General features: G+C 72.1%; 56 protein-coding genes, 1 tRNA gene and 2 pseudogenes (2 of these 59 running past the window's edge). 23 read left to right on the plus strand and 36 right to left on the minus strand.

What is annotated here, in order from left to right; genetic code table 11:
* From ACFY0P_RS25580 to ACFY0P_RS25620, 9 genes are all read right to left on the minus strand, one after another.
* Positions 1-672 carry the 5' portion of a FadR/GntR family transcriptional regulator gene (locus ACFY0P_RS25580; RefSeq protein ID WP_089105704.1) on the minus strand. Its footprint begins 6 nt before the window's first position, so the window shows 672 of its 678 coding nt (coding positions 1-672); the start codon lies at positions 670-672; its stop codon lies off the left edge, out of view.
* 183 nt (positions 673-855) lie between these two features.
* Positions 856-1,692, minus strand: a complete 837-nt coding sequence (locus ACFY0P_RS25585) for an undecaprenyl-diphosphate phosphatase (RefSeq protein WP_388917387.1) — start codon at positions 1,690-1,692, stop codon at positions 856-858.
* Between the two features lie 72 nt (positions 1,693-1,764).
* Entirely contained in the window at positions 1,765-2,139 is a 375-nt protein-coding gene (crcB, locus tag ACFY0P_RS25590; RefSeq protein WP_189263656.1) for a fluoride efflux transporter CrcB, read from the minus strand.
* Positions 2,136-2,552 (minus strand): DUF190 domain-containing protein, encoded by a 417-nt coding sequence (locus ACFY0P_RS25595; protein ID WP_388917390.1) that lies wholly within the window; start codon positions 2,550-2,552, stop codon positions 2,136-2,138. Before ACFY0P_RS25595 ends, crcB (ACFY0P_RS25590) begins: the two co-directional genes overlap by 4 nt.
* A complete protein-coding gene (gene crcB, locus ACFY0P_RS25600) occupies positions 2,549-3,010 on the minus strand; it encodes a fluoride efflux transporter CrcB (protein WP_388917393.1) in 462 nt (153 codons plus the stop codon). The genes ACFY0P_RS25595 and crcB (ACFY0P_RS25600) overlap by 4 nt, the downstream gene beginning before the upstream one ends.
* 69 nt (positions 3,011-3,079) lie before the next feature.
* Complete coding sequence (locus tag ACFY0P_RS25605) at positions 3,080-4,033, minus strand: SMP-30/gluconolactonase/LRE family protein (protein ID WP_388917396.1); 954 nt, start codon at positions 4,031-4,033, stop codon at positions 3,080-3,082.
* Positions 4,034-4,062: 29 nt separating this feature from the next.
* Entirely contained in the window at positions 4,063-4,350 is a 288-nt protein-coding gene (locus ACFY0P_RS25610; RefSeq protein WP_388917399.1) for an ArsR family transcriptional regulator, read from the minus strand.
* Between the two features lie 207 nt (positions 4,351-4,557).
* Positions 4,558-6,117 carry a glycosyl hydrolase 53 family protein gene (locus ACFY0P_RS25615; RefSeq protein ID WP_388918164.1) on the minus strand — a complete coding sequence of 520 codons (1,560 nt, stop codon included), beginning with the start codon at positions 6,115-6,117 and terminating at the stop codon, positions 4,558-4,560.
* A gap of 153 nt (positions 6,118-6,270) precedes the next feature.
* A complete protein-coding gene (locus ACFY0P_RS25620) occupies positions 6,271-8,292 on the minus strand; it encodes a beta-galactosidase (protein ID WP_388917402.1) in 2,022 nt (673 codons plus the stop codon).
* A 237-nt stretch (positions 8,293-8,529) separates the two neighbouring features.
* On the opposite strand from ACFY0P_RS25620, the gene ACFY0P_RS25625 reads away from it, so the two are divergent.
* From ACFY0P_RS25625 to ACFY0P_RS25650, 6 genes are all read left to right on the plus strand, one after another.
* Positions 8,530-9,849, plus strand: coding sequence for an ABC transporter substrate-binding protein (locus tag ACFY0P_RS25625; protein ID WP_388917405.1), 1,320 nt, complete (start codon positions 8,530-8,532; stop codon positions 9,847-9,849).
* Complete coding sequence (locus ACFY0P_RS25630; protein ID WP_388917408.1) at positions 9,846-10,823, plus strand: carbohydrate ABC transporter permease; 978 nt, start codon at positions 9,846-9,848, stop codon at positions 10,821-10,823. The genes ACFY0P_RS25625 and ACFY0P_RS25630 overlap by 4 nt, the downstream gene beginning before the upstream one ends.
* Positions 10,820-11,725 carry a carbohydrate ABC transporter permease gene (locus ACFY0P_RS25635; RefSeq protein ID WP_388917411.1) on the plus strand — a complete coding sequence of 302 codons (906 nt, stop codon included), beginning with the start codon at positions 10,820-10,822 and terminating at the stop codon, positions 11,723-11,725. The genes ACFY0P_RS25630 and ACFY0P_RS25635 overlap by 4 nt, the downstream gene beginning before the upstream one ends.
* A complete protein-coding gene (locus ACFY0P_RS25640; RefSeq protein ID WP_388917414.1) occupies positions 11,722-12,756 on the plus strand; it encodes a LacI family DNA-binding transcriptional regulator in 1,035 nt (344 codons plus the stop codon). The genes ACFY0P_RS25635 and ACFY0P_RS25640 overlap by 4 nt, the downstream gene beginning before the upstream one ends.
* Positions 12,757-12,988: 232 nt before the next feature.
* Complete coding sequence (locus ACFY0P_RS25645) at positions 12,989-13,339, plus strand: VOC family protein (RefSeq protein ID WP_388917417.1); 351 nt, start codon at positions 12,989-12,991, stop codon at positions 13,337-13,339.
* A 73-nt stretch (positions 13,340-13,412) separates the two neighbouring features.
* The gene (locus ACFY0P_RS25650) at positions 13,413-13,811 is read left to right on the plus strand and encodes a MarR family winged helix-turn-helix transcriptional regulator (protein WP_388917420.1); all 399 of its coding nucleotides are present in this window, start codon (positions 13,413-13,415) and stop codon (positions 13,809-13,811) included.
* 21 nt (positions 13,812-13,832) lie between these two features.
* On the opposite strand, the gene ACFY0P_RS25655 is transcribed toward ACFY0P_RS25650, so the two are convergent.
* The 4 genes from ACFY0P_RS25655 to ACFY0P_RS25670 form a co-directional block, all read right to left on the minus strand.
* Positions 13,833-13,918: transfer RNA gene (locus tag ACFY0P_RS25655), tRNA-Arg, on the minus strand.
* Positions 13,919-13,986: 68 nt separating this feature from the next.
* The gene (gene pqqB, locus ACFY0P_RS25660) at positions 13,987-14,877 is read right to left on the minus strand and encodes a pyrroloquinoline quinone biosynthesis protein PqqB (RefSeq protein ID WP_388917423.1); all 891 of its coding nucleotides are present in this window, start codon (positions 14,875-14,877) and stop codon (positions 13,987-13,989) included.
* A 62-nt stretch (positions 14,878-14,939) separates the two neighbouring features.
* Positions 14,940-16,052, minus strand: a complete 1,113-nt coding sequence (locus ACFY0P_RS25665; RefSeq protein ID WP_388917426.1) for a hypothetical protein — start codon at positions 16,050-16,052, stop codon at positions 14,940-14,942.
* 50 nt (positions 16,053-16,102) lie between these two features.
* On the minus strand, positions 16,103-16,504 hold the full coding sequence (locus tag ACFY0P_RS25670; protein WP_388917429.1) for an SseB family protein: 402 nt from the start codon (positions 16,502-16,504) through the stop codon (positions 16,103-16,105).
* Positions 16,505-16,894: 390 nt separating this feature from the next.
* On the opposite strand from ACFY0P_RS25670, the gene ACFY0P_RS25675 reads away from it, so the two are divergent.
* Entirely contained in the window at positions 16,895-18,310 is a 1,416-nt protein-coding gene (locus tag ACFY0P_RS25675) for a family 2B encapsulin nanocompartment shell protein (RefSeq protein ID WP_388917432.1), read from the plus strand.
* Here ACFY0P_RS25675 and ACFY0P_RS25680 read toward each other — a convergent pair.
* Both ACFY0P_RS25680 and ACFY0P_RS25685 read right to left on the minus strand, forming a co-directional pair.
* A complete protein-coding gene (locus ACFY0P_RS25680; protein WP_388917435.1) occupies positions 18,307-18,852 on the minus strand; it encodes a cysteine hydrolase family protein in 546 nt (181 codons plus the stop codon). The two genes, ACFY0P_RS25675 and ACFY0P_RS25680, sit on opposite strands and share 4 nt — an antisense overlap.
* Positions 18,849-20,324: a purine-cytosine permease family protein gene (locus tag ACFY0P_RS25685; protein WP_388917437.1), complete on the minus strand. Its 1,476-nt coding sequence runs from the start codon at positions 20,322-20,324 to the stop codon at positions 18,849-18,851. The genes ACFY0P_RS25680 and ACFY0P_RS25685 overlap by 4 nt, the downstream gene beginning before the upstream one ends.
* Before the next feature lie 249 nt (positions 20,325-20,573).
* On the opposite strand from ACFY0P_RS25685, the gene ACFY0P_RS25690 reads away from it, so the two are divergent.
* Positions 20,574-21,533, plus strand: coding sequence for an adenylyl-sulfate kinase (locus tag ACFY0P_RS25690; RefSeq protein WP_388917439.1), 960 nt, complete (start codon positions 20,574-20,576; stop codon positions 21,531-21,533).
* A gap of 119 nt (positions 21,534-21,652) precedes the next feature.
* Positions 21,653-22,045 (plus strand): SCO5389 family protein, encoded by a 393-nt coding sequence (locus ACFY0P_RS25695; RefSeq protein WP_388918166.1) that lies wholly within the window; start codon positions 21,653-21,655, stop codon positions 22,043-22,045.
* A gap of 363 nt (positions 22,046-22,408) precedes the next feature.
* Here the strand turns inward: ACFY0P_RS25695 and ACFY0P_RS25700 are convergent, their stop codons facing one another.
* On the minus strand, positions 22,409-23,026 hold the full coding sequence (locus ACFY0P_RS25700) for a MerR family transcriptional regulator (protein ID WP_388917441.1): 618 nt from the start codon (positions 23,024-23,026) through the stop codon (positions 22,409-22,411).
* 136 nt (positions 23,027-23,162) lie between these two features.
* On the opposite strand from ACFY0P_RS25700, the gene ACFY0P_RS25705 reads away from it, so the two are divergent.
* Complete coding sequence (locus tag ACFY0P_RS25705; RefSeq protein ID WP_388917444.1) at positions 23,163-23,552, plus strand: DUF3291 domain-containing protein; 390 nt, start codon at positions 23,163-23,165, stop codon at positions 23,550-23,552.
* Between the two features lie 52 nt (positions 23,553-23,604).
* On the opposite strand, the gene ACFY0P_RS25710 is transcribed toward ACFY0P_RS25705, so the two are convergent.
* On the minus strand, positions 23,605-24,573 hold the full coding sequence (locus ACFY0P_RS25710) for a threo-3-hydroxy-L-aspartate ammonia-lyase (protein ID WP_388917447.1): 969 nt from the start codon (positions 24,571-24,573) through the stop codon (positions 23,605-23,607).
* A gap of 110 nt (positions 24,574-24,683) precedes the next feature.
* On the opposite strand from ACFY0P_RS25710, the gene ACFY0P_RS25715 reads away from it, so the two are divergent.
* Complete coding sequence (locus ACFY0P_RS25715; RefSeq protein WP_388917450.1) at positions 24,684-25,427, plus strand: transcriptional regulator; 744 nt, start codon at positions 24,684-24,686, stop codon at positions 25,425-25,427.
* 37 nt (positions 25,428-25,464) lie between these two features.
* Here the strand turns inward: ACFY0P_RS25715 and ACFY0P_RS25720 are convergent, their stop codons facing one another.
* The 3 genes from ACFY0P_RS25720 to ACFY0P_RS25730 are packed head-to-tail and all read right to left on the minus strand — an operon-like array spanning position 25,465 to position 29,350.
* Complete coding sequence (locus ACFY0P_RS25720) at positions 25,465-26,718, minus strand: VWA-like domain-containing protein (RefSeq protein WP_388917453.1); 1,254 nt, start codon at positions 26,716-26,718, stop codon at positions 25,465-25,467.
* Positions 26,715-27,932 (minus strand): AAA family ATPase, encoded by a 1,218-nt coding sequence (locus ACFY0P_RS25725; RefSeq protein ID WP_388917456.1) that lies wholly within the window; start codon positions 27,930-27,932, stop codon positions 26,715-26,717. The genes ACFY0P_RS25720 and ACFY0P_RS25725 overlap by 4 nt, the downstream gene beginning before the upstream one ends.
* Before the next feature lie 41 nt (positions 27,933-27,973).
* Positions 27,974-29,350, minus strand: coding sequence for a hypothetical protein (locus ACFY0P_RS25730; RefSeq protein ID WP_388917459.1), 1,377 nt, complete (start codon positions 29,348-29,350; stop codon positions 27,974-27,976).
* A gap of 210 nt (positions 29,351-29,560) precedes the next feature.
* On the opposite strand from ACFY0P_RS25730, the pseudogene ACFY0P_RS25735 reads away from it, so the two are divergent.
* Positions 29,561-29,930, plus strand: a pseudogene (locus tag ACFY0P_RS25735) (sigma factor); the annotation flags it as partial.
* Positions 29,931-29,985: 55 nt separating this feature from the next.
* Positions 29,986-31,125, plus strand: coding sequence for a hypothetical protein (locus ACFY0P_RS25740; protein ID WP_388917462.1), 1,140 nt, complete (start codon positions 29,986-29,988; stop codon positions 31,123-31,125).
* 48 nt (positions 31,126-31,173) lie between these two features.
* Here the strand turns inward: ACFY0P_RS25740 and ACFY0P_RS25745 are convergent, their stop codons facing one another.
* Complete coding sequence (locus tag ACFY0P_RS25745; RefSeq protein WP_388917464.1) at positions 31,174-31,974, minus strand: SAM-dependent methyltransferase; 801 nt, start codon at positions 31,972-31,974, stop codon at positions 31,174-31,176.
* A gap of 230 nt (positions 31,975-32,204) precedes the next feature.
* On the opposite strand from ACFY0P_RS25745, the gene ACFY0P_RS25750 reads away from it, so the two are divergent.
* On the plus strand, positions 32,205-32,594 hold the full coding sequence (locus ACFY0P_RS25750) for a cold-shock protein (protein WP_388917467.1): 390 nt from the start codon (positions 32,205-32,207) through the stop codon (positions 32,592-32,594).
* Between the two features lie 23 nt (positions 32,595-32,617).
* On the opposite strand, the gene ACFY0P_RS25755 is transcribed toward ACFY0P_RS25750, so the two are convergent.
* Positions 32,618-32,947, minus strand: coding sequence for a hypothetical protein (locus ACFY0P_RS25755; protein ID WP_388917470.1), 330 nt, complete (start codon positions 32,945-32,947; stop codon positions 32,618-32,620).
* 13 nt (positions 32,948-32,960) lie between these two features.
* Here ACFY0P_RS25755 and ACFY0P_RS25760 point away from each other — a divergent pair.
* Positions 32,961-33,218: pseudogene (locus ACFY0P_RS25760) on the plus strand (carotenoid oxygenase family protein); the annotation flags it as partial.
* A 177-nt stretch (positions 33,219-33,395) separates the two neighbouring features.
* Here the strand turns inward: ACFY0P_RS25760 and ACFY0P_RS25765 are convergent.
* Together ACFY0P_RS25765 and ACFY0P_RS25770 are read right to left on the minus strand one after the other, a co-directional pair.
* A complete protein-coding gene (locus ACFY0P_RS25765; protein WP_388917473.1) occupies positions 33,396-33,626 on the minus strand; it encodes a hypothetical protein in 231 nt (76 codons plus the stop codon).
* 11 nt (positions 33,627-33,637) lie between these two features.
* On the minus strand, positions 33,638-34,417 hold the full coding sequence (locus ACFY0P_RS25770) for a DUF3152 domain-containing protein (protein ID WP_388918169.1): 780 nt from the start codon (positions 34,415-34,417) through the stop codon (positions 33,638-33,640).
* A gap of 250 nt (positions 34,418-34,667) precedes the next feature.
* Here ACFY0P_RS25770 and ACFY0P_RS25775 point away from each other — a divergent pair, with 250 nt between their 5' ends.
* Genes ACFY0P_RS25775 through ACFY0P_RS25785 form a run of 3 tightly spaced genes read left to right on the plus strand, consistent with a single transcriptional unit; the run spans position 34,668 to position 37,413 of the window.
* Entirely contained in the window at positions 34,668-35,360 is a 693-nt protein-coding gene (locus tag ACFY0P_RS25775; RefSeq protein WP_388917476.1) for a response regulator, read from the plus strand.
* Positions 35,357-36,844, plus strand: a complete 1,488-nt coding sequence (locus tag ACFY0P_RS25780) for an ATP-binding protein (protein ID WP_388917479.1) — start codon at positions 35,357-35,359, stop codon at positions 36,842-36,844. Before ACFY0P_RS25775 ends, ACFY0P_RS25780 begins: the two co-directional genes overlap by 4 nt.
* Positions 36,838-37,413 carry a hypothetical protein gene (locus ACFY0P_RS25785; protein WP_388917481.1) on the plus strand — a complete coding sequence of 192 codons (576 nt, stop codon included), beginning with the start codon at positions 36,838-36,840 and terminating at the stop codon, positions 37,411-37,413. The genes ACFY0P_RS25780 and ACFY0P_RS25785 overlap by 7 nt, the downstream gene beginning before the upstream one ends.
* Before the next feature lie 7 nt (positions 37,414-37,420).
* On the opposite strand, the gene ACFY0P_RS25790 is transcribed toward ACFY0P_RS25785, so the two are convergent.
* Positions 37,421-38,911 (minus strand): long-chain fatty acid--CoA ligase, encoded by a 1,491-nt coding sequence (locus ACFY0P_RS25790; RefSeq protein ID WP_388917484.1) that lies wholly within the window; start codon positions 38,909-38,911, stop codon positions 37,421-37,423.
* A 139-nt stretch (positions 38,912-39,050) separates the two neighbouring features.
* On the opposite strand from ACFY0P_RS25790, the gene ACFY0P_RS25795 reads away from it, so the two are divergent.
* Entirely contained in the window at positions 39,051-40,313 is a 1,263-nt protein-coding gene (locus ACFY0P_RS25795; RefSeq protein ID WP_388917487.1) for a PucR family transcriptional regulator, read from the plus strand.
* A 29-nt stretch (positions 40,314-40,342) separates the two neighbouring features.
* Here the strand turns inward: ACFY0P_RS25795 and ACFY0P_RS25800 are convergent, their stop codons facing one another.
* From ACFY0P_RS25800 to ACFY0P_RS25810, 3 genes are all read right to left on the minus strand, one after another.
* Complete coding sequence (locus ACFY0P_RS25800; protein WP_388917490.1) at positions 40,343-41,122, minus strand: crotonase/enoyl-CoA hydratase family protein; 780 nt, start codon at positions 41,120-41,122, stop codon at positions 40,343-40,345.
* Positions 41,123-41,142: 20 nt separating this feature from the next.
* Positions 41,143-42,360: a CaiB/BaiF CoA transferase family protein gene (locus ACFY0P_RS25805; protein ID WP_388917493.1), complete on the minus strand. Its 1,218-nt coding sequence runs from the start codon at positions 42,358-42,360 to the stop codon at positions 41,143-41,145.
* 86 nt (positions 42,361-42,446) lie between these two features.
* A complete protein-coding gene (locus ACFY0P_RS25810; protein ID WP_388917496.1) occupies positions 42,447-43,724 on the minus strand; it encodes an acyl-CoA dehydrogenase family protein in 1,278 nt (425 codons plus the stop codon).
* A 471-nt stretch (positions 43,725-44,195) separates the two neighbouring features.
* On the opposite strand from ACFY0P_RS25810, the gene ACFY0P_RS25815 reads away from it, so the two are divergent.
* The 3 genes from ACFY0P_RS25815 (at position 44,196) to ACFY0P_RS25825 (ending at position 46,411) form a co-directional block, all read left to right on the plus strand.
* Positions 44,196-45,188 carry a 3-hydroxyacyl-CoA dehydrogenase NAD-binding domain-containing protein gene (locus tag ACFY0P_RS25815; protein WP_388917499.1) on the plus strand — a complete coding sequence of 331 codons (993 nt, stop codon included), beginning with the start codon at positions 44,196-44,198 and terminating at the stop codon, positions 45,186-45,188.
* Entirely contained in the window at positions 45,188-46,081 is an 894-nt protein-coding gene (locus ACFY0P_RS25820; protein WP_388917502.1) for a 3-hydroxyacyl-CoA dehydrogenase, read from the plus strand. Before ACFY0P_RS25815 ends, ACFY0P_RS25820 begins: the two co-directional genes overlap by 1 nt.
* Before the next feature lie 180 nt (positions 46,082-46,261).
* Positions 46,262-46,411: a hypothetical protein gene (locus ACFY0P_RS25825; protein ID WP_388917505.1), complete on the plus strand. Its 150-nt coding sequence runs from the start codon at positions 46,262-46,264 to the stop codon at positions 46,409-46,411.
* Positions 46,412-46,435: 24 nt separating this feature from the next.
* On the opposite strand, the gene ACFY0P_RS25830 is transcribed toward ACFY0P_RS25825, so the two are convergent.
* From ACFY0P_RS25830 to ACFY0P_RS25865, 8 genes are all read right to left on the minus strand, one after another.
* The gene (locus ACFY0P_RS25830) at positions 46,436-47,089 is read right to left on the minus strand and encodes a hypothetical protein (protein ID WP_388917508.1); all 654 of its coding nucleotides are present in this window, start codon (positions 47,087-47,089) and stop codon (positions 46,436-46,438) included.
* A complete protein-coding gene (locus ACFY0P_RS25835) occupies positions 47,079-47,756 on the minus strand; it encodes a DUF6114 domain-containing protein (protein WP_388917511.1) in 678 nt (225 codons plus the stop codon). Before ACFY0P_RS25835 ends, ACFY0P_RS25830 begins: the two co-directional genes overlap by 11 nt.
* A gap of 87 nt (positions 47,757-47,843) precedes the next feature.
* The gene (locus tag ACFY0P_RS25840) at positions 47,844-48,467 is read right to left on the minus strand and encodes a DUF6230 family protein (protein WP_388917514.1); all 624 of its coding nucleotides are present in this window, start codon (positions 48,465-48,467) and stop codon (positions 47,844-47,846) included.
* Positions 48,468-48,642: 175 nt separating this feature from the next.
* On the minus strand, positions 48,643-49,785 hold the full coding sequence (locus ACFY0P_RS25845; RefSeq protein ID WP_388917517.1) for an LLM class flavin-dependent oxidoreductase: 1,143 nt from the start codon (positions 49,783-49,785) through the stop codon (positions 48,643-48,645).
* Positions 49,786-49,816: 31 nt separating this feature from the next.
* Positions 49,817-51,001 carry an SfnB family sulfur acquisition oxidoreductase gene (locus ACFY0P_RS25850; RefSeq protein WP_388917520.1) on the minus strand — a complete coding sequence of 395 codons (1,185 nt, stop codon included), beginning with the start codon at positions 50,999-51,001 and terminating at the stop codon, positions 49,817-49,819.
* Positions 51,002-51,005: 4 nt separating this feature from the next.
* Entirely contained in the window at positions 51,006-51,563 is a 558-nt protein-coding gene (gene ssuE, locus ACFY0P_RS25855) for an NADPH-dependent FMN reductase (protein WP_388917523.1), read from the minus strand.
* 54 nt (positions 51,564-51,617) lie between these two features.
* Entirely contained in the window at positions 51,618-52,739 is a 1,122-nt protein-coding gene (sfnG, locus tag ACFY0P_RS25860) for a dimethylsulfone monooxygenase SfnG (RefSeq protein WP_388917526.1), read from the minus strand.
* A 129-nt stretch (positions 52,740-52,868) separates the two neighbouring features.
* Positions 52,869-52,952 carry a putative leader peptide gene (locus tag ACFY0P_RS25865; RefSeq protein ID WP_350760414.1) on the minus strand — a complete coding sequence of 28 codons (84 nt, stop codon included), beginning with the start codon at positions 52,950-52,952 and terminating at the stop codon, positions 52,869-52,871.
* Between the two features lie 137 nt (positions 52,953-53,089).
* On the opposite strand from ACFY0P_RS25865, the gene ACFY0P_RS25870 reads away from it, so the two are divergent.
* Positions 53,090-53,808, plus strand: the 5' portion of a protein-coding gene (locus ACFY0P_RS25870) for a LysR family transcriptional regulator (protein WP_388917529.1). It continues 178 nt past the right edge of the window; 719 of the gene's 897 nt are visible here — the first part of the coding sequence; it begins with the start codon at positions 53,090-53,092; its stop codon lies off the right edge, out of view.

The raw sequence follows: 53,808 nt of genomic DNA on the forward strand, positions 1-53,808 counted from the left end.
CTCGGTTCCGCCTTCCTGGTGCTGGTCCGTGCGCGCGGGGCGCACGATGTGGGTGAGGGTGGTCTCGACGCGGTCGAGGTGGTGGCTCATGGCGTCCACGGCGTCGATCTCGGAACCGTCGATCAGGGCCTCGACGATGGCCCGGTGCTCCCGGTTGGACTGCTCTCGGCGGCCGCCCAGCTCGTTGAGGAAGGCCGACTGACGCGCCAGTGCGTCGCGGATCTCCTCGATGACCCGGCGGAAGACCGGGTTCTGGGCGGCCTCGGCCACGGCGAGGTGGAAGAGGGTGTCCATCGCGACCCATGCGGTGGTGTCCGTCTCCCGCTCCATGCGGTCGAGCAGATGGGCCAGGTGGTCCAGGTTCTCCGGGGTGCGGCGCAGCGCCGCGTACCCGGCGACCGGGATCTCGATGTGCCGGCGCACCTCGAGCAGGTCGCTGGCCGCGTAGTCGCCGAAGGTGGGGTCCTCGACGGCGTTCGCGACCACGAAGGTGCCCTTGCCGGTCTTGGAGACGGTCAGGCCCATCGTCTGCAGGGCCCGCAGGGCCTCGCGCAGGACGGGCCTGCTGATCTCCAGGGTGCGGCAGAGCTCCGCCTCGGAGGGGAGCTTGTCGCCCACGGCGTACTCGCCGCGTTCGATGGCGGCGCGCAGGTGCGCCAGTACGGCCTCCATGGCGCTCACACGCCGCGGGGGCTGTCCGGCTGTCGGGCTGTCTGACAGGTTCACGGGTGAGATGTTCCGGGTTCCGGGACGAGGCTGTCAAGGTTTCGAGAAAGGAAACATTCACGGGGTGCGGCGCCTGAATGCAGGCATCGCACCCCGCGGCGGAGCGGTGACTCGTGGAACGGCGACCGGTCAGGCGTTGACGGTGCCCGTGGCGAGCAGGCCGAAGACCGCGAGGCCGATCACGATCCGGTAGATCACGAAGGCGTTGAAGGAGTGCTTGGCGACGAACTTCAGCAGCCAGGCGATGGAGGCGTAGGCGACCACGAAGGAGACGATCGTGCCCACGGCCAGCGGGGCGGCGCCCACACCCGCGCCGAGGGCGTCCTTGAGCTCGTAGATGCCGGCGCCGGTCAGGGCCGGGATGCCGAGGAAGAAGGAGAGGCGGGTGGCGGCGACCCGGTCCAGGTCCAGGATGAGCGCGGTGGACATGGTGGCGCCGGAGCGGGAGAAGCCCGGGAAGAGCAGGGCGAGGATCTGCGAGCAGCCGACCAGCATCGCGTCCTTGAAGGAGGTGTCGTCCTCACCACGCTTGTGGCGGCCCATCTGGTCCGCGCACCACATCACGCCGGAACCCACGATGAGCGAGCCGGCGACCACCCACAGGGAGGCGAGCGGGCCGTCGATCAGCGGCTTGGCGGCGAGACCGACCAGGACGATCGGGATGGTCGAGTAGATGACCCACCAGGCGAACTTGTAGTCGTGGTGGTAGCGCTCGTTCTTGTTGACCAGTCCGCGGCCCCAGGCGGAGACGATCCGCTTGATGTCCTTGAAGAAGTACACGAGCACGGCGGCGATGGCGCCGACCTGGATGACGGCGGAGAACCCGACGACGGACTGGTCGTCGACGGGGATGTTCATGAGCCCCTCGGTGATCTTGAGGTGGCCGGTGGAGGACACCGGGAGGAACTCGGTCACCCCCTCGACTACACCGAGGACGGCGGCCTGACCGACAGAGATGGCGCTCATGGGATCCAGTTCTGCAGAGTTTGGTCGACAGTGCTGTAGACAGTCTTACAGGGGGCGGGTGTGAGGCAAGTCCTAGGCCCAGACGGCCTGGGCGATCGCCACTCCGGCGAAGGCCGCCCCGAGCCCCGCCACGAGGCTCGCGACTACGTTGGCGGCAGCGTAGAGCCCGGCGCCGGTCTCGGTAAGCCGGAGGGTCTCGTAGGAGAAGGTCGAGTACGTCGTCAGCGCCCCGCACAGCCCGGTGCCGAGGAGCAGCTGGAGGTGCGGACTCGCGGCGCCCGCCGAGGCCGCGCCGGTCAGCAGGCCCAGGATCAGGCAGCCGGTGACGTTCACCACGAAGGTGCCCCAGGGGAAGACGGAGTCGTGCCTGGCCTGGACGGCGCGGTCGGTGAGATAGCGGAGCGGAGCACCGACGACGGCACCGAGGACGACCAACAGCCAGTTCACAACGACTTCTTACCCTTCGCGTCCGATTCGCCGGTTTCGTCAGTCCTGCCGACGATGGGGGTCCCCCCGGTCGAACGAAGTTGAGACTGGGGGAGGATGACCTCGCAGTCGTCCAAGGTCACGAGCCCCTCGGTCACCAGCTCGTCGAGCTGCGGCAGGAACGCCCGGACCCGCTCCTCCGTGTCCACGACGACGACCGCCACCGGCAGGTCCTCACTCAGCGACAGCAGCCGGGAGGTGTGGATGCGGGAGGAGGCGCCGAAGCCCTCGATGCCCCGGAAGACGCTGGCGCCCGCGAGCCCGGCCGCGTGGGCGCGGTGCACGATCTCCGTGTAGAGGGGCTTGTGGTGCCAGATGTCGTCCTCGCCGATGTAGACGGTCAGGCGCAGGGCGCGGCCGGTCAGTCTCGTCATCGCTGCCTCCGGGTGAGGACGCGGCGGGTCACGGTGGCCGCGCACCACACCGCCGCGAGGGCCGCGCACAGGGTCGCGGCGAGATAGGCCAGCCCGGTGGCGGGCCGGCCGTGGTCGACCAGTTTCTGGATGTCGACGGCGTAGGTGGAGAACGTGGTGAAGCCGCCGAGGACGCCGGTGCCGAAGAACGGGCGGACCAGGCGGTGTGCGGGGAGCCCTTCGGTGATCAGGACCAGGAAGGCGCCGATCACCGCGCAGCCGATGACGTTCGTCCAGAAGGTCGCCCAGGGGAATCCCCCGGCGGCCGTGGGCAGGGCCAGGGCGAGGGCGTAGCGGGACACCGCGCCGATCGCGCCGCCGGCGGCGACCACCGCGACGACCGGTGCCTGGGTACGCCACTCGGGCCGCCGCCGGGGGCTCGGCTGGACTCGGAGGCTCTCGGCTTCCGGGGCTGTCATGGTCGTACGTCTCCTGTTCGGCACCGCCCCTGACGGGTGCCTCAGGGTACCGCCGGGCGTACCCGGCGGTCACTTCGCGGTGGGGGCCGCGCAGACCGCGACGCCGGGCTCCCAGACGCTGCCGAGGACCAGGTGGCGGCCGGTCCGGCAGACGCTGGTGACCATGCGGAAGCCGGAGTCGCGGCGGGCCAGGTGGTGGACGACCCGGCCGTGGTCGTCGAGCGCCAGCACGGCGACGGAGCCGACGGGGCGGTAAGGGGCGTGCACGGCGGCCCGGGCGGCCGCCCGGCGGACAGCGAGGGGGCTGTGGTGGAAGACGTCGAGCGGGGGGTTGCGCGGGCCCGCGAGGGCGACCCAGACGAGGTCGCCGTCGCGCCAGATGTTGTCGGGCATGCCGGGGAGCTCGGCGAAGAACTCGGCGCGGCCGGTCCGCGGGCCGGTGAGCCAGTAGCGGGTGAGGCGGTACCCGCCGGTCTCGGCGACGATCAGGAAGGTGCCGTCGCCGCTCACGGTCAGCCCGTTGGCGAACTGGAAGCCCTCCCAGGCCACTTCGGCCGTGCTCGCACCCGGCGCGAGGCGCAGCAGGCGGCCGGTGCCGCTGTGCTCGACGATGTCGCCGATCCACTGGTCGAGGGGGAAACGGCGGCTGGAGGCGGTGAAGTACACGGTGCCGTCGGGCAGGGCGACCACGTTGCTCGCGAACCGCAGCGGCTCCCCCTCGACCGTGTCGGCGAGGACGTGGACGGCGCCGTCGGTGAGGCCGACGCGCAGCAGACCGCGCTCGGCGTCGCAGACCAGCAGGTCGCCGTCCGGGAGGAGGTCGAGCCCGAGCGGGCGGCCGCCGGTCCGGGCGAGGGTCCGTACCCGGGCGGTGTCCGGGTCACCGAGCCCGTCCAGGCGCAGGATACGGCCGTCCTCGACGCCGGTCAGGATCCGGCCGTCCGGATCCGTCACCACGTCCTCCGGGCCCCGGCCGCCGACGGCTACGTAGTGGAGGGGGACGAGGCGTGTGGGTCGGTCCATGAGTCCCATGGTGGCAGGGGTAACCGCTCTCACCAGCCCTTCTCGAACATCCGGGCCACTTCGGCGATCCGGATCTCGTCGCGCCGGTAGTAGACGCGGTACCGGATGCGCTTGGTGCGCAGCAGGCCGAGACGGGCCAGCAGGCCCAGATGGGCGCCGGCGACCTTGCGGGAGACCCCGAGTTTGGCGGCGACGGCCCGGACGGTGACGCCGTCCTCGGCGAGGTCGGCGTGGCGCTGGGGCGGGAAGTGGGCCGCCGGATCCTTGAGCCAGTCCAGAATCTCCAGGCGGCTTGCGCGCGTGGCGTTCCTCAGCATCCGACCGGCCTCCGTCCCTGCCTCCTCGCAGTGTGTGTTCCCACTGTCCCGCAGCCGAAGCCCCCACGTGAGGGGGTCGGGGCGCGTTGTCCGAGATCGAACGGCCATCCGAGGTCGGCCGGTCGGGGGCTTGCCCGTGGAGCATGTCCGGGACAGGGCGGAGGGGCCCGACCGTCCCCTTACGGCCGGGCCCCGGTCAGTGGTGGTTCAGCGGTGGCTGAACCACGCCATGGAGGACAGCGCCTTGTCGTCGTAGCCGAACAGGGCCTGGTTCTCCCAGCCGTTGCCGGAGGAGGCGTCGGTCGGGTCCCAGCCGTTGCCGGTGACGGCGGTCCAGGTCGCCTCCCAGTAGAAGACGCCGAGGCCGCGGCCGTTCGGGACGGCCTCGACGATGTTCGCGACGGAGTTCATCCAGGCCAGCTGGCCCGCGGCGGTGGCCGGGTAGCCGGTGACCAGTTCGCTGCTGGTGTCGATCTGGTTCTCCAGCGAGTCGTCCTGGGCAAGGGTGAACGGGTAGGCGGTCTCGGCGATGAAGACCGGCTTGGAGTAGCGGGAGGCCACGTCGTCCAGGGTGGTCTGCGCGGCGGCCAGTGAGCCGTGCCAGTAGCCGTAGTACGACAGCCCGATCACGTCGTAGTTGATGCCGTAGGTCTTGGCGTTGTCGAACCACCAGCGGACCGTGGCGTCGTCGCCCGCGTTGGCCAGGTGCAGGGCGACCTGGGTGGAGGAGGAGACCGCCTTGGCCGCGCTGTAGCCGGAGTTGATGAGGCCGGCGAGCTGGGACCAGTTGCTCGTGGAGCCCTCGGACCAGAGCATGCCGCCGTTGATCTCGTTGCCGATCTGGACCATGTCGGCGGTGGTGCCCTGGGCCTTCAGCGCGTTGAGGACGTCGTACGTGTGGTTGTACACGTCGGTCTTGAGCCGGCTGTAGGAGTCGTTGGCCCAGGCGGCGGGCTTGGTCTGGGCGCCGGGGTCGGCCCAGGTGTCCGAGTAGTGGAAGTCGACCAGCAGCTTCATGCCGGCGGCCTTGATGCGCTTGGCCATGACCAGGACGTGCGCCTTGTCGTTGTAGCCGTCAGCCGGGTTGACCCAGACCTTCAGGCGCGCGTAGTTCATCCCGGCGTTCTTGAGGATGGTGACCGCGTCCCCTGTGGTGCCGGAACTGGTCTTGTAGACCCCGCCCTTGGCCTCGCTCTTGGCCAGTGACGAGATGTCGGCGCCCTTGATGGACAGGCCGGTCGAGCCGGACGCGAAGGTCAGGTCGTCGACGTTGATCCAGTTGCCCGCGTTGGCGTCCGAGTAGATGCTGATGGTGCACTGGTTGTTGGTGACCGCGATCGAGGTGACGATCCGTACCCAGCTGCTGGTGGAGACAGGCAGGTCGGTCCTCTGGTCCGAACTGCCGCAGTTCTTCAGGGATATGTAGGCGGAGTTCTGCCCCCCGCTGGAGCGGACCCAGGCGGTGAGGGTGTAGGTCCCGTTGGTCAGCCCCGACAGGTACTGGTAGGTCTCCACCTTGTAGGCGGCGGCCGAGTAGTGGCTGAGGCGGTAACTGCCGCTGTGGCCGCCGGACTCGGTGTACGAGGCGCCCGTGTCGCCGTACTCCGACCAGCCGGTGGGCGTGGCCACACCCGCACCGTCCGACTCGAAGCCGCCGTTGGTGAGGGTGCTCGCCGCCTGGGCGGTCTGCGCCGGGAGGGCGGTGAGGGCGAGCCCGGCCAGGAGCGGCAGCAGCAGGGCTCTGAGGGTGCGTCTGGGATGGAACATCATCGTCCGTCGTCCCTTCGACGTGACTGGGGTGGGGTGTCCTCCGGCGGGGCCGGAGGAGGCCCCTCCGCCCGCGGCTCTCGTGGCACTCGCGGACGGAGGGGAGTCTCGGCGGGTCCGGGCCGGCGGCTCCGCCCGGCCCGGCGGACGGGCTCAGCCGTCGAGTCGTACGACCCGGACGGTGCCCCCGGGGACCGCGAGGCGGCCTGCGGCGCGTTCGCCCGTCAGCAGTTCGGTGCCGTGTGCCTCCAGCGGCACCTTGGCGTCGGTGGCGGTGTGGTTGATCGCGAAGAGGAAGCTCCCGGACTCGCCGGTGCGGCGGACCACCTCGACGTCGCGGGGCAGTTCGGCACGGGGCGCGATCCGGGCGTCCTCGGCGGCCCGGCCGAGGAGGGCGTCGAGGCCGTGCGCGTCCAGGCGCGTCGAGACGTACCAGGCGGTGCCCTCCCCCAGCTGGTGCCGGGTGACCGCCGGGCGGCCGGCGGTGAGGCCGTCGGCGTAGCTCCAGACGGTCTCGGCGCCGCCCGGGACGACGAACTCGGTCCACACGTCGCCGGTCAGCTCGGAGCCGTCGGGGCCGGTCAGCCGCACCCGCTGGTCCTTCAGGAGCGGGGAGAACTCCTCGACGGTGAGGCCGAGGGTCTCGCGCAGGGTGCCCGGGTAGGCGCCCTCGTGCACCGCGTCGTGTTCGTCGACGATCCCGGAGAAGTACGAGACGACGAGGGTGCCGCCGTTCTCGACGTACTCCCGGAGGTTGTTCCCGGCGGCCTCCGTCATCAGGTAGAGGGCCGGCACGACGACAAGGGGATAGGCCGACAAGTCGCTTTCCGGGTGGGCGAAGTCGACCGTGAGGTGGCGGTCGTAGAGGGCCTCGTAGAAGGCGTCGGCCCGCTCGCGCGGATCGTGGTCCTCACTGGGGCGCCACTGGAGGTTCTGCGCCCACCAGGACTGCCAGTCCCACAGGACGGCCACGTCGGCCCGGGTGCGGGTGCCCCTGATCTGGCTCAACGAGTCGAGGGAGGCGCCGAGTTCGACGACCTCGCGCCACACCCTGGTCTCGGTGCCGCCGTGCGGGAGCATCGCCGAGTGGAACTTCTCGGCGCCGCGCCGGGACTGCCGCCACTGGAAGAACAGCGCGCCGTCGGAGCCGCGGGCCACGTGCGCGAGGGAGTTGCGGGCCATCTGGCCGGGGGCCTTGGCGGGGTTGCGGGGCTGCCAGTTGACGCCCGACGTGGAGTGTTCGAGGAGCAGCCAGGGGGCGCCGGCGGCGACCGAGCGGGTGAGGTCGGCGGCCATGGCGAGGTTGACGTGGGTCCGGCGGCCGTCGGTGATCAGGTAGTGGTCGTTGGTGACCAGGTCGACCTCGCGGCCCCAGGCCCAGTAGTCCATGGAGTCGCACTGGCTCAGGGCGGTCATGAAGTTGGTGGTCACCGGGACGCCGGGCGAGAGGCGGTGCAGGATGTCCCGCTCCATGCGGAAGTTCTCGCGGATGGTGGCGTCGGCGAACCGCTTGTAGTCGAGGGTCTGGCCCGGGTTGCCGACGGTCGGGGTGATCCGCGGCGGGTTGATCTGCGCCAGGTCCGTGTAGTGCTGGCCCCAGAAGGCCGTGCCCCAGGCCGCGTTGACCGCGTCGACGGTGCCGTACGCGCCGGTGAGCCAGCGGCGGAAGTGGGCGGCGCAGGAGTCGCAGTAGCAGGCCGAGACCGGGACGCCGTACTCGTTGTGGACGTGCCACAGCGCGAGGGCCGGGTGGTGGCCGTAGCGCTCGCCGAGGCGGGCCGTGATGTTCGCCGCGGCCGCGCGGTAGTCGGCGTTGGAGTGGCAGATGGCGCCGCGCGAGCCGAACTCGTAGCGCACGCCCTCCGCGGTCACCGGCAGCGCCTCGGGGTGCGCGCGGTAGAACCAGGCGGGCGGCGCCACGGTCGGGGTGCCGAGGTCGACGCGGATGCCGTTCTCGTGGAGCAGGTCGAGGACCCGGTCGAGCCAGCCGAAGTCGTACTCCCCCGGCGCCGGCTCCAGCAGGGCCCAGGAGAAGATCCCGACGCTCACCATCGTGACCCCGGCCTCGCGCATCAGCCGGACGTCCTCGTCCCAGACGCTTTCCGGCCACTGCTCGGGGTTGTAGTCCCCACCGAAGGCGAGCCTGGTCAGGCCCCTGGGGGTGGTGTCCGGCATGGATCTCTCCCGTTTAATTGATCATTTGGGAACGTTCACACACAACGATCGTGGCGTGAGCCCAACATAACCGCACAGCAACAACCATTGACAAGTGTCCGGGATGTTTCTCTACTGTGAACGCTCACAGAGCAGGACGCGGACTCGCGACGGGCGATGATCCGGGTCTGAGAACGCTCACACATCTGCATGGCAGGTTCCCGCGACGTGCGGGGGCCCAGGTCAGGGGAGAGATCCATGCCGCACACGAAGCGCCGCCGCCTCGTGACAACCGCCGTCGCCATCTCGCTCGGCGCCACCGCCCTCGCCGCCTGCGGCTCGTCCGACGACGACAGCAAGGCCGACTCCGGACCGGTCTCGCTCACGTACTGGGCCTGGGCGCCCGGTATGGACAAGGTCGTGGACCTGTGGAACAAGGGCGAGGGCAAGAAGGAGCAGATCACCGTCACGGTGAAGAAGCAGGCGTCCGGCGACACGCTGGTCACCAAGATCCTCACCGCGCACAAGGCGAAGAACGGCCCCGACCTGGTGCAGGCCGAGTACCAGGCGCTGCCGACACTGGTCAGCAACGACGCGGTCGCCGACATATCGAAGAGCGTCGGCGACGCCAAGAGCAAGTTCGCCGACGGGGTGTGGCAGCAGGTCACCCTGGGCACGGACGCGGTGTACGCGGTGCCGCAGGACATCGGCCCGATGATGTTCTACTACCGCGCGGACCTCTTCAAGAAGTACGGCCTCAAGGTGCCGACCACCTGGGACGAGTTCGCCCAGGACGCCCGTCAGCTGAAGAAGAAGGCACCCGGCCTCGACCTGACCACGTTCTCCGCCAACGACTCCGGGCTGTTCGCGGGCCTCGCCCAGCAGGCCGGTGCCAAGTGGTGGACCACCTCCGGTGACAAGTGGAAGGTCGCCATCGACGACGCGGCCACCCAGAAGGTCGCCTCGTTCTGGGGCGGCCTGGTCAAGGAGGGCGTCATCGACAACCAGCCGATGTACACCCCGGCCTGGAACAAGGCGCTGGACACCGGCAAGCAGATCGCCTGGGTCTCCGCCGTGTGGGCGCCGGGCACGCTGACCACGGCCGCGCCCGACACCAAGGGCAAGTGGGCGATGGCCCCGCTCCCCCAGTGGTCCAAGTCCGAGAATGTCACGGGCAGTTGGGGCGGTTCCTCGACCGCCGTCACCACCGACTCCAAGCACCGGGCGGCCGCCGCCAAGTTCGCGGCCTGGCTGAACACCGACGGCGAGGCGCTCAACGCGCTGGCCAAGGAGAGCGGCATCTACCCGGCCGCCACGAACGCGCAGACCAGCGGCGCCTTCGCCGCCTCGCCCGACTACTTCTCGAACCAGTCGGACTTCTACACCAAGGCCGCCGAGATCGCGAAGACCACGGCGCCCTCCGCCTGGGGCCCGAACGTGAACGTCGCCTACTCGTCGTTCAACGACGCGTTCGGCGCCGCCGCGAAGAACAAGTCGGACTTCACCGCCGCCCTGCAGAAGATGCAGGACGACACCGTCGCCGACATGAAGAAGCAGGGCTTCGAGGTCTCTCAGTGACCAGCCCCACCGTCCGGAGGTCGTACGGGGTCAAGGGGGCCCCGTACGCCCACCCGTCTCCCACCACCACCCTCAAACGAGCGCGGAGCGCCCCCTACTTTTTCCTTCTCCCCGCCGCGCTCCTCTTCGCGCTGTTCTTCGCGCTGCCCATCGGGTACGCGGTCTGGCTCAGCTTCCGCAAGGTGCACGTCTCGGGGCTCGGCCTGGGCGCCGGCGCCCGCACCGAGGTCTGGGCCGGCCTGGAGAACTACAAGGACGCCCTCACCGACAACGAGTTCTACGACGGTGCGCTGCGCGTCCTCGGCTACGGCTGCATCGTCGTCCCGGTGATGCTGGGCCTCGCCCTCCTGTTCGCCCTGATGCTCGACTCCGAGCGGGTCCGCCTCGCCCCGTTCACCCGGCTCGCGATCTTCCTGCCGTACGCCATCCCCGGCGTGGTGGCCGCGCTGCTGTGGGGCTTCCTGTACCTGCCGGACGTCAGCCCCTTCTACTACGTGCTCGAGAAGCTGCACCTGCCGCAGCCCGACCTGCTGGACGGCGGGCCGCTGTACCTGGCCCTGTCCAACATCGCGGTGTGGGGCGGCACCGGCTTCAACATGATCGTCATCTACACCTCGCTCAGGTCCATCCCGGCCGAGGTGTACGAGGCGGCGAAGCTGGACGGCGCCACCCCGCGGCAGATCGCCCTGCGGATCAAGATCCCGATGGTGGCGCCCTCGCTGGTGCTGACCTTCTTCTTCTCGATCATCGCGACGCTCCAGGTCTTCAACGAGCCGATGACCATCAAGCCGTTCACCAACTCCGTCAACCTGAGCTGGAGCCCGCTGATGAAGGTGTACCAGGACGCCTTCCGCCGGGGTGACATCTACTCGGCGGCCGCCGAGGCGACCCTGATCGCCATCGCCACGCTGGTGCTGTCGTTCGGGTTCCTGCGGGCCGCGAACCGCCGCAACAAGCAGGAGGCAGCACCATGAGTTCTCTTGCCGTCCGCAAGGCCGCCCCGGCGGCCGGTACGACGCCCGGAACCGCGCAGGGACCGCCGCTGCGCCGCCGGATCGCCCTGATCCCGACGGCCACCCTGCTCCTCGGCGCGATCTACACGCTGCTGCCGGTGGCCTGGGTGGTGATCGCGTCCACCAAGTCCGGCAGCGAACTGTTCTCCACGTTCACCTTCCTGCCCGGCTCCGGCTTCGCCGACAACCTGAAGGACCTCGACGCCTACCGTGACGGCATCTACTGGAAGTGGATGGGCAACTCCGCCCTGTACGCCGGTCTCGGTGCCGTGGTCTCGACGGGCGTGTCGGCGTTCAGCGGCTACGCCCTGGCGACCTACCGCTTCAAGGGCCGCGAGACGATCTTCAACGTGCTGCTCGCCGGCGTGCTGATGCCCCCGGTCATCCTCGCCATCCCGCAGTACCTGCTCCTGGCCAAGGCCAACCTCACGGACTCCTACCTGTCCGTGCTGCTCCCGCAGATCCTCTCCCCGTACGGCGTCTACCTCTCCCGCATCTACGCGGCCGCCGCCGTGCCCTCCGACGTGGTGGAGGCCGGGCGGATGGACGGGGCGAGCGAGTGGCGGATCTTCACCCGGATCGCGCTGCCGATGATGATCCCCGGCATGGTGACGGTGTTCCTGTTCCAGTTCGTGGCCGTCTGGAACAACTTCCTGCTGCCGTACATCATGCTCAGCGACGACGAGAGGTTCCCGCTCACGGTCGGTCTGTACACGCTCCTGGAACAGGGCGCCAGCACCCCGGCCCTGTACACCCTGGTGATCACCGGCGCGTTCCTGGCCGTCCTGCCGCTGATCGCGCTCTTCCTGGTCATTCAGCGCTTCTGGAGCCTTGACCTGCTGTCCGGGGCCGTAAAGTCATGACCATGAGCAGTAGTGCGGGGGGCCGGCGCAAACCGCCGACGATCCATGACGTGGCGCGCGAGGCCGGTGTCTCACGGGGCACCGTCTCGCGGGTGCTCAACGGCGGGCACTACGTCAGCCCCGCCGCCGCGGAGGCGGTCAACGACGCCATCCGCAGGACGGGGTACGTCGTGAACCGGCACGCCCGTTCGCTGATCACCGGGCGTTCGGACTCGGTCGGCTTCCTGCTGACCGAACCCCAGGAGCGGTTCTTCGAGGACCCCAACTTCAATGTCCTGCTGAGCGGTTGCACGCAGGCGCTGGCGAGCCACGACATCCCGGTGCTGCTGATGCTGGCGGGCACGAAGGACGAACGGCGGCGGATCACCCGGTACATCACCGCGGGGCACGTCGACGGGGTGCTGCTGGTGTCGAGTCACTCCGGTGACCCGGTCGCGGAGGAGCTGCGCGAGGCGGGCGTGCCGCTGGTGGCCTGCGGCAAGCCGATCGGGCTCGGCTCGAAGGTCAGTTACGTGGCCGCCGACGACCGGGACGGCGCCCGCGACATGGTCCGGCACCTGCTGGACGTGGGGCGCCGCCGGATCGGCATGATCACCGGGCCGCTGGACACCCCGGGCGGTGTGGAGCGGCTGGCCGGGTACAAGGAGGTCCTCACCGAGGCGGGCATCGCAGTCGACGAGGCGCTCGTCGTGCCCGGGGACTACAGCAAGGCGAGCGGCGAGGCGGGGGCCGAGCGGCTGCTCGCGCAGGCCCCGGACCTGGACGCCGTGTTCGTGGCCTCCGACCTGATGGCGCAGGGTGTGCTGGCGGTGCTGCAGCGGGCCGGGAAGCGGGTGCCGGATGACATCGCTGTCGGCGGTTTCGACGACTCCCCTGCGGCCACCGCGGTGACCCCGCAGCTCACCACCATCCGCCAGCCCTGGGACCGGATCAGCACCGAGATGGTCCGGGTGCTGCTCGCCCAGATAGGGGGCGAGGACCCGGCGGCGGTGATCCTGCCGACGGAGCTGGTGCGACGCGAATCAACGTGAGCGGCGGGCGCGGTCCGGGGGTGTCGGGGCGCATTGTCGGGCGGGTGCGGCCGTGTGGGGGCTGGCCGCGCAGTTCCTCCCCCAGCCTTCGGCCGGGGGTGCCCCAGCGCCCCGCTGGGGCGCGCTTCAGCAAGCGGTCAGGATCGGAGAAGCCGCGGTGGGCTCCCCGGCCCTAGCGTGGGATCACCGGCCGGAAAGTGCCGGTTCCCTTATCGCGAGGAGTGAGAGCGCCATGAGCGAAGGCGTGCAGACGATCATCTACCCGGTCAAGGACGCGGCGCGGGCCAAGGCGCTGTTCAGCGCACTGCTGGGCGTCGAGCCGTATGCCGACGAGCCGTACTACATCGGGTTCAAGGCCGCCGGGCAGGACGTCGGCCTCGACCCGAACGGGCACGCCCAGGGGCTGACCGGGCCGACGCCGTTCTGGCACGTCACCGATCTGCGGGAGCGGCTGGCGGCGCTGCTGGCGGCGGGCGCGGAGCTGGTCCAGGACGCGCGGGACGTCGGCAACGGGCGGCTGGTCGCCTCGGTGAAGGACGCGGACGGCAACATGGTGGGGCTGCTCCAGGACCCGGCGGCCTGAGGGCCGGACGACTGCTTGCACCCGCACTAGTTGCGCACTCAACAATTGGCCTGATCGGTGTTACGGTGCGGGTATGGCAGTGAAGACGGCCGAGGCCCGGCTCGAGGAACAGTGGCGGGACATCCTGTCGGTGCACGCGCGCACCATGTGCGAGATCGACCGGGTGCTGCATCCGCACGGGCTGGGCGCGAGCGACTTCGAGGTGCTCGACCTGCTCGCCACCGAGACCCCGGCCGAGGGTGACCACTGCCGGGTGCAGAACCTGGTGGGCCGGGTCCACCTGAGCCAGAGCGCGCTCTCCCGGCTGATCGGGCGGCTGGAGAAGGACGGCCTCGTGGAACGGTCGGTCTGCGTCGAGGACCGGCGGGGCGTATGGGTGGCGCTCACCGCGAAGGGCCGCGCCCTGCACGCCGAGGTACGGCCGCTGCAGCGGGCGGTGCTGGAGCGGATGCTCGAAAGCGCGGACGACTAGAGCGGCACAAGGGCGAGCCGCCGCGGGCTACCGGACTCGAACCGGCTCAGACCTCGCGGTCACCATCTCGGAGACGGAAGCGGCTTTCCCAGCACGCCTTTGCCCGCGACGGCCGGTCACAGCCTACCCGCGGCCCGCACGCATGACAGGGCGAATTCCGTTGGCCGTCGCGGCACTACAGCGCGAACTCGATCCCGTCGGGGAGGACCTCGACGCCCTCCGCGGCCACCTGGGCGCGGGCCCTGGAGGCCGGGTCGACCAGGGGGTTGGTGTTGTTGAGGTGCGTGTAGATCCGGCGGGTGTGAGGGTGGTGGGCCAGGGCGGCGAGGCTGCCGCGTGCGCCGGAGACCGGGAGATGGCCCATCGCCGCCTGCCGGGGGCCGGAGCGGACGGTGCTGCCCATCTCGCCCGCGGTGAAGAAGGTGCCGTCCAGCAGGACGCAGTCGGCCTCCGCGCACAGCTCGTCCAGGACGGGGCTCCAGGAGCCGACGCAGGGGGCGTAGAGCAGCACTCCCCCGGTGGCCAGGTCCTCGACGCGGTACGCCGTGACCCAGCGCCCGTCAGCCTCGGCGAGCGCGGCCGGAACGTACGACGGGACCTTGGCGCCGACCGGGTGGGCGGTGACGACCAGGCCGCCGGCCAGCACGAACCCGCCGTCGGCCAGGCTGTCGGCCCACTCCCAGGGGGCGTAGCGGTCGAGGGCGCCCCGCGCGGGAGTCAGCACCGTCAGCACCGGCGGGGCCGCGTACACCTTGAGGTCCGGGGCGCCGCGCAGCACGGTCAGGCCGGTGACGTGGTCGGCCTCGGCGTCGGTGAGCAGTACGCCGCGGACGGGGGTGTCCCGGGGGCCCGGTCCCGGCCACAGCGCGGCCGTGGCGGTGAGCTGGGCGCGGATGTCAGGGGAGGCGTTGAGCAGCCACCAGTCCCGGCCGTTGCCGGTCAGGGCGACGCACTCCTGGGTCCGGGAGGGCAGTTTGCCGTCCCGGGCAGCGGCGCACAGCGCGCAGGCGCAGTTCCACTGCGGGAATCCGCCGCCGGCGGCGGTGCCCAGCAGGACGACCCTCACGACGATCCGCCCCTCTCGGTCTCCCCGGCCCCTGCTGGGATCTTCCCTCAGGATGCGCCGCGCTACCCGCGGACGGGGGGAACTTCCGGCCGTCCTTCGGGCGGCTGCCGGTCCACCGGGCGGAGCGGCGGGATCGGTTCCGACACGAAGTCGCGGCCGCCGGTCCACAGCGCGGGTACGGCGTCGCAGCGGCGGCACAGCTCGTAGGCGACCTCTTCGTAGTTGACCCGCCAGCCGTGGAAGTGCGGCCAGGCCTCCGCGGTGCCGCGTTCGGCCCGGAAACCGGTCTTCTCCAGCATGGTCACGGCCTCCTCGAACTCCGCGTAGGTCAGGTCGATGGGGGCGTCGGGGGCCGGGTCGGTGTCGAAGGTCGCCCGCACGGAGGCGGCGATGTCGCGCAGCGCGGTGAACCCGGCGCGCAGCACCAGCCGGGCCTCCGGCGGGGCGGAGCGGGGGGCGAGCGCGAGCTGCATGGCCGCCGCGTCCATGACGGCGATCAGGCCGACCAGCCAGCTGCGGTAGGGGCGGGGCGAGCGGAACGCCAGCAGGACCGGGTAGGTGGCGTGGCTCTCCCCCATGTCGGCGGCCAGCCGCTCCCAGGAGCGGTACAGCTCGGGCAGCGCGGTCTCGGTGTCGACCAGCCACTGCCGGGCGAGGATCTCCGGTCCCCAGGCGGGTTCGCCGGCCCGGGACTGCAGGAGGGTGACCTCCAGTTCGCGGCGGTTGTAGGCGGCGTACAGCGTGGGCAGGTAGGCGATCTGCAGCGCGATGACGACCGGGCCCGTGGCGGCGGCGACGAAGTCGAGCGCGGACAGCCGCAGCCGGGCGCCGCCGGCGAACCCGAGGGTGAACAGGCTGGAGCCCGCCTCCCGGAACGCGGTGCCCCAGGACAGCGGGGAGAAGGCGTACAGCAGCAGGCCGAAGCCGAGGAACGCCCCGCCGAGCCAGGCGGCGAGCATGCCGACCAGCATGAGCGGGGCGAGCCAGGTCTGTGCGCGGTCGATGGCCCGGTAGCCGCCCCGGTGCGCGGTGAAGCAGAGCACGCGGCGCAGGCCCCACCACAGCCGGTACACCAGTACGGAGTACAGGCCCCGGGGGACCACGAGCGTGCGCAGGATGCTGCGCAGGACCAGGATCAGTACCAGTCCCCCGGCCACCCCGGAGATCCATTCCATGGCGCCATTCTGGCCCGCACGGCGGCCTCCTGGTGACCGGAGTGCCTTGTTCAGCCCGCCGGCCGGGCCAGCAGGGTGCGTACGCCCTCCGAGGTGAGCGTCAGGGCGTGCGCGGAGCTGCCGTCTATGGCGAGCGAGAGGTTGTCCTCGGGCCACTGCGAGGCGAGCGCGCCGAGCGGCACCACGCGATAGCGCGAGACCGTCGGCAGCAGGCCGGTCAGCTCCCCTTCCGAGGTGAACACGGGGACGACGGGGTCGCCGTCGGGGCGTTCCAGGACGGGGAGGGCGATCATCGCGGGGTCGGCCGCCTCCGCGGCGTCGTCCGGGACCGGGACCAGCACGTCGCTGTGTGCGAGCGTGTCCAGGGCGGTGCTGTCCTCGGCGTTCACGGCCAGCGTGTCGAGCGCCCGCTGGGCCGGCGTCGGGAAGTCGTCGTGTGCGGGTGTCTCCATGGCAGATCCCCAGGTAGCGGTGGTGGTACAGGCCGCACGTCCGGCAGGGCACCGGGCGGCCACGGCACGCGTACCCGGTCGGGGCCTGGGCATGCACCGCGGACCACCAGGGCTTTCGCCGCGCCCCGGAACGGCGCGCCCGGGATCCGCGATCGCAAGGGCTCACGGCCGGGAACCGAGTGGCTCGCGACCGGAAACCGGGGGCCGGGGGTGGCCGGGCGGAGTGAGGGGTGGTGCGGGGGGTGGTGCGAGGGCAGTTCCCGGTGGCACGTGCCTCGCGCTCCGTCCCCCCGGCACCACTCGGGGCACGGGCGCGGGGGTAGGGGTAGCCGCGGAAGGTGACGGTCCGGATGCGATCCGTCACCACTGCGACACGAGAGAAGGACAGCGATGTCGGTCGAGACCGGTACGACGCCCGCGGCGGACGCCGAGGAGCGGGAGCAGCAGAGCCTCGGTACCGCCGCGGCACGGAACCTGACCACGACGACCAAGTCCGCCCCCCAGATGCAGGAGATCAGCTCACGGTGGCTGACGCGGGCGCTGCCGTGGGTGGACGTGCCCGGCGGTACCTACCGCGTCAACCGCAGACTGTCGTACCGGGTCGGCGACGGCCGGGTGACCTTCGTGCAGACCGGCGCGCAGGTCACGGTGATCCCCGCCGAACTGGGCGAACTGCCGTTGCTGCGCGGCTTCGAGGACGGCACCGCGCTGCGGGCCCTGGCGGCGCGGTTCGAGCAGCGGGAGTACGCGCCGGGGCAGGTGATCGCGGCGGCCGGCCGGCCTGCCGACCATGTGTACCTGGTCGCGCACGGCAAGGTGGAGCAGATCGGGGAGGGACCCTACGGCGACGAGGCGGTCGTCGGGCTCCTCGCGGACGGTGACACCTTCGGCGGCCACGTGCTCGCCGGACTCGACGGCGCCTGGGAGTTCACGGCCCGCGCGGCGACGGCCACCACCGTGCTGGCGTTGCCGCACACGGCGTACCGGGAGGTGGCGGACCGGCACGCCGAGCTGCGGGCGCACGTGGAACTGGCCGGGCTGGACGGGCACCGGGAGACGAACACCTTCGGCGAGGCGGAGATCGCGCTCAGCGCGGGTCATGTCGGCGAGCCGGACATCCCGCACACCTTCGTGGACTACGAGCCCGCGCCACGCGAGTACGAACTGAGCGTCGCCCAGACCGTGTTGCGTGTCCACACCCGGGTGGCCGACCTCTACAGCCGGCCGATGGACCAGACCGAGCAGCAACTGAGGCTCACCGTGCAGGTGTTGCGGGAGCGTCAGGAGTACGAGCTGGTCAACAACCGGGACTTCGGCCTGCTGCACAACGCCGACCACGGCCAGCGGATCTCCACCCATTCGGGCCCGCCCACCCCCGACGACCTCGACGAACTCCTCGCCATGCGGCGCGACACCACGCACCTGTTCGCCCACCCCCGGGCGATCGCCGCGTTCGGCCGGGAGTGCAACAAGCGCGGCCTGTACTTCGGCGGCGTCGAGATCGGCGGCCACCACCTGCCGGCCTGGCGGGGCGTCCCGCTGCTGCCCTGCGGCAAGATCCCGGTCACCGGGGCCCGTACCTCCGCCGTCATCGCGCTGCGGGCCGGCGAGCAGAACCAGGGCGTGATCGGCCTCCTCCAGACGGGCCTGCCGGACGAGACGGAGCCGGGCCTGACCGTCCGTTTCATGGGCATCAACGAACAGGCGGTCGCCTCCTACCTGGTCACCACCTACTACTCGGCCGCCGTCCTGGTCCCGGACGCGCTCGGCATCCTGGAGAACGTGGAGGTGTCCCGCCGGGACTAGGCAAGCAGTTCGGCGGTGGTCGTCACCCGGATCAGCGGGCGGTACAGGTCGAGGAGGTGCAGCGCCTTCGCGTGGGAGTCGTCGTCCGCGCCCGCGCAGGCGTCCGCGACGACCAGGACCTCGATCCCGGCGTCGGCCGCCGGCAGGGCGGTGGACAGGACGCAGCAGTCGGTGCTGACGCCGGCCAGGACCAGGCGGCCGTGCGGGGCGGCCAGGGCTGCGAGTTCGGGCGTCCACTTGCCGAACGTCGGTGCGTCCAGGACGACTTCGGCCTGTTGCTCGAACTCGTCCGTCAGGCGCCAGAGTTCGGCGTCCGGAGGCTGCACGGCGAACGGCCACCGGTCGTAGTAGGCCTGCCAGGCTCCGGTGGGGTGGGCGGGGGCGACGAAGCGGGTGAAGACCGTGCGGTTGCCGAACGCCGGGAGCAGGCGTCGTACGCCCGCCGCCGCCTCGGCGTAGCGCGGGGCGGCCCAGGGGCCGGCGGGGTCGGCGAAGACGTGCTGCATGTCGATGACGGCCAGGAGGCCGGGAGGGGTGGTCATACGGTCGTCGCCGGGGTGCTCGCGGGCAGGCTCTCCTGGTCCCGGACCCGGGCGCGGCCGAGGGCCAGGGTGCCGAGGAAGCCGAGCGCCAGGGCGGCAAGGACGCCCAGGTTGGCGTACGCCCAGGCACCGGACCTGCCGCCGAGGCCGAGCGGGCCCAGCAGGTAGCCCTGCCAGGTCAGCCAGCTCGCGGCGGTGTTGGTGACCAGGCCCCAGCCGAGGGCGGTGGCGGCCAGGGTGAGGAGCAGCGGCAGGAGCGGTATGTCGCCGTAGCGGCCGGCGGGGCGGTAGAGGTCGGTCTCGTCGTAGTCGCGGCGGCGCAGCGCCAGGTCGGCGAGCATGATCCCGCACCAGGCGGCGATCGGCACGCCGAGGGTGGTGAGGAAGCCCATGAACTGACCGAGGAAGTCGTCGGCGAAGAAGACGATGTAGACCGAGCCGGCGATCATCAGGACGCCGTCGACCAGGGCGGCGAGGTAGCGGGGCACGGGCAGACCCGCGGAGAGGAGGGCCAGCCCGGAGGAGTAGATGTCCAGGACCGCGCCGCCGACCAGGCCGAGCACGGCGACGACGGCGAAGGGGACCAGGAACCAGGTGGGGAGGATGGTGGTCAGCGCGCCGATGGGGTCGGCGGCGATCGCCTTGTTCAGGGTCTCGGAGGAGCCCGCGAGCAGCAGGCCGAAGACCAGCAGGAGGAGCGGCGCGACGGAGCCGCCGAAGGCGGTCCAGCCGATCACGCCCCGGCTGGAGGATCCGCGCGGGAGGTAACGGGAGTAGTCGGCGGCCGCGTTGACCCAGCCGAGGCCGAAGCCGGTCATCATGAACACCAGGGCGCCGATGAACTCCTGGGCCGAGCCGGACGGGATCGCGCTCACCGTCGCCCAGTGGATGTGGTCGGCGACGAGGACGACGTAGACGACGGTGAGGACGCCCGTCACCACCGTGATCACGGTCTGCAACCGCATGATCAGGTCGAAGCCCATCACACCGCCGAGGACGGTCAGCGCGCAGACCACGATCAGCGCGACCACCTCGGTCCCGTTGCCGCCGCCCCAGCCGAGCCGGGTGAAGACGGTCGCGGTGGCCATGGTGGCGAGGGCGATCAGGACGGTCTCCCAGCCGACGGTGAGCACCCAGGAGACGACCGACGGCAGCCGGTTGCCCCGGACGCCGTACGCGGCCCGGCTGAGCACCATGGTCGGTGCCGAGCCCCGCTTGCCCGCGACGGCGACGAAGCCGCAGAGCAGGAAGGAGGCGACGACGCCGAGGACGCCGGCGGTCAGCGCCTGCCAGAAGGAGATGCCGAAGCCGAGCGCGAAGGCGCCGTAGCTCATGCCGAGGACGGAGACGTTCGCGCCGAACCAGGGCCAGAACAGGGTGCGCGGGGTGCCCTTGCGGTCGGCGTCGCCGATCACGTCGAGCCCGTGCGTCTCGACCTGGAGCTGTCTGCCGGGTTCCCGTGTGTCCGCCATCGTCGGCCCATCTGTCCAGGTGTGTTGGCTGGAGGCTAGGTCGGCCCGGTGACAGGGGTCAAGGACGAATGATCGGACCCGACCGGGGCGGCGGGGCCGGCAACGGTGCCGTCGCCCACTCCGCCGGACCTGCGGCTACGTCAACCGCGCGGGCATGCGACCCGGTTGGACCACCCCGATTTGACACTGCCCACGCCCCCCTCCAATCTGTGGTCATGAAATCCATTTTCAACAGGAGGGGAGTCAGCGATGCGTGTGGCTTTCGTCGGCAAGGGCGGCAGCGGCAAGACGACGCTGTCGGCCCTCTTCACCCGTCACCTGGCACGGTCCGGCGCGCCGGTCGTGGCGATCGACGGTGACATCAACCAGCACCTGGCCCACGCCCTCGGCCTCGACGAGGACGAACCCTTCGCGGCGCCGCCGCTGAGCGCACGGACCGGTGAGATCAAGGACTACCTGCGCGGCACCAACCCCCGCATCACGTCCCGGGATGCCATGGTCAAGACGACACCGCCGGGGCACGGCTCACGGCTGCTGCGGCTGCTGGGCGACGACGAGGTGCACTCCCGGCACGTCCAGGAGATCGGCGGGGTACCGCTGATGGTCACCGGGGCGTTCGCCGAGGGCGACCTCGGAGTGGCCTGCTACCACTCCAAGCTCGGCGCGGTGGAGCTCTACCTCAACCATCTGGTGGACGGCCCCGGCGAGTACGTGGTCGTCGACATGACGGCGGGCGCCGACGCCTTCGCCTCCGGTCTGTTCACCCGTTTCGACATGACCTTCCTGGTGGTCGAACCGACCGTCAAGAGCCTGTCCGTGTACCGCCAGTACCGGGACCACGCCGCCGAGTTCGGGATCCCGGTCGCCGTGGTCGGCAACAAGGTCACCGGTGCGGACGACCTCGCCTTCCTGCGCGAGCGGGTGGGCGGCGACCTGCTGGCCCACTGCGAGCTGTCGCCGTACGTCCGCGCCCAGGAACAGGGGCGCGGCAGCGGTGCGCTGGAACCGCACAACTCCCGGACCCTGGACCGGCTGCGGGCCGCCGTGGACGCGCGGGGCAAGGACTGGGAGTCCTTCCAGCGGCACGCCGTGGAATTCCATCTGCGCAATGCCGCCGCCTGGGCCGACGCGGCGACGGGCCGGGATCTGGCCGCACAGGTCGATCCGGATTTCCGGCACGGGCCGGCCGCGCTGCCCGCCTTCGCCTGAGACCTCGATTCCCCTTTTGGCGAGGCCTTCTGCACACGTCCCTTGACGCGCATTTCTGTGCGCCTGCCTGAACTCCCCTCATTCTCATGACCACTCTGAAAAGAACAGGACACCGTCACATGTCGCTCGACGTCTCCCCGCAGCTGCTCGCCGAAGCCGAGAACGGCGCGGTGCGGGAGGAGGACTTCGTGGAAACAGTCCGTACCTCACTGCCGTACGCGTACCAGCTCGTCGCCCGGCTGGCCGCCGAACTGCGCACCGGCAGTGCCGAGTTCGCCGACAACCAGACCCCGCCGCCCTCGGAGAAGGAGCGCGGGCAGCTGCTGCGGGCACTCTCCTCCGACGCGATCCGGGGCAGCCTGGAACGGCACTTCGGGGTCGCCCTCGCCTTCCAGAACTGCCACCGGGTCGCGGTGTTCCCGCCCGGGGCGCGGGGCGGTGAGACCCACACCCGCTTCACCTCGACCCGCGCGCAGATCCTCAACCAATCGCCGGAGTTCCGCGACTGCTGAGTTCCTGCTCGACCCGCAGGCTCGGGAGGGAGCGTTCCAGCAGGGCGCCGCCGGTGACGGTGCTCGGCGTGCAGGCCGTCAGCGGACCGGCGGCACCTGCTTCTCCACGGGTTCGCCGGCGTGGGCGAGGGGAACGAGGCCGACCGCGGTGGCGTGCGGCGGCACGCGCCGCCGGTGTCGCACCGGCCGCCGCGGAACTCCGCGTCGCCGCGGTTCCGGCAAGGCGCACTACGGTTCGGCAGCGCCCCTTCGGGGCGCTGGGGGTACCCCCGGCCGAAGGCTGGAGGAGGAATCGCGCGACCAGCCGCGACGGCGCCGCAGTCGACCGACGGCATATCGCGGCATTTCTGGCGGAGCGCCCAGCTAGGGCGTGTGCCGGTGTGCCGACTCGTTCTCCTGGGCCATGCGGCGCAGCGCCATCAGTGCGGGCTCCAGGAGGACGGTCAGCAGCAGGGCACGCTCGGCGGCCTCCAACGGGTCGTCGATGCCGTCGAGTTGGTCGAGGTCGAGGGTCGCGGTGCGTTCGGCGAGGCGGGCGTAGGGCAGCAGGGTGTGCCAGTCCAGCGGGACGCCAAGCGAGCGGAGCGAGGTGATGGTCTCGGCGAGGGTGGCGCGGGCGGGGGCCTCCTGGTGCACCTTCCAGCCCAACTCCTTGACCAGCGCGTCGACCTCGGCGGTCTCCCCGGCCCCCGCGGCGGTGTCGGCGGGCAGCCGGATCGCGCCCAGGGCGAGACCGAGGAGCCGGTGGGTGTCGCCGTCGTGCTCGCCGAGCGCGTCCAGGACCTCGCGGGTGGCGCTGACCGAGAGGCCGCGTACGCCGGTCAGGGCGCGGATCAGCCGGAGCCGTCGCAGGTGCTGTTCGTCGTACTCGGCCTGGGTCGCGGCGGTCTGGCGGCCCGTCGGAAGCAGTCCCTCGCGGAGGTAGTACTTGATCGTCGTGACGGAGACGCCGCTGCGGCGGCTCAGCTCGGACATGCGCATCGGGTTCGGCTCCGCTCTCGGGTCGGCATCGGCCCCGTCCCACAGGTCGGCACCTAGGCACTGGAAATCGGATACCCCCACTGTCTAACATGGATAGTAGAGGTATCCAATTTCTTCCACAGGAGAAGGCCACGCCATGCCCACCCTGCGCTGGACCACCGTCAACTCCCCCGCGCCCGACGCCGAGGCGTTTGTCATGGCGTCCCGTCTGGAGGTCCGCTCCCTCAAGGACGTGCCGCGCTTCTTCGCCAAGTCGCTGGTGGCGTGGAAGCAGGTCACCCGGGCGCCCGGCGCGTACGGCGCCTCGCTGATCGCCGAACCCCTGAAGCGCACCTTCTGGACGCTGTCCGCCTGGGAGGACAAGGACGCCCTCTACCGGTACGCGCGGACCGAACCGCACAAGTCCGTGATGACCGGCCTGCGCCCCACGATGAAGGGCTCGGTCTTCACCTTCTGGCAGGCGCCGGCGGCCGAGCTGCCCATCGACTGGACGGACGCCCGGCGCCGGCTCGCCGAGCAGGCCTGAACCCGCCGAGGCGAAGGCGCCCCGCCGGGGTGCCTCCGCGCCCCTTTCCGGGTCAGCCGGCGATGATCTCGGCGAACCGCTCCGCGCCGACGTTGCCTCCGGACAGGACGACCCCGACCCGGCGCGGCAGCGGCGCCACCCGCTGGGCCAGCAGCGCGGCCAGACCGCTGGCGCCGCTCGGCTCCAGGACGGTCTTCAGCCGCTCGAAGGCGAACCTCATCGCGTCCCTGATCTGGTCGTCGGTGACCAGCGGGATGTCGTCCACCAGGCGCCGGTTGACGGAGAAGGTCAGCTCGCCGGGGATGTCGGCCGCCTGGCCGTCGGCGATGGTCCGCGGCACCGGGATCGACACCCGGTGCCCCGCCGCCAGGGACCGCCGGGTGTCGTCGCCGGCCTCCGGCTCGACCCCGACGACCCGGATCCCGGGCAGCAGCCCCTTGGCGGCGGTGGCACTGCCCGCGATCAGCCCGCCACCCCCGACCGGCACCACCAGGGCATCCAACTCCCCCACTTCCTCGATGAGTTCGAGAGCGGCCGTGCCCTGCCCGGCGATGACGTGCGGGTGCTCGTACGGCGGGATGAGCGCGAGCCCGCGTTCGGCGGCGAGGGCCTCGCCGATCGCGACCCGGTCGCCGGTGTAGCGGTCGTACGTCACGATCTCCGCGCCGTATCCGGCGGTCGCCTCCAGCTTGGCCCGCGGGGTGTCCTCGGGCATCACGATGACGGCGGTGGTGCCGAGTTCACGGGCGGCGAGGGCGACGGCCTGGGCGTGGTTGCCGGAGGAGTAGGCGGCGATGCCCTTGGCGAGCTGGGCGGCGGACAGCCGGGACGCGGCGTTGTAGGCGCCCCGGAACTTGAACGCGCCGATGCGCTGCAGGTTCTCGCACTTCAGGAAGACCTCGGCACCGACCAGCTCGTCCAGGGTGCGCGAGCGCAGCACGGGGGTGCGGTGGGCCACTCCCTTGATCCGCGCCGCCGCGTCGTGCACGTCCTGGAGGGTGACGGGCGGGGTGTCGGGCATGTGCGTCCTCCGTTCCGGGTGCCGCCGGGCGCCGGATGAGTGTCGGCGGTCTGGAATTATTGTCTATCATCTGGACTGAAAGTCCAGACCCGATCCCGGCGGGGGCACCGATGACAGACGGACCGGCAGCAGCGAGCGGCGCGGACGCGGCACGGGCCGAGCAGGACGCGATCATCGCGGCGCTCTCCCCGGTCGTCGACGGGATCGCGGCGACCTTCGGCTCCTTCTGCGAGGTCGTCGTCCACGACTTCCGCCGCCCGGAGCACTCGGTCGTCGCCCTCGCCGGGTCGGTCACCGGCCGGGGTGTCGGCGGGTCGATGAGCGAGATCGGCATGAAGCTGCTGGCGGCCGGCGACGAGGCACGCGACGAGCTGAACTACCTGACCCGCACCCGGGACGGGAAACTGGTCAAGTCGTCCACGATGGTGCTGCGCGACTCGGACGGCACGGCGTTCGGGGCGCTGTGCGTGAACCTCGACGTCACGGCCGTACACCAGGTGCACGCGCTGGTCGGCGGCCTCGCCGGGGTCACCGCCGGACCCGAGGCGCCGCCGACCACCACGTTCGGCGACGACATCACCGCCGTCCTGGACTCGATCGTCGACGCCCGCCAGCTCCGCCGGCCCAGGCCGTGGCCCCAACTCACCCGTGAGGAACGACTGGAGCTGTTCCGGGACCTCGACCGGCAGGGCGTCTTCGCGGTGCGCGGCGCGGTCCAGCAGGTCGCCGGCCGCCTCGGCATCTCCCGGGCCTCCGCGTACACGTACCTGTCCGCCGCACGGCAGCGCCCCGAACCCGAAGAGGCGCGGGCAACTGCGCGACCAGCCGCAACGGCGCCGCAGACGGACGGCTGACGGCAGACGGCAGATCGCGGTACTTCCAGCGGAGCGCTCATCCGATCTCGACCACCCGCGCCCAGGCGGGCGGTGCGTCCGGTACGTAGTCGGAGTCGTCCTCCTGCCACGCCGTGCCGCCGTACTGCCGGGGGAACAGGCCCACCACCGTACGGCAGGCGGGCTGCGTCTTCGGCCAGGGTGTCTGCCCGTCGGTGAGGGCGACCACGACGTCCGGGGCCGGCCGCGCCCGCAGCGCCCTGGCGAAGCCCGCGCGCAGGTCCGTACCGCCACCGCCGACGAGCGCGATGCCCTCCGCGCGGCACAGCGGCTGCACGGTCCGGGCGGCCGCGTCGCAGGACAGCACGGAGACCAGGTCCCGGCGGCCGCCGACGGCGCGGGCGATCGCGGCCACCTCCAGCAGGGCGCTGCCCAGTTCGGCGTCGCTGACCGAGCCGGAGGTGTCGATGACGACCGAGACCCGGGGCGGGCGGCGGCGCAGGCTCGGGAGGACGACACCGGGCAGGCCTGCCGAGCGGCGCGACGGACGGCCGTAGCTGTAGTCGTCGCCGGCACCCGCGGCCGAGGCCGCCGAGCGGACCGCGGCACCCAGCAACTCCCGCCAGGGCTGGGGCGGATGGAAGACGTCCTCCGCCCAGCGCCGCCAGCCGTCCGGGGTGCTGCCCGGCCGGCCGGTGATGGCCTGCGCCACCCGGAACCGGACCCCGTCCCGCTCCTGCTCGCTGAGGCCGTGCGCGCCGTCCGGCCCCAGGTCCCACTCCCGGTCGCGGCCGTCGGCGCCGCTGCCGCAGTCCAGCCAGGTGAGGTCCTGCGTCAGTGGCCCGAGCCGGAACTCGCGCAGGTAGTCCTCCATCAACTGCCCCTCGGACAGCCGCAGCATGTACGGCCGGACGGCCCCGCGGGGCTGCACCAGCCCGTCGCCGTACGCGTCGTCGTTGATCTCCAGGTCCGCCGCGATGTTCATCCGCAGCCGCTCGCCGGCCCCGGTCAGCCCGCGTTCCCTGGCGACCCGGTCGCTGCGCGCGTGGTGCTCGCGCAGCAGGTGCGACACCTCGTGCACCCACACCCCGGCCAGGTCCTCCTCCGGCATCCGGTCCACGAACGCGGGCGAGACGTAGCAGCGCCAGTGCTTGTCGACGGCCATGGTCGGCACCTGGCGGTCCGCCACGACGTGCAGGGCGAACAGGGCCGTCGCGAGGTAGGGCCGGGCCCGGGCGGCCTGGAGCCGGGCGGCGTAGAGCTTGTCCAGGTCCAGCGCCCCGGACGCTTCGTGCCCCGGACCGTCGTTCATCGGCGCACCTTCGACGCGACGCGTTCGGCGGCCCGGTCGGCGCGCCGGGACACGGACACCGCACCCGCGAGCCGTTCGATCGCCGCGGGGACGTCCCAGTCGTCCCGGCGCAGCGAGGCCAGCGTGGTGGCGGGGACGACCACGAGGTCAGGGGCTCCGGTGTCCAGCGCGCGGACCAGCAGGGCCCAGGCCGCGTCCCAGCGGGCCCGGTCCGGCCGTTCGCGGACCGCAGCGACCACGCCGTCCAGCACGGCCTGGCGCAGGTCACCGCGCTCGGGCAGGTCGGCCGCGGCCGGGGCGGCGAGCAGCGTCTCGGGGTCCGGGAGCTCCATCCGGTCGACGCTCGCCAGCAGTTCGAGCCCAGGGCCGTCCCCGACCGTTCCCCTGGCGAGGAGGGAGAGCACGTCCCTGGAGGAGCCGGCGGCGTGCGCGAAGGCGACCAGGCGCAGCGCCATGTCCCAGCTGCGGGGTGACGGCCAGGCGCCGCCCCGCCGCATCTCGCCGCTCGGGAGCCGGTGGACGAGAGTGGGGCGGGTGGCGAGCAGACCGCACACCGCGCGGCGCGCGAAGTCGACGGCGGCGGGCAGCCGGTCCGGCTCCAGCCGGGGCAGGGTCGCCCGGGGCCAGACGCCACCGAGGCCGCGGACGACGACGTCGTGGTCGTGGGCCCACTGGAGGTGCACGAACCGGTTGGCCAGCGGCGGGCTCAGCTCCCAGCCGTCGGCGGCCGAGGACCGCGGGTTGGCGGCGGCGACGATCCGTACGCCGGGCGGGAGCCGGAGAGCGCCCACGCGTCGCTCGAGGACCAGCCGGAGCAGGGCGGCCTGAACGGCCGGGGGCGCGGTGGACAGTTCGTCGAGGAACAGCAGGCCCCGGCCGGCCTGCACCAGCCGGACCGCCCAGTCCGGCGGGGCCATCGGGACGCCCTGGACGGCGGGGTCGTCTCCTACGACGGGCAGCCCCGAGAAGTCGGACGGTTCGTGCACGCTGGCGATCACCGTGGTCAGCGGCAGGTCGAGCGCCTCGGCGAGCCGGCTCAGGGCGGCGGTCTTGCCGATGCCGGGCTCGCCCCACAGGAGGACGGGCAGGTCGGCGGCGACGGCGAGGGTGAGCGCCTCCAGCTGGGTGTCGGGCCGGGGTTCGGTGGTGGAGTCGCCGAGCATTCCCAACAGTGCGTCGGCTACGGACAGCGGGTCAGGGGCATGAGTGGTCATGAGTCATCACCTAGGAGTGTGAGAAGGCAAGTGGACGGGTGTCAGCGCCAGTTGGCGGGGCGCGGGCCCAGGCGCGGGTCGCGGACGGACCGGCGCCGGCGGGCGCGGACGGGCCCGTTGCGGGATCCGGCGAGGCCCGCCCGGTAGAGGCCGTAGGCGATCCGGCGTTGCGCGGCCGACTCCAGTTCGTCCTTCAACGGTCCGTCGCGCAGCACGGCTTCGGGCCCCAGCAGTCCTTCGACGACGGCGAGCGCGCCGGCGATGTCCCCGTGGTCGAGGCGTTCACGGACGCCGGTGAGGCAGTCGGGGCGGCGGTGCGCCTCGTCGATGACCCGCAGGCAGGGCAGCGGCGGGCCGCCGAGCGCCACCAGGAGTTCCTCGCGCCGCAGCTCGGCCGGGGAGTGGTCCAGCGGGGACAGCACCCCGTCGACCATGCCGATCCGGTGCCGGGCGCCCCGGCAGTCCACGAGGCGCCACCGCCGGTCCGGGTCCTGGAGCGGTGCCCGGGCGGCCGCCTCCTGCCCGGGGACGAGCGCCGCGGCCACCAGCGGATGCAGCCCGCCGGCGTCGACCAACCCGGCCCGCAACAGCTCCAGATCGGGGAGCGTCCAGGTCGCCGCGTCCGGCAGGACGGGTCGCGCGCGGTCACGGGCGTCCCGGGCGGCGGTGTCCCGGCCCGTGGTCACCCTCCCGTCGGCCGCGAGGTGCAGCGCGAGCCGCTGCCGGCCGCCCAGGCGTACGACGACGGTCCCGCTGTCCCGCCCCTCGGCACCCAGCACGATCCGCGCCTCGTCCGCCCATCGCTCCGTGGCGCACAGCTCCTGCTCAAAGAAGGAGAGTTGGGAGCCGAACGAGAGCCGTTCACCGCCCGTCCGCCGGTCGGCGCCCGACCGAGTCCGCAGCTCGCCGGCGGCACCCGCGTCCCACAGGTGCCGGTGCAGGTCGAAGCGGAACCGCCGGCTGGGACGCGGATGGGGATGCCCCCGGGCGGTGGGCTCGCCCAGTGTGCCGTCCCACAGCGCGAGGCTGATGCGCTGCCCGGCGTCCGCCCAGGCGGGCGGTGTCCGGACCACGAGGCACAGGGAGCCCTCCCCGGCGTCGTAGCGGGCGAGCGGCATGGTCAGCCCCGGCCGCAGCAACCCGTCGGGGGCGACCCGCGGCAGATGCCAGCGGAGCAGGTCGGGCGCCAGCAGGCGCAGGTCGGCACGGACCCGTTCCCGGACGTCCCGGCCCCACGCACGGGCCAGTGCGCGCAGGTCGAGGTCGAGGTCGAAACCGGCGGCGGCACAGGCGCCCGCCCAGTCCCCGGCGGCGCGGCGGACGGTCGCGGTCTCGATCATGGCCGGCGGCACGGCGAACTCGCGCACGCGCCGCCACAGGGAGAGACGGGTGTCCCCGTCCGTGAGGTGAGTGGCCATCAGCACTCACCTGACGCGGACGGGACCCCCAATCTGACAGCAGAGTGAGTGGTCATCGCCGGGAGCATACGGCGGCCCCGCCCCGGTCCGCCACGCAATTACGGACCCGGCCCGCACGTGGCGCGGATCACCCCGGCCCGGTGCAGCGTTCTGCCGCCCCCAGGGCCTTCTCCCAGGTGTAGGCAGCCTGGGAGAGCGGGGACCGTGGGAATGGAGCAGGCTCGGGCCGGTGAGTACGACGAGTTCGTGGCGGCCCGCTGGTCGGGGTTGTTCCACCTGGCCCGCCTGCTCACCGGTGGCGATCGGCATCGGGCCGAGGATCTGTTGCAGGAGTCCTTGGTCCGGCTGTGGTTCGCCCAAGATCGCCGACGAGGCGCCGGAGGCGTACGTCCGGAAGGTCCTGGCACGGGCGGCGGCCCGCTCGGCGCGGCGCCGGTGGTGGGGCGAGCGCCCTGTGGAGGAGCTGCCCGAGGTCGCGGCGGCCGGCGACATGCCGGCGATCGTCGCCGAGCGGTCCCGGCTGGAGGCCGCGCCGGCGCTGCTGACCCCGCGCCAGCGGGCCGCGGTCGTCCTGCGCTACGTGCCCCGGACAGCGCCTGCGCGACTCCGCCCGCCGCTACGGCCCGGTCCTCGCGATGTACGGCGTCCTGAAGCTCGTCGGCTTCGGCTCCTTCATGTATCTGCTGGACTCGGCGGGCGACTTCCGCCGGAAGCATCCGCGGTTCGGCGGCGGCGCGCACACCTGGGACGTGCTGGGCACCTGGGACGGCTGGTGGTACCAGCAGATCGCCCTGCACGGCTACCACCCCGCGCTGGTCCCGGTCCCCGGCGCCACCGGCCTGATCACCCTCCAGGGCAACTCGGCCGCGTTCTTCCCGCTCTACCCGGCGCTGATGCGGGTGGCGATGGAGGTCACCGGTCTCGGTCCGTTCGGCGCCGGACTGCTGGTGTCGGTCGTGGCGTCGTTCGCCGCGGCGCTGGGGATCTCCGCCGTCGCCGTCCGGTTCGGCGGCCGGCGGGCGGGGCCGGCGGCGGCCGGTCTGTGGGCCGTGTGGCCGGGCTCCGGCGTGGAGTGGGCGGTCTACTCGGACTCGCTGTACGTGGCCCTGGCCGCCTGGGCCCTGTACGCCGTGCTGACCCGCCGCTGGCTGACGGCCGGGGTGCTGACCTTCACGGCCGGCCTCAACCGGCCCACCGCCGCCGCCCTGGTCGCCGCGCTCGCCCTGGCCGCGCTCGTCGCGCTGCGCCGCCGCGAGGACGGCGTCGCCCGTCCGCTGACCGCGATGCTCGTGGCCCCGCTGGGTCTGCTCGGTTATCTGGGCTGGGTGGGCCACCGCATGGGCGACCACGGCGGCTACTTCGAGCTCCAGTCGGACGCGTGGGGGCACGAGTTCGACTACTGCAGGCAGCCCCTGGATGTCCTGGCCTCCGTCCCCGTGGGCCACTTCGGCTATCTCTTCGCGCTCCCCTTCGCGGACGTCATCGGGGTCGGGGTGGTCCTGCTGGACCTGGCCCTGCTGACACTGCTGTTCCGGCTGCGGCCGCCGGCCGTGCTGGTCGTCCACACGGTGCTCACCCTCGCCCTGGTGCTGGGGAGCCAGCAGTACTTCGCCAACGTCTCGCGCTATCTGCTGCCCGCCTTCCCGCTGTTCGTCCCGCTTGCGGTCGCGCTCCGCCGCATCAGCCTGCCCTGCCTGTGCGTCCTGCTGGGCATCGCCGCGCTGGCCTCCGGCTCGTACGCGGGCTATGCACTGTTCGAGCTCGGAGTGCCCTGACGGCGGCGCGATCCGCCCGACGGCTGCTCAGGGCTTCCCGACGGCTGCTCAGGCCTTCTTGAGGGCCACTCCGCCGTAGAAGCCGATCTCCTCGGAGCCGGCCGGCGGGGTGGCGTCCGGGCGCCAGAACGGGACCTGGGCCACGCCGGGCTCGACCAGCTCGAACCCGTCGAAGAACCGCTCGATCCGGGCCCGGGGGCGCAGGTTCATCGAGGCGGTCGCGTTGTTGTAGACGGCCTGGGCATCGCTGCGGTCGTCGGCGAAGTCGTCGGTGGCGTGCGAGAGCACGAGGAAGCTGCCGGCCGGGAGCGCGTCGCGCAGGGTGGCCACGATGCGCTCGGGCTCCTCCTCGTCGCGGATGAAGTGGAGGATGGCGACGAGGAACAGGGCGACGGGCTCGCCGAAGTCGATGATCCGGCGGACCTCGGGGTGGTCGATGACGGCCTGCGGGTCGCGCAGGTCGGCGAGGACGATGCTGGTGGTGCCGGCCCGGCTGAGCAGCGCGTCGCCGTGGGCCTTCACGATCGGGTCGTTGTCGACGTAGGCGACGCGGACGTCCGGCGCCAGCTCCTGGGCTATCTCGTGCACGTTCGGCGAGGTGGGCAGCCCGGTGCCGATGTCGAGGATCTGCCGGACGCCGCTGTCGATGACGTGCCGGACCGCGCGCTGCAGGAAGCCGCGGTTGGCCCGCACGGATATCCACACCTCGGGCGCGACGGAGGCGAGCTGGTCACCGGCCTTGCGGTCCACCTCGTAGTTGTCCTTGCCGCCCAGCAGGTAGTCGTAGATCCGCGCGGGATGCGGCTTGCTGGTGTCGATCTCCACGGACCCGATGCCGTCCTGCGTCACGTGCGCTCCTCTCAACGACCGTCCCGGCCCCCCTTGGCCCACCGACGGCTGGCGACAGCTTTCCATATCAACTTCTTTGCCGACGCACCGAGTTCCCCCCTCCGTCCTCCGTCCGCAAGCGCGCCCGCGGTACGGCCGGTGGGCCAGGTCGACCGACCGGGCCGGACGTGACTACCATCGGGCCCAGGTGTCCGGGCAGGTGGCCCGGTTTGGTTGGTTGGGGGTTTGTCATGGTCAGTGGTCGTGTGGTGCGGTTCGACAGCTCGCGCGGTTACGGGTTCATCGCTCCGGACGGTGGTGGCGAGGACGTCTTCCTGCACGTGAACGACATGCAGATGTCGGAGTCGTACGTCCGCCCGGGCGTGGCGGTGGAGTTCGAGATCGAGGCCGGCGAACGCGGTCCGAAGGCGTCCGGCGTCCGGCTCGCCCGGGGGGCCGACGTCCGCACGCTCGGTCCGGACGACGACTCGCTGTGCGATCTGCTCAGCGCGGACGAGTTCACCCGCGAGGTCACCGAGACGCTGCTGGCGTCGGCGCCCACGCTCACCGCCGAGGAGATCGTGCGGGTCCGGGGTGCGCTGGCCCAGTTCGCGAAGAGCCACGGCTGGATCGAGGGCTGACCCGCCCGCGGCGGGCGGCCGGCTCACGCGTCGCGCGAGCGGAGGAGCCGGCCGCCCGCCGTGAGGGCGGCACCCGCCCAGAGGGCCAGGACGCCCAGTCCCTGCCAGGGGCCGACGGGCAGCCGGTCGGTGCCGACGGTCCTCTGGACGGCCAGGCCGGCGGTCATCGGCGCGGACTGCTGGAGGTGGCGCTGCCAGTCCGGGTCGGCCACGACGCGGGCGAGGATCGGGAAGACGAACAGCAGGGCCAGCACGATGCCGATCGCGGTGGCCGAGTCGCGTACGGCGAGGGCCAGGCCCAGGCTCAGCAGGCCGATCAGGGCCAGATAGAGCACGGATCCGGCCGCGGCCACGCCGGGTGCCCGCTACGCGGGTGAGGCGGTGTTCGTCCCGGCGGCGGACGGCCGGAGCGAGGACGAGGGCTGGCTGCTGTCGCTGGTCTCCGACGACGACGGCAAGGCCGGGGAGCTGCTCGTCCTCGACGCCACGGACCTCTCCGAACAGGCGGTGGTGGAACTCCCCTACGCTGTCCCGGCGGGCTTCCACGGCAGCCGGCTGCCGGAACTCGGCGACGACGAGGACCAGGACCGGCCGAGGCCCGCGAGAGCAGAAGGGCCGGGATGACGAGCCGGGAGACGTCCGAGGCCGCGCGCATCGAGGACGCGGTGCTCACCCGGGCCGCGCAGGCGGGCGAGGTCGCCGCCCTCGGGCTGCTGCCCGAACGCCACCGCGCGGGTATGCGGTCGCGTCAACCCTCAAGTCATAGCGCCGTGTTCAGCGGCACGGGCCCAGCCCGCAGGCTCAGCGCACCGGCGAGACGATGCGCTGGAGGATGCGCTCGGCGCCCTGGCCGAGCCGGCGCAGGCGCTCGGCGGACAGGTTGCCCACGACGAGGTGACGGACGTTCGCCGTGTGGCCCGGGGCGGCCGACTCCAGCTTGGCCGTACCGTCGGACAGGAGGACGGCGTTGGTGAACCGCCCGTCCTCGGGGTCCGGTTCGCGCCGGACGTGGCCGCGCTTCTCCCACGGCACCGGCGGCCCGGTCAGGACACGGCCGGTCCGGTCAGGTACCGGCCCTTCTCGTCGTACGGCCAGACGTTGGGCAGGCAGCCGTGCATGCCCTTGATCTGCTGCATCATCACCGGGGCCGGCTGCCCGGGACCGGGGCAGCCGACGTGCCCGTGGCCGAGGAAGTGGCCGACCTCGTGGTTGATGATCAGCGCCCGGTAGTCCTTGACGTGCCGGGCGTAGACGGGGGTCGCGAGCAGCCAGCGCTTGAGATTCACCATGACCTGCTCGCCCACGTCGCAGTTGACCTCTCCCCCGGTGTCCAGCCCGTACTCCCCGCAGATCCTGTCCACCGTCCCGGGCGTCGCGACCCTGACGACGAAGTCGGTCGGACCGCTCGACACCCGCTGGAACGCCGAGCGGCCGTCGGCGGTCCAGCCGCGCGGGTCGGCCAGGATCCGCTCGACCTGCCGGGCGACGTCCGCCGCGGAGAGGTCGATGCCGTTCTCGACGTCGACCCGGTAGCGCAGGAGCCTGCCGGAGCCGACCCTGGTGCTGCCGCCGGCCGCGGTGCCGAACGTGCCCGGCCCGGTGGCCGGGATCTCCGGCGTGGCCGAGGCGCCGGCTCGCGGGGAGGCGGAGGCGGTGGCCGGACCGGGCGACGGGGACCGGGAGCCGTGCGCCGGGCCGGTGGCGCCGACGCGCCCGGACCGGGCCCGCTCGGTGGACCGGCCCTTGTCGCCGGCGTGGGTTGCTTCCGTACCGGACGCACCCCCGTCGACCGCCGCGAACCCGGCGGCGCCCAGGACGGCCAGCGCGGCCACGGCCGCCAGGACCGGTCCTCTCCCCTTCCGCCCGCGTCGGACGGCGTGGGAGGGGACGCTCCGGCGATTGCCGCGGGGGGAACGTGCTGTGCGCGTGGTCATGACCGTCAGGCTGTGATCGGAATGTGATCGGACCTGGCACAGGCGATAACGAAAAGATAACGGACACGGCGGTGCGGGTTTATATGATCATCCCGTAACAATCGGACGGCTGTGCGGATCTCATGCGGATACTGAGCGCATGCCACGCGTTCTGCTGATCGAAGACGACCGTGCCGTGCGGGAGGGGGTGGCCCTCGCCCTGCGCCGCCAGGGCCACGAGGTCGCCGCCGTCGCGACCGGGGAGGACGGGCTGGAACGGGTGCGGTCCTTCCGGCCGGACGTCGTGGTGCTGGACCTCATGCTGCCCGGGATGCCCGGACTCGACGTGTGCCGCCGGATCCGCGGCCTCGACCAGACCCTGCCGATCGTCATGGCGACCGCGCGCGGCGAGGACGAGGACATCGTCGTGGGCCTGGAGGCGGGCGCCGACGACTACGTGGTCAAGCCCGTGCAGGCGCGCGTGCTGGAGGCCCGTATCCGTGCGGTGCTGCGCCGGGCCGGCGGCGCGCCCGCCGACGGCGGCATACCGAAGATCGACACGTACGGGGACCTGTCCGTCGACCGGGCCGGGCTCTCGGTCACCCGCGACGGGGTGCCGATCCCGCTCGCCCCCTCCGAACTCAGGCTGCTGCTCACCCTGTCCGCCTCGCCAGGTCAGGTGTTCAGCCGGCAGCAGCTGCTCGAAGCGGTGTGGGAGCACAGTTACCACGGGGACGCGCGGCTGGTGGACGCGTGCGTGCGGCGGCTGCGCGCCAAGATGGGCGAGCCGCCGCGCGAGCCGCGCCACATCCAGACCGTGCGCGGCTTCGGCTACCGGTTCGCGGCCCGGTGAGGCGCCCGCGCCTCCCGCAGCTGCGCGGTCTGCGGATCCGCCTGGTGCTCGCCTTCACGCTGGTCGCCGCCGTCACCGCCGCCACCACCGGCGCCCTGACCTTCCGCGAGGCGCGCACCGGCGTGCTCCAGCAGAGCCAGGACGCCGTGATCCAGCAACTGCGCACCCAGGTCGGCCGCCTCGCCCCGGACCTCGCCTTCCCGCCGGACCAGGCCGCGCTGGCGCGGTTCGCGGCGGACGTGGCCCGCTCCGAACCCTCCGGGACCTGGCGGGTGCTGGCCACCTACGGCGGTCTGAGCGCCACCTCCGCCCCCGGCGACCGCTTCGCGGAACTGACCCCGGCCGTCCGCGAGGCCGTCGGCTCCAGCATGGCCACCGTCTTCCAGCGGGTGGCCGTCGGCGACCGCACCGCGCTCGTCGTCGGCATGTCGGTCACCTTCGCCGAGGCGCCCGCAAAGGGGGTGTACACCTCCGGGGTGCATGTCTTCCTGACGGTGCCGCAGACCACCGAACTCGCCTACGTCGACGCCCTGGTGACCGCCGCCGAACGCGCCGCCGTGCCCGCGCTGACGCTCGCGGTGCTGCTGGCGCTGCTCGCCGCCCGCGGGGTGCTGCGCCCGGTACGGGCACTGCGGCGCGCCACCCGCAGCATCGCCGAGGGCCACCTGGACACCCGGCTCGCCGTCGACGGATCCGACGAACTCGCCGATCTCTCCCACACGTTCAACGAGACGGCCGCCGCGCTGGAGAAGTCGGTGGCCGAGCTGCGCGGCATGGAGGCCCGGGCCCGCCGGTTCGCCGCGGACGTGTCGCACGAACTGCGCACCCCGCTCGCCGCCATGTCGGCCGTCACCGACGTCCTCGACGAGGACGCCGCCCGCCTGGACCCGGACACCGCCACCGCGGTCCGTCTGATCAGCGAGGAGACCGTGAAACTGGCCCGGCTGGTGGACGACCTGATGGAGATCTCCCGTTTCGACGCGGGCGCCGCGGTGCTGCACCTGGACGAGATCGACCTCGCCGAGTCCCTGCGGCGCACCCTCGACGCCCGCGCCTGGACCGGCCTGGTGGACTGCGACCTGCCGCCGCCCGGCACCCTGCGCGGCCGCGTCGACCCGCGCCGCCTCGACGTCGTCGTGGCCAACCTGGTCGGCAACGCGCTGCGGCACGGCGCCCGGCCCGTGGCACTGCGTCTGTACGACGGCGGGGACCCCGGCGGGGCACGGCTCGCGGTGATCGAGGTGCTGGACAGCGGGCCCGGCATCCCGGACGACGTGCTGCCGCACGTCTTCGAGCGGTTCTACAAGTCGGACGCCGCCCGCACCCGCACCGAGGGCAGCGGCCTGGGTCTCGCGATCACGGCGGAGAACGTCCGGGTGCACGGCGGCACGGTCCGCGCCGCCAACCGGCCCGAGGGCGGCGCCGTCTTCACCGTACGGCTGCCGCTGCCGGCCGACGAGCCCGTCCGGGAGGACCCGTGGTGACCCTCCGGCGCCGAGCGCCTCTCGCCCTCCTGGTCCCCGCGGCGGTGTGCGTCCTGGCCTCCTGCGGCATCCCCACCACCGGTGTGGTGCAGGCGGGCGGCCCCGCCGTCGGCGTCGTGCCGAAAGCGCGCCTGTACTTCGTACGGGACGGCGCCCTGTTCGCCGTCCGGCGCCCGACCGACGCGCCCGGCGATGTCGAGTCGGCGGTGCGGGATCTGCTCCAGGGCCCGACCGACGCGGAGCGGAGCAAGGGCGTGACGACGGGGCTGCCCCAGCCCACGGGCTTGCCGACGGCCGTCCCGGCATACGGCGGCGCCACCGTCGTACCGGAGATGCCGTCCTGGGCCGACCTCGTGAAGGTGACGGCGGGCGACCACCGGATCTCCGTCCGGCTGTCTGCCGCGGCGGGCGAGCCGGGCGATCCCGGCCTCGCGGCCGCACAGATCGCCTGCACGGCCGACGCGGCGCAGCGCGTGGCCGCCCCCGGTGCCGAACCCGAGCCGGTGACCGTGACGTTCCGGGACGGCCGGCGCTTTGCGGGAGCCGCCACCAGGTGCCCCGTCGGCTGACCCGGTCTCACCGCCCGGCCGGCGGCACGATCTCCTTCTTGAGGATCTTGCCGGTGGGCCCCTTGGGCAGGGAGTCCGCGATCCACACCTTCCGCGGGTACTTGTAGGCGGCGACCTGGCCCTTGACGTACGCACGCAGGTCCTCGGCCGTCGCGTGGGCCCCCGGCCGGAGCACGACCGCCGCTCCGACCTCCTCGCCCAGGTCGGGGTCGGGGATGCCGACGACCGCGGCGTCGGCGACGGCCGGGTGCCCGTAGAGCACGTCCTCGACCTCACGGGGGTACACGTTGTAGCCGCCCCGGATGATCACGTCCTTCTTCCGGCCGACGATCCAGAGATACCCGTCCTGGTCCAGCCGTCCGAGGTCCCCGGTGTACAGCCAGCCGTCCCGGATCGTGGCGGCGGTCTCCTCGGGGCGCTGCCAGTACCCCTTCATCACGTTGTGCCCACGGACCGCGATCTCGCCCGTCTCCCCCGGCGGTACCTCCCTGCCGTCGTCGACCACCCGCACCCGCACACCCGGGATCGGGATGCCGACCGAGCCGGGCCTGGGGCCGGCCTGCTGGGTGTTGACGCAGACCACGGGCGAGGTCTCCGACAGTCCGTAGCCCTCGAGCACGACACAGCCGAACGCGGTCTGGAAGTCGTACAGGACCTGGACCGGCAGCTCCGCGCCGCCGGCGAGGCACACGCGCAGCCGGGAGGTGTCGTACTCCTCCTTGCCGGGCTGCCGCAGGAGCCTGCCGTACACCGTCGGCACCCCGGCGAAGACGGTCACCCCGTGGGCGTCGAGGATGCCGAGGGCCTGCGCCGCGTCGAAGCGCGGCACCAGGGTGAGGCACGCGCCCGAGGCCACGGCGGCGTTGAGGGTGCAGGTCTGCCCGAAGGCGTGGAACAGGGGCAGTCCGCCGAAGATCACGTCGTCGGCCGTGAGCCGGAACAGCCCGCCGACCGCGATGTCGCAGTTCCGGGCCAGGTTGGCGTGGGTCAGTTCGGCGCCCTTCGGCTGTCCGGTCGTCCCCGAGGTGTAGAGAACCACGGCCGTGTCGTCGTCATGACGGTCCGTCGGCTCGTCGAGGGGCGACGCGGATTCCAGCAGTTCGTCAAAGGCCCCGGGACGGACGACGGTTGCCTCCGCGCCCGCCTGCCCCGCACCGGCGGACGCCTGGTCGGCGAAGTCGTGCCAGGCGAACAGGGACCGGGCTCCGGAGTCGCGGAGGTAGTAGAGCACCTCACGGGACTTGAGCAGGGGGTTCATCGGGACGACGATGCCGCCGGCCCGGAGTACGCCGTAGTAGACGACGGCGAACTCGGGCACGTTGGGCAGCATGAGCGCGACCCGGTCGCCGGGCTTCACACCACGGTCACGGAGCAGACCGGCCATCCGGGCGCTGTCACGGTCCAGCGCGCGATAGGAGACGGTGGTGTCCTCGATGCGGAGCGCGGGGCGGTCCGGGTACGTCCGGGCGCTGTCGGGCACGTGGTGGGCGAGGTTCATGTCGCGTCCTTCCCCAGCGCTTCTCGGGGCTCGAATGAGCAGAGGCTAGGCGCGAAACGCAGGGAAGACACTGGGCCCGCGACACGACCCCCGGGTCCGAATTGGTGCTGTTGGACCATTCTGCGGTTAGCTTTGAGGCATGGCTGCGGAGCACCCGGAAGCCGCAAAGCAACTGTCCGTGGTCGCGGAGAACGTAGGGTCACATCTTCCGGAGGTCGGCCGCGACATCGGGGACTACGTCCTTGCCGAGATACCGGAACTCAGGGGCGACGCGACCATCGTCAAAATCCTCCGGGCGAGTATCACGGAGAACGCCGGCACGTTGCTGCACGTGTTCGAGAACGACATACCCCTGGAGAAGGTCGAAGGGCCCGCAGCCGCCCTCGAATACGCCAGAAGACTGGCCCAGCGGGGCATTCCCCTGAGCGCGCTGATCAGGGCCTACCGGCTCGGGCACTGGCGTTTCCTGCAGTGGTGCCTGGACGAACTCGACCGGCAGAACGCCGCCGAGGACCTGGCCGTCGCGACCAACCGGCGCATGCTGCGCTCGAGCTTCGGCTACATCGACCGGGTCACCGAACATGTCATCGCGGTCTACCAGCACGAACGCGACAACTGGCTGCTCAGCCAGACCGCGGCGCGCGCCGCCCGGGTGCGCGACATCCTCGCCGCGGGCGTCCTCGACCTCAACCGGGTCGAACCGGCCCTCGGTTACCGGCTCCGGCAGCATCATCTCGGGCTGGTGGCGTGGCTGCCCACGCCCACGGACGGCGGCGAGGGGCTCTCCCGACTGCACCGGATCACCGACGAGATCGCCCAGCGGCTCGGCTGCTGCGCGCGCCCGCTGTTCGTCCCCCGGGACGCGATCGTGTCCTGGGCCTGGGTGCCGCTGGGCCCGAACAGCGACGTCTCCTGGGACAAGGTGTCGGCCGTGCTGGAACGCGGCGATCCTTCCGTCCACCTGTGCGCCGGGGGCGTCGGCTACGACGTCGAGGGATTCCGCGCCACCCACCGGCAGGCACTGCGTGTGCAGGAACTCGCGGCGGTGGCCGATCCGGTCCCCCGGTTCACGCAGTTCTCCACGGTGGCTCCCATCGCCCTGATGGCGACGAACGTCGACGACATACGCTCCTGGGTGTGGGGCGTCCTCGGTCCGCTGGCCGTCGACGACGAGAACAGCGCGCGCCTTCGCGAGACCGCCCAGATTTTCCTGGACAACGGCTGCAGCTACACCGCCACCGCGAGCGCCCAGATCCTGCACAAGAACACCGTGCAGTACCGCATCCGCAAAGCCGAGGAGATGATGGGGCACCCGATCCAGAGGGAACACACCGATCTGGAGATCGCTTTGCGTGCCGTCCAGTACCTCGGCTCCACGCTGCTGCGCACGCATGCCGAGTGAAAGCCGCGGCTCGGGTCAGCGGTCTCGGGTCAGCGGCCCTCCCAGTGCGGCCGGCGCCGCTCCGCGAAGGCGTGGGCGCCCTCCTGGGCGTCCTGGGACGCCAGCACCGGCTCGGCTATGAGGTCCTGGTCGGCGAAGGCGTCCTCGTCGCTGAAGGCCCGCCGCTCGTTGACGACACGTTTCACGGCCGCCACGGCCAGCGGCGCGTTGAGCGCGATGCTGCGGGCCAGTTCGAGGGCCCGCTGCAGCGCCTGGCCCGGTTCCGTGAGCTCGTTGACCAGGCCGAAGCGCTCGGCACGCTCCGCGGGCAGCGTCTCGCCGGTGAGCAGCAGTTCCAGTGCGATGTTGTGCGGGATGCGCTCGGGCAGGCGGACCATGCCGCCCTCGGGCGGCACGATGCCGTAGCGGACCTCGGTCTGGCCGAAGGTCGCGTTCCGGGCGGCCACGACCATGTCGCAGGCGAGCGCCATCTCGGTGCCGCCGCCCAGTGCGTACCCCTCCACGGCGGCGATGAGCGGGGTGCTGATCCGGGCGCGGGTGATCCCCGCGAAGCCCCGGCCGCTCACGATGGGTTTGTCGCCGGCCGCGAAGGCCTTGAGGTCCATGCCCGCGCTGAAGACGCCGCCGGCCCCGGTGAGGATGCCGACCCTGAGGTCGTCGCGGGCCTCCAGCTGGTCGAGGGCGGCGGCGAGGGCGCGTGCGGTGGCGCCGTCGACGGCGTTGCGGGCCGTGGGCCGGTCGATCGTGATCACGAAGATGCCGTCGATCTCCTCGGTGCGTACGGTCGGTGCGTTCGTGGCCGTGGTCATGACGTGCTTCCCTTCTGGCCTCAGGCGACCGTCCGGGCCCTGCGCAGTTCCTCGATCCCGGTGGCGTCGTAGCCGAGGTCGTGGAGCACGGACTCGGTGTGTTCACCCAGGTCGGGCGCCGGGCGCGGGCGGACCTTGGGCTCCTGGTCGAGCCGCACGGGACTGTCGATCGTCAGGTGCTGCTCCGCGTTGCCGTCGTCGATCGGCACGAGGATCCCGTTGGCCACGAGCTGGGGGTCGTGGGCGAACTCCTCGATCGTCTGCGCGACGCCGTAGGTGAGACCCGCGGCGTCGAGCGCCTGGCGCCACTCGGCCAGCGGACGGGCCGCGAACGTCTTGTCCAGCACGCCGGCGATCTCGGCGGCGTGGGCGCGGCGGCTCTGGGAGTCGGCGTAGTGCGGGTTCTCGGCGGCCTCGGGGTGGCCGATGGCCTGCAGGAAGAGGGGGACCTGCTTGTCCTCGTTGGCGAAGGCCAGCAGCAGCCAGCGGTCGTCCGCGGTGCGGTAGGCGTTGGCGAGCGCGTTCGGCGGGTCGGTTCTGTCGATGGGGCGGGGGGCCTTCCCGCCGACCAGTACGGCCTGCAGCCACATGCCGGCCGCCCAGGCGCCCTCGGCGACCAGCGACGCGGTGACACGTGCGCCTTCGCCGGTCTTCTCCCGCCGGTACAGGGCGGTCATGATCCCGGCGAACAGACTGATCGCCGTCGGGTGGTCGCCCGATCCGAACGCGTTGATCGCCGGCGGCGCGTCGTGCTGGCGTGTGACGTCCATCAGGCCGCTGCGGGCCCAGAACGCGGTCACGTCGAACCCGGGCAGGTGCGCGTCCGGGCCCTCCTCACCGAAGCCGGTGACATCGGCGTAGATCAGCCGGGCGTTGAGCGGTGCCAGGTCGTCGTACTCCAGTCCCAGCTTGGCCCGGGTGTGGGGCGGGAAGTTGGTCACCAGCACGTCGGCCCAGCTCACCAGCCGTTCCAGCACGGCCCGGGCGCCGGGCGACTTCAGGTTGAGGGCGATGCTGCGCTTGTTGCGGTTGTCCAGCTGCCAGGGGTAGTTGACCCCCTCGACCCGGGGGTTCGGTGGCATGCGGCTGAGCGAACGGTACGCGTCGCCCGCCCCCGGCGGTTCCACCTTGACGACGTCGGCGCCGAAGTCGCCGAGGATGGTGGCCGCGGCGGGCCCGGCGATGAAGCTCGCCAGATCGACGACGTGCAGTCCCTCCAGGAGGGGCGGGTTGCTCATGACGACTCCTTGTCCTGGACGGCCCGCGCGCGGCGCCCGGGCGGGGTGATCCGCCGTGACGACGGGGCGCCGCGGCACGCGTCGGGTCAGTGGTGGCTGGGTGCCACGGGCGCGAAGGCGCTGTAGCCGGTGATGTCACGGCCGACGATGAGCGCCTGCACGGTGTCGGTGCCCTCGTAGGTGTCGATCGCCTCGATGTCGCAGAGGTGCCGGGCCACGTGGTAGTCGAGGACGATCCCGTTGCCGCCGAGCATGTCGCGGGCGTCGGCGAGGATGGCCCGGGCCCGTTCGGTGTAGTGCATCTTGGCCAGCGCGACCCGGGGCATCGAGTACTCGCCCTCGTCCAGGAGCTGGCTCAGCCGGAACTGCATGCACAGCATGTCGGTGATGTCCGCGAGCATCCGGGAGAGCCGGTACTGGACGAGCTGGAAGGCGGCCAGGGGCATCCCGAACTGCCTGCGCTGCTTGGCGTAGGCCAGAGCGGTCTCGTAGCCGGCGACGGCGGCGCCGATCGACTCCCAGGCGACGCAGAACCGCGAGGCCAGCAGGACCTTCTCGGTGTCGCGGAAGGTGTGGACGTTCGCCAGCCGGTTCTCGGCCGGCACCCGGACGTCGGTGAGGGAGATCTGCGCGTTCTGCACGCAGCGCAGCGCCGTCTTGCCCTTGATGACCTCGGATTCGAACCCGGGCGTCCCCTTCTCCACGACGTAGCCGCCGACGTGTCCGTCGTCGCCGCGGGCCCAGATGATCGAGTAGTCGGCGAAGGAGGCGTTGCCGATCCACCTCTTGTGGCCGTTGAGGACGTACGAGTCGCCGTCCGTGCGTGCGGTCGTCTCCAGTTTGACCACGTCCGAGCCGTGCGTGGGCTCGGTGAGGCCGAAGGCTCCGAGCTTCTCCAGCCGCGCCATCGGTGGCAGGAAGCGCTGTTTCTGCTCCTCCGAGCCGAGCAGCGCGATCGACATCATGGCCAGGGCCGAGTGGACCCCGGTGAACGTCGAGACGCTCAGGTCGCCCCGGGCCAGTTCGAGGATCACCAGACCGGCCGTCACATTGCTCATCCCCGGGCAGCCGTATCCCGAGATCTGGAAGCCCGCGATGTCCAGCTGCGCCAGCTTGGGCACCAGTTCGAAGGGGAACTCCGCCCGCTCCCAGTAGGGGTTGATGATCGGGATGACCTCCTGGTCCATGAACTCGCGGACCTTCTTCTTGAGCGCCCGCTGCTCGTCGGTGAGCAGGTTGTCCAGAAGGAAGTAGTCGGAGAACTCCGGCCCGCCCAGGACGGGCGGCTCCACCCCGGACGAGTTCCCGTCGGGGCTCGCCGGAACGTGCCCCTGAGCGGCTGCCGCGCCGTGTGCCGTCTTCATCTGCCGTTCCTTCCGGTCGGGAATCCGATGGGGTCGATGCGAACGACGCTAGGAGGCGGCGGTGCCACAGCCACTGGGCGCGGAACACCAGATTGCCGACCGTTTTGGTGCTCTTATACCAATTCGCCCGACAGGCTTCTTCCCTCCGGGACACCCCGCAGGTCGGGCCCGATCTCCGTGCGGGAGAGGCCGCGGCGTTCGTACCCACCGCCCGACGCGGTGCACGGACGAGGCGGCGAACACGGGGCCCGGCCGCCGCAGTTGGCGCCGGAACGGCCGCCCGGACGGCATCCGGGCGCCGCCGTGGCCCGCTGCCCGAAGGGCCCTGTACCGCGGGACCAAGAACCCGCCCGAATCCTGGGCGCGCAGCCCGATGCGCCGGCGTTCCCCCGGGCCGAGGGTGGTCCCGTGGCCGCCGCACGGCGCCTCCACCGCACCCCCGTGGCCGACGATCAGGAGCAGTGATCAGCCATGACATCGCACAGGCCCGTCCACCGCGTGGCGATCGTCGGGACCGGCACCATCGGTGCCAGCTGGGCGACGCACTATCTCGTCCGTGGCTTCGACGTCACGGCGACCGACCCCGCGCCCACCGCGGAACCGGCCCTGCGGTCGTACGTGGCGGGCGCCTGGGACGTGGCCGCCGCCATCGGGATCGCCCCCGGCGCGTCGCCCGACCGCCTCGGTTTCACCTCGGACATGCGGCAGGCCGTCGCGGACGCCGACTTCGTCCAGGAGAACGCGCCCGAGCGGCCGGAGCTCAAGGTCAAGCTGTTCGCCGACCTCGACGACGCCACGCCACCGGACTCGATCATCGCGTCGAGTTCGTCGGGCATCACGATGAGCGCCATCCAGGCCGACTGCCGGCACCCGGAGCGGACCGTCATCGGCCATCCCTTCAACCCGCCGCACGTCGTCCCCCTGGTGGAGGTCGTCGGCGGCACGAGGACCGCCCCGGAGACGGTCCGGGACACCATGGCGTTCTACGCCGCGATCGGCAAGAGACCGATCCACCTGAAGAAGGAGCTCCCCGGCCACGTCGCCAACCGCATCCAGGTCGCGCTGTACCGCGAGGTCGTGTACCTGATCCAGGAGGGCGTGCTCGACGTGGCCGACGCCGACGACGCGGTGTCCTGGGGGCCGGGGCTGCGCTGGGGCGTCATGGGCCCGTCCCTGCTGTGGCACCTGGGCGGCGGAGAGGGCGGCATCCAGCACTTCATGGACACCCTCATGCCGCGCATGGCCGCGTCCTGGGACCAGCTGGGCACCCCCGAGTTCACACCCGAGCTCAGGGACACCATCGTGAGCGGCGTCCTCAAGGAGGCCGACGGACACTCGGTCGACGAACTGTCCGCCCGCCGTGACGCCATGCTCGCGGCCCTGCTGGCCGTGCGCGCGCGGCACGACCCGTCCGGGCCGCCGGCCGGGACCGGGACCGGGCCGGGCCCGAAGGAGGGACCGTGATGGGAGGCCGGGAGAGATTGTTCGTGCTGGAGGCCAGCGGCGGTGGCCGCCTGTTCTCGGTGCGTCCCGACGGCTCGGACAAGACGGTCCTCGTCACCGGCTGCCGGATCCCCGACGGCGTCGCCGTGGACGTCGGCGCCGGGCACGTCTACTGGACGAACATGGGCGTCCCGACGGAGAACGACGGCTCCGTCGAGCGCGCGGACCTGGACGGCGGCAACCGGACGACGGTCGTCCCCGAGGGCGGTACGCACACGCCGAAGCAGATCCACCTCGAGACAACCGACGGGAAGCTGTACTGGGGCGACCGCGAGGGCATGCGCGTGATGCGCTGCGACCTCGACGGCTCGAACGTCGAGACGCTCGTCCAGACCGGCGAGGGCGAGGACGACCGCCGGGACGAGACCAGGTGGTGCGTGGGGGTCGCCGTCGACCCCGTCGGCGGACACCTGTACTGGTCCCAGAAGGGTCCGAGCGACGCGGGCCTCGGCAGGATCCTGCGGGCCGGCACCACCCTGCCCGCCGGGCAGCCCCCGGACCGGCGCGGCGACATCGAGGTGCTGTTCGAAGGGCTGCCGGAACCGATCGACCTCGAAGTCGACCTCAAGGCACGGGCGTTGTACTGGACGGACCGCGGGGACCCGCCGAGGGGAAACAGCGTCAGCCGGGCCCCGCTGGACCAGCCGGACGGCCGGTGGACGTCCGAGATCCTCGTGACGCACCTCATGGAGGGCATCGGTATCGCCCTCGACCCGGACAGCGGCCACATGTACGTGACCGACCTGGGCGGATCCGTCTACGCGGCCGGCCTCGACGGATCGGACCGGCGGGAGATCCTCGTCGCCCAGGGCAACCTCACGGGCATCGCCCACGCCGTGCTGCAGACAGTGTGACCACGTCAGGAAAGGGTGCCGCCGGACTGAGCGGGTCCGGCGAAGTCCGCTGCGGTTCGGCAGCGCCCCCGAGGGGCGCGGGGCTGTCTCCCGGAAGGCCTGGGCTACGTCGAACGCAGACCCGGCCCCGCGGACCGCCGCGCCGAACCGGTCTGCCCCACCGAGCGTGGCCTGCTGCAGATGACGGCCGCCGCCATCATGCGCTCGATCGGGGAACGCCACGCGACCGCACCGGGTGAGCAGGAGTACGCCACCTTCAAGGCGGCGCCGCGCAGCGTGGCCGCACTCGGACGCGAGTCCCCGCACGACACCCCGCCACCGGGGCCCTGACAGCTCCCGCGGCCCCGCCCGGCGTCACGCACCGTGCGGGATCCGCGCCGCCGTCCGCAGTTGCGGGCCCTTGATGGACAGCCGGCCGCCGAACTGGGTGATCTGGGAGGCGGTCGCCGCGGCGAGCGTGATGGTCCGGGTGCGGGTGGACGGGTGCGAGAGCCAGCGGGGTACCGCGTCCGGGGTGACGGAGACGGTGCGGTCGGCCGGGAGCGGGCCGCCGCCGAGGCCCGTGACCCTGCCGGTCAGTCTGCGGACGTAGAGGGTCGCCACCCCGCCGGCACCCTGCCCCTTGAGCGTGGAGGTGGTGGCCGGCCTCGCCCGCAGGCGCATCGCCGCGCGGCCCCGGCCCGTGGTCAGGCTGAGGTTGACGGCGTCCAGCGACCGTACGGTGAACTTCAGGGCCCGGACGCTCCCGGCCCCGGTGCGCACCGAGACCACCCCGCGGAACCTCGCGCCGCGGAGTACGAGCCGGTCGGCACGGAGCACACAGGGGCCCTTCGCGGGGCGGACCGGAGGCGACGAACCGAGCCGTGCACCGGAAACGCTGCCGGGCACCTGCGGTACGTCGAGGTGCAGGAGCAGGGCCACGCCGACCACGGCCAGCGCACCCGCGAGGGGCCGGGCCGCACGACCGAGCACGAGACCGGCCGTACCGGTGCGCGGGTCAGGTGCCACTGCGTCCCTCCCCCGGCGTAGCCGTCACGGGCGTCATATCCGTCGGATCCGTCGCATCCGTCGCGGCCCGCCGGTCGTCCGGCGCATCCGTCGCAGCCGTCGCAGCCCGCCCGTCGTCCGATGCCGTCGCAGCCGTCGCAGCCCGCCGGTCGTCCGGCGCATCCGTCGCAGCCGTCGCAGCCCACCCGTCGTCCGGCGCCATCGCATCCGTCGAATCCGTCGCGGCCCGCCCGTCGTTCGGCTCCGTCGGCGGCTCGTCGGCCGGGGGCGGCAGCCAGGCGCAGGCCAGCGAACCGCCGACCAGGCCGAAGGCCACGCCGAGGAAGAGGCCGCCGAAGTTCGCGACGGGGAAGGAGACGACGGCGAGCAGGAGGGTGGCGATCCCGGCGAACACGCGGAGATGGGGGCGGCAGCACAGTGCGATGCCCAAGGCCAGGAGCAGGGCTCCGATCATCAGGGACCCGGCCCCGGAGGTGGTCGACAGGGCGAGCGGAATCCCGCCCAGGTTCAGGTTCGCGTAGGGCCAGTAGAGGATGGGCAGACCGGCGGCGAAGGTGAACAACCCGGCCCAGAAAGGCCGTTCGCCACGCCAGGTGCGGAACCTGCGCCGGAACTCCGGTGCCCTGAAGAGCAGTTCACGTCCTCTGGCGACTGGGTTGGTGATCACGCGTCCTGTCCTGATGAGTGGGGTTCTGGTCCCGTGCGGAGGAGTCGGGTCCCGGGCGGCGGCCCCTGTGCGCGGCAGCCGGCGGGGTCAGAAGCACGCGTGGTCTCCCTGCTGGAGCCGCACGCGCAGGCCCGGAACGCTGAAGGTGCCGGCGGAGAGCGCGACCGCGCTCACCCGCACGTCGTTCAGCGTGGTCGACACCGCCTGCTGGCCGACGCCGTCCGGATCGAAGAACTGCGAGTTCCGGTCCCCGGACCTGACCGGGCCCTTGGTGAGGGCTCCCTGGGCGACGCCGATGTCGAGGCCGCTGAAGTTCGCCTCGCCGACCGACTCGGCCGTCGCGTCGATGAAGAAGTCCGAGGTCCTGACCGGCCGGCCGGCACCGCCGGTGAGCCGCAGGGTCTGCGTGCCCAGCACCGGGACGTCGACGACGACGGACTGGCACAGCCCCTCGATCGTGGCATGCCGGAAACCGGTGACCACGACGGGTACGAGTTCGTGCTTCCTCGTCACGTCGATCATGCCGTAGAGGCTGAACCCGCGGGCGGTCAGCGTGTCGGCGGCGAGCTGGAACTTCTGGCCGGAGATGAAGAACGAGGCGGCGAGCACCCCCTGCCCCATGGCCACGCCGACGGTCGCACAGGCTGCGACGCCGGGTACCAGGACCACCGCGAAGCGTCTCCAGCGGGTTCTACCGGCGCGGTGCGACATCCGGTCTCCTTCGGTCGTGAGGTGGACCCGCCCATGCCGACACGGCAGCAGATGCCCCGTTTGTCCGGTGATGGATCCTAGGCTCCCGGCTACGCCGATCGACTGCACGCCAGGCCCGCCGGACGAGTGACGCAAGTTCTGCTGCTCTCTTCGGGCGACCGGACCGGTGCGGCCCTCAGGAGGTGAACGGCACCTGCGCCGCCGCAACCGCGCCCTTCCCGGCCGGGTGCCGCCATACTCCCTCCGCGGCCAGCCGGGGCAGCACCCCTTCGCCGAACCAGTACGCCTCCTCCAGATGCGGATACCCGGACAGCACGAACTCCTCGATGCCCAGCGCCGCGTACTCCCTGATCCGGTCGGCGACCTCGTCGTGGGAGCCGACCAGGGCGGTGCCGGCGCCGCCCCGTACCAGCCCGATGCCCGCCCACAGGTTGGGGTGGATCTCCAGCGCGTCCCGCCGGCCGCCGTGCAGCGCCAGCATCCGCTGCTGCCCCTCGGACTCGCTGCGGGCGAGCCCCGACTGCACCGACCGCACGGTCTCCGGGTCGAACCCGTCCAGCAGGCGGCCGGCCTCGGCCCACGCCTGCTCGGACGTGTCCCGGGTGATGACATGCAGCCGGATCCCGAACCGCACGGTGCGCCCCCGTGCCGCCGCGAGCCCCCTGATCCAGGCGATCTTCTCGGCGACCTGGGCCGGTGGCTCCCCCCAGGTCAGGTACACGTCGACGTACCGGGCCGCGACCTCCCCGGCGACCGGCGAGGACCCCCCGAAGTACACCTCGGGCACCGGCTCCGGCACCCGGGCCAGTCTCGCGTCCTCGACCCGGAGGTGCTCCCCGTCCAGATCGACCGTCCTGCCCTCCCACAGCCCCCGCACGACCTCCAGGAACTCGCCGGTACGGCGGTACCGGGCGTCCTTGTCGAGAAAGTCCCCGTAGGCCCGCTGCTCGTGGCTCTCGCCCCCGGTCACCACGTTGAGCAGCAGCCGTCCGCCGGTCTGCCGCTGGAAGGTGGAGGCCATCTGCGCGGCGAGCGTCGGCGAGACGAACCCCGGCCGGAAGGCGACCAGGAACTTCAGCCGCTCGGTGTGCTGGCTGACCATCGCCGTGGTCAGCCACGCGTCCTCGCACCAGGCGCCGGTCGGCGTGAGCGCCCCCACGAAACCGAGGTCCTCCGCGGCCCGGGCGATCTGGCTCAGATAGGCGACCGTCGGCGGCCGGTCCCGTCCGGAGACCGTCGCCGGGGTGCCGTGACCGCCGCCGACGACATGCCGGCTGTCCCCGTTCGTGGGCAGGAACCAGTGGAAGGTGAGGGACACGGGTGTCTCCGATCGAAGGGGGCGTGCGGGGTCACAGCAGGCCGTGGCGGGGTGGCCGGGTGCCGTTGAGGACGTACCGGCCGATGTGCTGGATCTTCCAGCGGGTCGGATCGTGCAGGGTGTGGGTCCGGGCGTCCCGCCAGTGCCGGTGCAGATTCAGGGAGTTGAGGGCCGAGCGGGTTCCGGACACCTCGAAGAGCGCACCTGCGACGGTCACGGCCGTGTCGGCCGCCTGCACCTTCGCGGCGGCAACGGCGACGGACGCCTCGGCGGCCGACGCGTCGGTGAGGTCGGCACCGGCCGTGTCGACCGCACGGGCGGCCTCCCGCAGCAGCGCCTCGGACGCCCGTACCCGGACGGCGAGTTCACCGAACCGCTGGATCAGCAGTGGGTCCTCGGTGGCGGACTCGAACCCGCTCTCGAACCAGGGCCTGCTCCTGGTCCGTACGAACTCCGCCGCCTCGGCCAGCGCGCCCCCGGCGATCCCCACGTCGATGGCTGCGTGCAGCAACTGGGCGACCGCGCCATGGAGTTGGGGCCCCTGGAAGGTCAGATGGTGTGGCAGCACACGGTCGGCGGGTACCGTCACGCCGTCCAGCCGGACGGTCCCGCTGGCGGTCGTACGCTGCCCCATGCCGTCCCAGTCGTCGACGACGGTGAGTCCGGGCGCGTCCCGGGGGATGTACGCCACGTGCAGGTTGTCGTCCTCGCCGCGGGCAAGGACCGGGATCCAGTCGGCGAAGAGGGCACCGGTGGAGTAGTGCTTGACTCCCGTCAGCACATGGGAGCCGTCGCCCTGGCGGGCCAGCCGGGTCCGGATGTCCTGGACGTGTTTCGTCCCCGCCTCGGACTGGGCGTTGCCGAGACGGCGGCCGGCGAGCAGCTCCGCGAAGAAGAACTTCCGCTGTTCCTCGGTGCCCTGACGGCGGATCACGTTGACGTACACGAAGTGGCTCTGCGGGATCTGGGCGAGACTGCCGTCGGCCGAGCCGAGGATGCGGAAGATCTCAGCCAGGGTCAGGGCGCCGACGTCGGCGCCGCCGTGCTCGGCGGGCACGGTGACGCCCAGCAGGCCCGAGGCCGACAGCCGGTCCAGCTCGGCGCGGGGCAGCCTGCGTTCGGCGTCCCGCTCGGCGGCCCCGGCCCGGAACGCGTCGGCCAGGGCCGTCGCCACGGCGAGGGCCTCGGTGTCGTCGGCGATGACGTGGGCGGTCATCGGGTCAGCTCGCCGCGGCGAGGACGGGCGTGCGGCCGAGGAGCGCGGCCGAGAACCGGTCGACGACCGGGACGAGCGCCTCGGCGGCGGCCGGCGCGAGGGCCAGGGTGCCGTCCTCCCGCACGGTGATGTCCTTGTCGAGGGTGAACCAGCCCTGGACTATGTGGGCGGCACCCATGGAGTTGAGGACCGGGCGCAGTGCGTAGTCGATGGCGAGGACGTGCGCGACGGAGCCGCCGGTGGCCAGCGGCAGCACGGTCTTGCCGGTGAGCGCGTACTGCGGGAGCAGGTCGAGGAGTGCTTTGAGGACGCCGGAGTACGAGGCCTTGTAGACCGGAGTGCCGACCACCACGCCGTCCGCGCGGGCGAACAGCTCGGTCGCCTCGACGATCGCCGGGTGCCGGAAGTCGGCGCCGAGCAGGGCCTCGGCGGGGATGGTCCGGACGTCGAGCGGGACGACCTCGTGGCCCTGGGCGGTCAGCCGCTGGTCCAGGTGGCGCAGCAGGCGGCCGGTGCGGGAGGAGGCGGAGGGACTGCCGGAGACGGAGAGGACGGTGGCCATGGAGCTGCCTCTTTCTGTGGCCGGGGCGCGAGACGCCTGGTTGACGGGGGAGGGTCAGGCGTGTGCCGGGACCGGGCCGGGCTCGCCGTCCGGGAGCCCGGCTTCCAGTTCGCGTACGAGGGGCAGCACGCGGCGGCCGAAGTACGCGACCTCCTCGTGGTAGTGCAGGAAGCCGAGCAGGAAGAGGTCCACGCCGAGCTTCTTGTAGGCGACGATCCGTTCGGCGATCTGTTCCGGGGTGCCGACGAGGCCGGTGCGGAAGCCGTCGTTGTACTGGACGAGGTCCTCGAAGGTGGAGTCCTGCCACATGCCCTTGCCGTCGGCGGCGGACTGCCCGGCCTGCTTGACGGCGGCGCCGAAGCCTTCGACGGCCTCGCCGTCGGCCTTGGCGATGATCTCGCGGAGGGTGTCACGGGCCTCGGCCTCGGTGTCGCGGGCGATCAGGAAGCCGTTGAGGCCGAACTTCGGGGCCTTGCGCCCCGCTTCGGCGGCGTACTTGCGGACGTCGTCGATCTGCTCGACGACGCCGTCGAAGTCCTTGCCGTTGGAGAAGTACCAGTCGGAGACACGGCCCGCCATGGCGCGGGCGGCGGTGGAGTTGCCGCCCTGGAAGATCTCGGGGTGCGGGCGCTCGGGGGTGTTCAGCGGCTTGGGCTTGAGGGAGAAGTCCCGCAACCGGTAGAAGTCACCGGCGAGTTCGGTGTGGTCCTCGGTCCAGATCTGGCGCAGCGCGCGGATGAACTCCTCGGCGCGGCGGTAGCGCTCGTCGTGCTCCAGCCAGGGCTCGCCGAGCGCGGTGAACTCGCCCTTGAACCAGCCGGAGACGACGTTCACGGCAAACCGGCCGTTCGAGAGGTGGTCGGCGGTGGCGCCGAGCTTGGCGAGGACACCGGGGTGCCACAGGCCGGGGTGGACGGCGGCGATCACCTTCAGGCGCTCGGTGGCGAGCAGCAGGGCGAGGCTGAAGCTGGTCGACTCGTGCTGGTACTCGGCGCCGTAGCTGGCCATGTAGCGGACCTGGCTGAGCGCGTACTCGAAGCCGTTGTTCTCCGCGAGGACGGCGAGTTCACGGTTGTAGTCGTATCCCCAGTCGGTGCGTTGCTCGATCGTGCTGGTGACGAGGCCTCCGCTGACGTTGGGGACCCAGTAGGCGAATTTCACGGGCGCGGCGGGCATGCGGAACTCCTGTTGCGAGTTTTCGGGCACGCCGGAATTCGGCGCCGCCCGCACGGGCGCGCGGGTGGGCACGGTGAATTCAGGCGGGAAAAGGAGAGGAAGAGAACGCGGCGGATCTTGGTGGGGTGATCAGGCCGCGGCGCAACAGGAGGCGCTGGAGACGCGCGCGAGGTCGACGTGGCGTCGCCGCGTGAGGTCCAGTCGCATCTTCATGCCGTCGATGGTCGCAGTCCGCGGCGAGGACCGTCAAGGAAAACCCGACCGTTCTCGCATCGCGGACCATTGAATTTCACGAACGTGTGACAGGGAAACCCTTGAACACGCCCCGAATACCGGCGCATTCTGCCGGGGTGCGGACCGAACAGCTGGAATACATAGCGGCCGTGACCCGGCTCGGCTCGCTGCGCCGGGCGGCCGACGAACTGCGCCTGTCCCAGCCCGCGTTGAGCGAGACCGTGCGGAACCTGGAGCGGGAGCTGGGCATCGACCTGCTGGAGCGCAAGCGCACCGGCGCGACGATGAGCGCGGCCGGGCAGGAGCTGATGCCGCACATCGTCCAGGTGCTGGAGGCGGTGGACCGGCTGCGGGTGGCGGCGGGCGAGCAGCACCGGATCAGCCGGATGGTGCGTGTCGGCACGGTCAACGCGGCGACCGTGCCGCTGCTCATCCCGGTGCTGCGGGACTTCCGGGCCACGCATCCGGTCACCCAGGTCGAGGTGGTGGGCGCGCAGCAGACCGAGATCCACCGGGGGTTGGCCGAGGGGGGTTTCGACCTGGGGCTGGTGAACCATCTCGACGGAGACGACGTGCCCGCCGGTTTCGAGGCCACCGAACTGCTGCGCGGCCGGCCGGTGGTGTGCGTACGGCCTGACAGTCCGCTCGCCGGCCTGGCCGAGGTGTCGGCCGACGATCTGCTCACGGTGCCGCTGATCGCCATGCGCACCGGCTATGTGATGCACCGCTATGTGCACCGGCTGCTTTCGGACCGCACCCCGGTCTTCTCGTACTCGACGGACGGGGCGGAGATGGGCAAGCTGATGGTCGCGGAGGGGCTGGGCGCGACCGTGCT

It is taken from the genome of Streptomyces sp. NPDC001714 (genome assembly GCF_042892755.1).
Classification (GTDB): domain Bacteria; phylum Actinomycetota; class Actinomycetes; order Streptomycetales; family Streptomycetaceae; genus Streptomyces.

Coding starts and splice junctions, on each gene's coding strand:
- ACFY0P_RS25585 (WP_388917387.1), bottom strand. CDS start 1,692: ATGAGCGCCATCTCTGTCGGTCAGGCCGCCGTCCTCGGTGTAGTCGAG.
- ACFY0P_RS25595 (WP_388917390.1), bottom strand. CDS start 2,552: ATGACGAGACTGACCGGCCGCGCCCTGCGCCTGACCGTCTACATCGGC.
- crcB (WP_388917393.1), bottom strand. CDS start 3,010: ATGACAGCCCCGGAAGCCGAGAGCCTCCGAGTCCAGCCGAGCCCCCGG.
- ACFY0P_RS25605 (WP_388917396.1), bottom strand. CDS start 4,033: ATGGACCGACCCACACGCCTCGTCCCCCTCCACTACGTAGCCGTCGGC.
- ACFY0P_RS25610 (WP_388917399.1), bottom strand. CDS start 4,350: ATGCTGAGGAACGCCACGCGCGCAAGCCGCCTGGAGATTCTGGACTGG.
- ACFY0P_RS25615 (WP_388918164.1), bottom strand. CDS start 6,117: ATGTTCCATCCCAGACGCACCCTCAGAGCCCTGCTGCTGCCGCTCCTG.
- ACFY0P_RS25620 (WP_388917402.1), bottom strand. CDS start 8,292: ATGCCGGACACCACCCCCAGGGGCCTGACCAGGCTCGCCTTCGGTGGG.
- ACFY0P_RS25625 (WP_388917405.1), top strand. CDS start 8,530: ATGCCGCACACGAAGCGCCGCCGCCTCGTGACAACCGCCGTCGCCATC.
- ACFY0P_RS25635 (WP_388917411.1), top strand. CDS start 10,820: ATGAGTTCTCTTGCCGTCCGCAAGGCCGCCCCGGCGGCCGGTACGACG.
- ACFY0P_RS25640 (WP_388917414.1), top strand. CDS start 11,722: ATGACCATGAGCAGTAGTGCGGGGGGCCGGCGCAAACCGCCGACGATC.
- ACFY0P_RS25645 (WP_388917417.1), top strand. CDS start 12,989: ATGAGCGAAGGCGTGCAGACGATCATCTACCCGGTCAAGGACGCGGCG.
- ACFY0P_RS25650 (WP_388917420.1), top strand. CDS start 13,413: ATGGCAGTGAAGACGGCCGAGGCCCGGCTCGAGGAACAGTGGCGGGAC.
- ACFY0P_RS25665 (WP_388917426.1), bottom strand. CDS start 16,052: ATGGAATGGATCTCCGGGGTGGCCGGGGGACTGGTACTGATCCTGGTC.
- ACFY0P_RS25670 (WP_388917429.1), bottom strand. CDS start 16,504: ATGGAGACACCCGCACACGACGACTTCCCGACGCCGGCCCAGCGGGCG.
- ACFY0P_RS25675 (WP_388917432.1), top strand. CDS start 16,895: ATGTCGGTCGAGACCGGTACGACGCCCGCGGCGGACGCCGAGGAGCGG.
- ACFY0P_RS25680 (WP_388917435.1), bottom strand. CDS start 18,852: ATGACCACCCCTCCCGGCCTCCTGGCCGTCATCGACATGCAGCACGTC.
- ACFY0P_RS25685 (WP_388917437.1), bottom strand. CDS start 20,324: ATGGCGGACACACGGGAACCCGGCAGACAGCTCCAGGTCGAGACGCAC.
- ACFY0P_RS25690 (WP_388917439.1), top strand. CDS start 20,574: ATGCGTGTGGCTTTCGTCGGCAAGGGCGGCAGCGGCAAGACGACGCTG.
- ACFY0P_RS25695 (WP_388918166.1), top strand. CDS start 21,653: ATGTCGCTCGACGTCTCCCCGCAGCTGCTCGCCGAAGCCGAGAACGGC.
- ACFY0P_RS25700 (WP_388917441.1), bottom strand. CDS start 23,026: ATGCGCATGTCCGAGCTGAGCCGCCGCAGCGGCGTCTCCGTCACGACG.
- ACFY0P_RS25705 (WP_388917444.1), top strand. CDS start 23,163: ATGCCCACCCTGCGCTGGACCACCGTCAACTCCCCCGCGCCCGACGCC.
- ACFY0P_RS25710 (WP_388917447.1), bottom strand. CDS start 24,573: ATGCCCGACACCCCGCCCGTCACCCTCCAGGACGTGCACGACGCGGCG.
- ACFY0P_RS25715 (WP_388917450.1), top strand. CDS start 24,684: ATGACAGACGGACCGGCAGCAGCGAGCGGCGCGGACGCGGCACGGGCC.
- ACFY0P_RS25720 (WP_388917453.1), bottom strand. CDS start 26,718: ATGAACGACGGTCCGGGGCACGAAGCGTCCGGGGCGCTGGACCTGGAC.
- ACFY0P_RS25725 (WP_388917456.1), bottom strand. CDS start 27,932: ATGACCACTCATGCCCCTGACCCGCTGTCCGTAGCCGACGCACTGTTG.
- ACFY0P_RS25730 (WP_388917459.1), bottom strand. CDS start 29,350: ATGGCCACTCACCTCACGGACGGGGACACCCGTCTCTCCCTGTGGCGG.
- ACFY0P_RS25740 (WP_388917462.1), top strand. CDS start 29,986: ATGTACGGCGTCCTGAAGCTCGTCGGCTTCGGCTCCTTCATGTATCTG.
- ACFY0P_RS25750 (WP_388917467.1), top strand. CDS start 32,205: ATGGTCAGTGGTCGTGTGGTGCGGTTCGACAGCTCGCGCGGTTACGGG.
- ACFY0P_RS25775 (WP_388917476.1), top strand. CDS start 34,668: ATGCCACGCGTTCTGCTGATCGAAGACGACCGTGCCGTGCGGGAGGGG.
- ACFY0P_RS25790 (WP_388917484.1), bottom strand. CDS start 38,911: ATGAACCTCGCCCACCACGTGCCCGACAGCGCCCGGACGTACCCGGAC.
- ACFY0P_RS25795 (WP_388917487.1), top strand. CDS start 39,051: ATGGCTGCGGAGCACCCGGAAGCCGCAAAGCAACTGTCCGTGGTCGCG.
- ACFY0P_RS25800 (WP_388917490.1), bottom strand. CDS start 41,122: ATGACCACGGCCACGAACGCACCGACCGTACGCACCGAGGAGATCGAC.
- ACFY0P_RS25805 (WP_388917493.1), bottom strand. CDS start 42,360: ATGAGCAACCCGCCCCTCCTGGAGGGACTGCACGTCGTCGATCTGGCG.
- ACFY0P_RS25810 (WP_388917496.1), bottom strand. CDS start 43,724: ATGAAGACGGCACACGGCGCGGCAGCCGCTCAGGGGCACGTTCCGGCG.
- ACFY0P_RS25815 (WP_388917499.1), top strand. CDS start 44,196: ATGACATCGCACAGGCCCGTCCACCGCGTGGCGATCGTCGGGACCGGC.
- ACFY0P_RS25820 (WP_388917502.1), top strand. CDS start 45,188: ATGGGAGGCCGGGAGAGATTGTTCGTGCTGGAGGCCAGCGGCGGTGGC.
- ACFY0P_RS25825 (WP_388917505.1), top strand. CDS start 46,262: ATGACGGCCGCCGCCATCATGCGCTCGATCGGGGAACGCCACGCGACC.
- ACFY0P_RS25840 (WP_388917514.1), bottom strand. CDS start 48,467: ATGTCGCACCGCGCCGGTAGAACCCGCTGGAGACGCTTCGCGGTGGTC.
- ACFY0P_RS25850 (WP_388917520.1), bottom strand. CDS start 51,001: ATGACCGCCCACGTCATCGCCGACGACACCGAGGCCCTCGCCGTGGCG.
- ssuE (WP_388917523.1), bottom strand. CDS start 51,563: ATGGCCACCGTCCTCTCCGTCTCCGGCAGTCCCTCCGCCTCCTCCCGC.
- sfnG (WP_388917526.1), bottom strand. CDS start 52,739: ATGCCCGCCGCGCCCGTGAAATTCGCCTACTGGGTCCCCAACGTCAGC.
- ACFY0P_RS25865 (WP_350760414.1), bottom strand. CDS start 52,952: ATGAAGATGCGACTGGACCTCACGCGGCGACGCCACGTCGACCTCGCG.